Consider the following 43,509-nt stretch of genomic DNA (forward strand, 5'->3'; position numbering starts at 1 on the left):
TTGTGTTGGTGGGGGGGGGGGGGGGGGGGGGGGGGGGGGGGGGGGGGGGGGTGGGGGGGGGGGGGGGGGGGGGGGGGGGGGGGGGGGGGGGGGGGGGGGGGCCCCCCCCCCCCCGCCGGGCTGTGCGTCGTCACGGTCGGGGCGAGTCTCTCGCAGGAGACCTACAACGACATCGCCTCGGGCCCGGCACCCCTCGAGCTGCCGCGGACCTGGTGGACGACGGCCGTGCTGGTCGCGGCGGTCGTCGCACTCGGCGCCGGGGTCCTCACCATCTGGGTGGCGACGGTGGTGCGGATGGTCCGCGCCCGTCCTCCGGAGCGGCAGGAGCTGGCCTGGCTGGTCTGCGTCGTCCTGCCGCTGATGGTGGTGGTGTTCGTGGTACCGGCACCCGGGTGGGTGGTGGTGCCTGTGGCTCTCATGGTCCCGGGCGCGATCCTCGTCGGGGTCGTGCGCTACCGGCTGCTGGGCATCGTCGTCAGCCGGGCGCTGGTGTACGGGGCGCTGACGGCCGTCGTCGTCGGGCTGTACCTGGCCGTGGCGGCGGTCGCCGCGGCCGGCCTCGGCCGCACGCTGTCGCCCGTGACCGGCGCCGTGCTCGCCGCGCTGCTCGCGGTCGCCCTCGGTCCGACCCGTTCCCGGTTGCAGGCGGCGGCCGACCGGTTCGTGTACGGACGGCGCCGCGACCCGGTGACGGCGGTGACCGAGCTCGGCGACCGCGTGGCCCGGGCCGACGAGGCCGGCCTGCTGCCCGCCGTCCTCGGGACGGTCGCCACGGCGCTGCGCGCCCCGGACGCCCGGGTCCTGCGGCCGGGGGAGCCGGGGCCCGGCGACGGGGTGGTCGCCGTCCCCCTGCGGGTCGGCGGCCGGGACGTCGGCACCCTGTGCGTGGCCGAGCGCGCCCCCGGGGAGCCGTTCACCGCCGGGGACCGGAGGCTGCTCGCGGCCCTGGCGCCGCAGGTGGCCGCCGTCGTCCGGGCGCTGGAGCTGACCCGCTCGCTGGAGCGCGAGCGCGACCGGGTGCTCACCGCGACGCACGCGGAGCGGGACCGCATCCGCCGCGACCTGCACGACGGGCTCGGGCCCTCGCTGGCCGGCGTCGGCCTCGGGGTCCAGGCGGTGCAGGCCATGCTCGGGGAGCGGGCCGACCCGGCCACCCGTGCGCTGCTGGCGCGGATGCGGGAGGAGGTCGACGGCGCGGTCGGCGAGGTGCGCCGGATCCTCGACGGGCTGCGGCCCGCCCCGCTGGACGACGTCGGCTTCGTGGCCGCGGTCCAGCGGCACGCCGAGGCGCTGGCCCCGTCGGTGCCGGTGCGGGTGACCGCCGAGCCGCTGCCGCCCCTCCCGCCCGACGTCGAGACGGCGGCCTACCGGATCGCGCAGGAGGCGCTGACCAACGTGGCCCGGCACTCCGGCGCCCGCCGCGCCGAGGTGGGGCTGCGCGCCCGCGACGGCCGGCTCGAGGTGGCGGTGGTCGACGACGGCGCGGGCTTCCCGCCGGAGGACGGCGACGCCCGGCCCGCGGGCGTCGGGCTGTCCTCGATGCGGACGCGCGCCCGGGCGGTGGGCGGGGAGCTCACCGTGACCAGCGGTCCCGGCGGCACGCGCGTCGTCGCCGGCCTGCCCCTGGGGGCGGAGCGGTGACCGTCCGCGTGGTGCTGGCCGACGACCACCCGATGTACCGGTACGGGCTCCGCTCGGTGCTCGACGCCGCGCCGGAGGTCGAGGTGGTGGGCGAGGCCGCCGACGGCGCCGAGCTGCTCGCCCTCGTCGCGCGGACCGCGCCGGACGTCGTCCTCACCGACCTGGCGATGCCGCGGCTGCCGGGCATCGCCGCGATCGACGAGCTGACCCGCCGTCGGCCGGGCCTCGGGGTCCTCGTCCTGACCATGCACGAGGACGACGCCTCCCTCTTCGGCGCGCTGCGCGCCGGTGCCCGCGGCTACCTGCTCAAGGGCGCCGACGCCGGGGAGATCGTGCGTGCCGTGCTCGCCGTCGCCGACGGGGACGCCGTCTACGGGGGAGCGGTGGCCCGCCGGGTCGCGGACGCCCTGACCGGGACGGCTCCCCGCGCGCCGGCCTTCCCGGAGCTCACCGGCCGGGAGCGGGAGGTGCTCGAGCTGCTGGCCGCCGGGCTCCCCACCGGCCAGATCGCCCGCCGGCTGGCGCTGTCGGACAAGACGGTGCGCAACCACGTCTCCGCGGTGCTCACCAAGCTCCAGGTCCCCGACCGCGCCGCCGCCGTCGCCCGCGCGCGGGACGCCGGGCTGGGCTGAGCCGGTTCCACCCGCCGCCGGGCCGCCCCGGCCCCCCCGGTCATGCTGGACGGCCGGGCGACGACGCCCCGCGGAGGGGAGCGGTGTGAGCAGGGGGACGACGGACCGGGTGTCGCTGTGGCGGCTGCCGGCGATGCGGGCGCTGGTGGGGGCGACGACGCTCGGCTTCGCCAGCTACTGCCTGACCCTCGCCTCGCTGCCGGCGTACGCGGTGGCGGGCGGGGCGTCGGCCGACACCGCCGGCGTGGTGACCGCGGTCTTCCTGGCGGTGACCATCGCGGTGCAGTCGGTCGTCCCGGCGCTGACCGCGCGGTTCGGCCTGGGCCCGGTCCTCGCCGCCGGCCTCCTCGCGCTGGGTGCGCCCTCGCCGCTGTACGCCCTCGGCGACGGCGTCCCCTGGCTGTCGGCGGTGTCGGCGGTGCGTGGCGCGGGCTTCGCGGTGCTCACCGTGCTCGGCGCGGTGCTCGCCGCGCAGGCCGCCCCGCCCGAGCGCCGCGGCGAGTCCATCGGTCTCTACGGGCTGGCGATCGCGGTGCCCAACCTGGTGGCGGTGCCGGCCGGGGTGGCGCTGGTGCTCGACGGCCACCCCGGCTGGCTGGCGTGGCTGGCCGCCTCGCCGGTGCTCGCGCTGCCGCTGGTGCCCGGGCTGGCCCGCTCGGTGCACTGGGAGGGCGGCGCCGGCACGTCCTCGCGCGCCGCCGCCCGCGCCGCGCTGGCGCCGTCGGCGGTGCTGCTGCTGGTCACCCTCGCCGGCGGCGGCGTGGTCACCTTCCTGCCCATCGAGCGCCCCGACGGCGTCCTCGCGACGGCCGCACTCCTCGTGTTCGGCGTCACCGGCGCGCTCACCCGCTGGCGCGCCGGCCTGCTGGCCGACCGGGTCGGCACCGGCCGGCTGCTGCCCGCCGCCCTGGTCGCGGGCGCACTCGGGCTGGCCGCCGTCGCGCTGGGCCTGGTCACCGGCGACGCCGTCGTGCTGGCCGGGGCGGCGCTCTTCGGCGCCGGCTACGGCGCGGTGCAGAACCTGACGCTCGTCACCGCCTTCGCCCGCGCGGGGGAGGGCGGCTCGACCGCGGCCAGCGCGCTGTGGAACGCCTCCTTCGACGCGGGGACGGCGATCGGCGCGCTGGTCCTCGGGCTGGTCGCGGCCGGCGTCGGGCTGCCCTGGACCTACGTGCTGGTCGCCGGCGTCCTGCTGGCGGGGCTGCCGGTGGCCCGGACGGCGACCCGCGCGGCCTGAGCGCTCAGCGCAGCACCGAGGTCAGCAGCAGGCTCGTCTGGCTGTTGATCACCCCGGGCACCGACCGGATGCGGTTGAGCAGCCGGTCGAACTCCACGAGGTCGGCGGTGCGGTGCTCGGCGACGAGGTCCCACGCGCCGTTGGTCGAGTGCATCGACTCGATCTCCGGGAAGCCGCGCAGCCGCCGGATGACGTCGTCGGTGGAGCGGCCCTCCACCTCGACCAGCGACACCGCCCGGACCCCGCCCGCGGCGGCCTCGTCGCGCACCCGGACGGTGAACCCGACGATGACGTCCTCGGCCACGAGCCGGTCGAGGTGGCTGGTCACCGTCGCCCGGGTGACCCCGAGCCGGCGGGCCAGCCCGGCCACCGGCGCGCGGCCGTCCTCCCGCAGCGCCGCGAGCAGGCGGCGGTCGAGGTCGCTCAGATCGGCCATGCGCAGAACGTACAGCTGATCTCGGTGAAGTGATCGGTGTCTGGTCACAACGCGCGCCGTTCGCTCATTGTGTGTGCAGATCGCCCAGCAATACCGTTCCGGCATGACCGCGTTCGTCGACGTGCGCAACATGGTCCGCTGGACGGCCGAGACCGGGCCCGAGCGGATCATCGCCGGGATGTCCCGCTACGTGGAGGACGACTTCCGCCGGTGGGAGTCCTTCGACAAGATCGCCCGCGTCGGCAGCCACACGCCCTGGGGCGTGATCGAGCTGATGCCGACCAGCGACGGCGAGACCTACGCCTTCAAGTACGTCAACGGGCACCCGAGCAACCCGGCGCGCGGCTTCCAGACGGTGAGCGCCTTCGGGGCGCTGGCCGACGTCTCCAACGGCTACCCGGTCTTCCTCGCCGAGATGACCCTGCTGACCGCGCTGCGGACGGCGGCGACGTCGGCGATGGTCGCCCGCCTCCTCGCCCGGCCGGACTCCCGGCGCCTGGCGCTCATCGGCGCCGGCAGCCAGGCGGAGTTCCAGGCGCTGGGCATGCGCGGGGCGCTGGGCGTCAACGACGTCGTGGTCTGGGACACCGACCCGGCCGCGATGGCCAAGCTGGTCCGCAACCTGGAGCCGCTGGGCTTCGACGTGACGGTGGCGTCCTCCGGCCGGGAGGCCGTGCGCGGCGCGGACGTCGTCACCACCTGCACGGCCGACAAGGCCCGGGCCACCGTGCTGCAGGCCGACTGGATCGAGCCGGGGATGCACCTCAACGCCATCGGCGGCGACTGCCCCGGCAAGACCGAGCTGGACCCCACGATCCTGCTGCGCGAGGACGTCGAGGTCTTCGTCGAGTTCCCGCCGCAGACCCGCATCGAGGGCGAGATCCAGGCGATGCCGGCCGACTTCCCGGTCACCGAGCTGTGGCAGGTGCTCACCGGCCGGGCGGCCGGGCGCACCTCGGCGGCCCAGGTGACGCTGTTCGACTCCGTCGGGTTCGCGGTCGAGGACCTCTCGGCGCTGCGCTACGTCCGCGACGCGGTCGCCGGCACGCCGTGGGTCGATGACATCGACCTGGTCGCCGAGCCGGACGACCCCAAGGACCTGTTCGGGATGGTCGCGGCGTTCACGCCGATCCCCTCGTGACGGCCGGGGCCGCCGCCCAGGCCCCCTCGGCCGTCGTCCTCGTCCGCCCGCACGCCTTCTCGCCCAACCCGCTGACGCTCGGGGACAACGCCTTCCAGGTGCGCGTCGTCCGCGAGGACCCGGGCGTGCTGGCGCGGCGCGCGTACGACGAGGTCACCGCGCTGGCCGGGGCGCTCACCGCCGCGGGCGTCACGGTGCACCTGTTCGACGACCCCGGGCCCGGCCGGCCCGACAGCGTCTTCCCGAACAACTGGCTGTCCACCCACGCCGACGGCCGCGTCGCGCTGTTCCCGATGTACGCGGCCAACCGGCGCGGGGAGCGGCGCGGCGACGTCGTCGAGTTCCTCGAGGCGGCCTACCGGGTGCACGAGGTCGTCGACCTCTCGGGCCTGGAGCACGACGGCCGCTACCTCGAGGGCACCGGCGCGATGGTGCTCGACCACGTGGCGCGCACGGCCTACGTCGCGCGGTCGCTGCGGGTCGACCCCTGGGCGCTGGACCGCTTCTGCCGCGGCTTCGGGTACGAGCCGGTGGTCTTCGACGCCGTCGACGCGGCCGGCCGGGCCGTCCACCACACCAACGTGGTGATGAGCGTGGCCGGCGAGTACGCGCTGGTCGGGCTGGAGCTGCTGCCGTCGGCGGCCGAGCGGGCGGGGCTCGTCGCCCGGCTGGAGGCGACCGGGCGCACCGTCGTCCCGCTCACCGCGTGGCAGGTCGGGGAGTTCGCCGGCAACGCCATCGAGGTGCAGGGCGCCGACGGCCCGGTGCTCGCGCTGTCCGCACGGGCCGCGGCGAGCCTGGACGCCGGCCAGCGCCGGGTGATCGAGGCGTCGGCCCGGCTGCTGCCGGTCGCCGTCCCGACGGTCGAGCTCGCCGGCGGCTCGGTGCGCTGCACGATCGCCGGGGTGCACCTCGAGCCGCGCAGCGCGGCCGTCCCGGCCGCGGTCTGACCCCCCCCTGCTCAGGAGACGCGGTCGGCCGCGGCCTGCAGCGAGCGGATGAGCAGCAGCTCCTCGCCGGAGCGGCGCAGCCACTGCCGCAGCGCGGCCGGGTCCGTGCGGGCGGCGTCCCGGACCGCCCCGAGCCGCAGCTGCCGGGTGTTGGCCTGCGCCCGCTGCGCCGGCGGCAGTGCGCGCGCCTCGGCCCGGGCCTGCGCGGTGAGCGCCGCGCCGACGTAGACGAGGTCGCGCACCTCGTCGACTCCGGCGAGCAGCGCGTCGGCCCCGGCGTCGTCGCCGGCCTCGAGGCGGGTCAGCAGCAGGTCGGCGCGCTCGCGGCCCAGGGCGGCGGGATCGGGGGAGGTCACCCCTCCACGGTGCCAGCCCGCCCCCTCCGTGCGGACGGAGGGGGCGGGCCGGGGCCCGGGCGGCCTAGGCGTCGCGGCGGGTGAAGGCGACCGCGGCGACGGCGAGGACGACGGCGACCTCGGCGGCGAAGACGGCGAACCCGACCCACGGCTCGAGCAGCAGCGGGTTGAACGACTCCGGCATCGCGATCCGCGAGCCCGCGTTGCCCGGCATGAGCTTGGTCAGCCACTCGCCCAGGGCGCCGGGCAGCAGCATCACCAGGTTGCCGACGAGGAACACCAGCGCGAGCACCACCGACACCGCGGCGGCGGTGGAGCGCACCAGCAGCCCGACGGCCATCGCGAACAGCCCGAGACCGGCCATGTAGAGGCCGCTGCCGAGCAGCGAGCGCAGCACCCCGTCGTCGCCGAGGGACAGGCCGATGCCCTCCGCGGACAGGAACGCGTTGCCGCCGAGCCAGCCGAGGACGGCGGTGACCACGCCGGCGACGAACAGCACCGCGGCGAGCACCAGCGCCTTGGCGGTGAGCACGGTCCCGCGGCGCGGGGTGGCGGCGAGGGTCGCCCGGATCATCCCGGTGCCGTACTCGGCGGTGACCGTGAGTGCGCCGAGGACGACGGCGGTGACCTGAGCGAACAGCAGCCCCCAGGTGATGAACGCGCCGACCGGCTCGCCGGTCTCCCCGGCGGCCAGGTCGGGAGCGACGAGCGCGCACACCAGCGTGGTGAGCCCGGCGCCGAGGCCGACCATCGCGGCCACCGACCAGCCGGTGGAGCGCACCGACCACAGCTTGATCCACTCGGCGTGCAGGGCGCGGGGCAGCCCGGCGGTCGCGGCCGGGGCGGGGGAGGACGCGCGGGGCGCGGCCAGGGTGGAGGCGGTCACCGGGTCACCTCGGCGGGGCGGGCGGCGGCGTACTCGACGCTGCCGGCGGTCAGGGTCATGAAGGCGTCCTCGAGGGAGGACCGGACGAGGCCGAGCTCGTGCAGCACCAGGCCGGCGCCGGCGGCGAGCTCGCCGGTGGCGGCGGCGTCGACGCCCTGGACGCGCAGCTCGTCGCCGTCGCGGGTGACGTCGGCGCCCGAGCGCCGCAGCAGCTCGGCGAGGTCGGCCGGCCGGGGCGTGCGGACGCGCACGTAGGAGGCGGCGTGCTCGGCGATGAAGTCCGCCGTCGGGCAGTCGGCGAGCACCCGGCCGCGGCCGATGACGACCAGGTGGTCGGCGGTCAGCGCCATCTCGGCCATGAGGTGGCTGGACACCAGCACCGTGCGGCCCTCGGCGGCGAGGTCGCGGGCCAGGGTCCGCACCCAGCGGATGCCCTCGGGGTCCAGCCCGTTGACCGGCTCGTCGAGGACGACGACCGGCGGGTCCCCGAGCAGCGCGGCCGCGATGCCCAGCCGCTGCCCCATGCCGAGGGAGAACCGGCCCACCCGCTGCCCGGCCACCGCCTCCAGCCCGACCAGGCCGAGGACCTCGTCGACGCGGGCGGCGGGGATGCCGTTGGACGCGGCCATCCAGCGCAGGTGCGCCCAGGCGGTGCGGCCCGGGTGCAGGGCGCGGGCCTCCAGCAGCGCGCCGACCGCGCGCAGCGGGGCGGGGCAGTCGAGGTAGCGGATGCCGTCGACGGTGACCGTGCCCTCGGTGGGCCGGTCCAGGCCGATGACCATCCGCATCGTCGTCGACTTGCCGGCGCCGTTGGGGCCGAGGAAGCCGGTCACCCGGCCCGGCCGGACGGTGAAGGAGACGCGGTCGACGGCGACCCGGTCGCCGTAGCGCTTGGTGAGTCCGCTGGCGACGATCACGGGGTCACCGCCGGGGTGGGGGAGGGCTGCGAGGTCATGCCGGGAAGGCTCTCGGCAGCGGGGTGCCCGGTACATCGGGGAGGACCCCCGGCCCGACCCTGGATCGTCCCCCACCCGGTGCTGGGGGACGCCCCCGGTCAGGCGGTGCGGGGCAGGTCGGCGGCGAGCAGCCGGCGCAGGGTCACCGCCGCCGTCCGGCCGGCCCGGTTGGCGCCGATCGTGCTCGCGCTGGGCCCATAGCCGACCAGCTGGAGGCGCGGCTCGTCGACGGCGGAGGTGCCGTCGAGCCGGATGACGCCGTCGCGGGTGCGCAACCGCAGCGGGGCCAGGTGGCCGACCGCGGCGCGGAAGCCGGTGGCCCACAGGATCACGTCGGCGGCGACGGACCGGCCGTCGTCCCAGGCGACGCCGCCGGGGGTGATCCGGTCGAACACCGGCAGCCGGGTGAGGACGCCGTCGTCCAGGGCGCGGCGCACCCACGGGGTGACCACCAGCCCGGTCGCGCCGACGACGCTGCCGGGCATCCGGCCGGCGCGGACGGCCGCCTCGACGCGGGCCACCGCCTCCCGGCCCTGCTCCTCGCCGAAGGGACCCTCGCGCCAGACCGGCGGGCGGCGGGTCACCCAGGTCGTGCGGGCGACCGGCGCGATCTCCCCGAGCAGCTGGACCGCCGAGGCGCCGCCCCCGACGACCACGACCGACAGCCCGGCGAACTCCTCCGCACCGCGGTAGCCGACGGTGTGCAGCTGCCGGCCGCGGAAGGTCTCCTGGCCCGGGTAGTGCGGCACGAACGGCCGCGTCCAGGTGCCGGTGGCGTTCACCAGGCCCCGCGCCCGCCACGTCCCGCGGTCGGACTCGACGACGAAGCGGCCGTCGTCGCCGCGGCGGACGGCCGACACCCGCACCGGCCGCCGGACCGGCAGGGCGAAGCGCCGCTCGAAGCCGGCGAAGTAGGCCGGCACCGCCTCGGCGGCGGGCAGGTCCTCCGACGCCGGCGCGAACGGCAGGCCCGGCAGCTCGTGCACCCGGTGCGTCGTCGCGAGGGTCAGCGAGGGCCAGCGGTGCTGCCAGGCCCCGCCGGGCGCGGCGTCGGCGTCGAGGACGACGAAGCCGCTGCCGGGCGCGAAGCCCTGGCGGGTCAGGTGGTACGCGGCGCTCAGGCCGGCCTGGCCCGCGCCGATCACCACGACGTCGACGTCCCGCGGGCTGCTCACGCCCGCGGAACGCTCCCCGGCCCGCCGCTATGCCGGGGTGAGCCGGCCGAGGTCCGCGCCGGCCAGCGGCACCGACGCCGGGTCGTACCCGAACCGGACGACGACCGCCCCCGGCCGGGCCTCGACCAGCCACGCGGTGCGCGGCTCGCCGGTCTCGGGCGTGTAGGTCCAGCGGTCGGCGAGCAGCGCCAGCCCGCGCTCGCGCAGGAAGGCGACCGCCTGCTCGCGGGTGGGGAACCGCCGCAGCGGCATGCCGGGGACGGCGTGCGCCGTCCACCCGTCCCGGCCGTCGTCGGCGGTCAGGTGGCCGACGAGCTCGCCGTCCTCCGGACGGTGCACCGGCTCGAGCCCGGGGGTGGTCGTCATGCCCTCCATGCTGGGGACCGGATCAACCGGTTTCCGGGCGGCGGGCGCCGGGCACGGCTGCGGCAGCGCCGGTGTGCAGGGCCCGGCACGAGGAGAGGGGCGCTGCGTGCGCGCGATGGTCTACCGCGGGCCGTACAAGGTCCGCGTCGAGGACAAGGACGTCCCGTCGATCGAGCACCCGAACGACGCGATCGTCCGGGTCACCCTGGCGGCGATCTGCGGCTCGGACCTGCACCTCTACCACGGCCTGATGCCGGACACCCGGATCGGCCACACGTTCGGCCACGAGTTCATCGGCGTCGTCGAGCAGGTCGGCCCCTCCGTGCGGAACCTGCAGGTCGGCGACCGGGTGATGGTGCCGTTCAACGTCTTCTGCGGGTCGTGCTGGTTCTGCGCCCGCGGCCTGTACTCCAACTGCCACAACGTCAACCCGAACGCCACCGCCGTCGGCGGCATCTACGGCTACTCGCACACCACCGGCGGCTACGACGGCGGCCAGTCGCAGTACGTGCGCGTCCCGTTCGCCGATGTCGGCCCGGTGCGGATCCCCGAGTGGATGCACGACGAGGACGCCGTCGTCATGACCGACGCCGCCGCCACCGGCTACTTCGGCGCCCAGCTCGGCGAGATCGCCGAGGGGGACACCGTGGTCGTGCTCGGCGCGGGGCCGGTCGGGCTGGTCGCCGCGCAGTCGGCCTGGCTGATGGGCGCCGGCCGGGTGATCGTGGTCGACCACCTGCGGGAGCGGCTGGAGAAGGCGCGGACCATGGCCCACGCCGAGACGCTGAACTACGACGAGCACGACGACGTCGTGGTCGAGATGAAGAAGCAGACCGACTACCTGGGAGCCGACGTCGTCATCGAGGCGGCGGGCGCGGAGGCCGACGGCAACTTCCTGCAGCACGTCACGGGGACCAAGCTCAAGCTGCAGGGCGGCTCGCCGGTCGCGCTCAACTGGGCGATCGACGGGGTGCGCAAGGGCGGCACGGTGTCGGTCGTCGGGGCCTACGGGCCGATCCCGAACGCGGTGAAGTTCGGCGACGCGCTCAACAAGGGGCTCACGCTGCGGATGAACCAGACGCCGGTGAAGCGGCAGTGGCCGCGGATGTTCGAGCACGTCCGCAACGGCCACCTGACCCCGCGCGAGGTGGTCACGCACCGCTTCCCGCTGGAGCACATCGCGGAGGCGTACCACGTGTTCTCCAGCAAGCTCGACGGCTGCATCAAGCCGGTGATCCTGCCCGACGCGGCCTGAGGGGCGACCATGAGCGAGTCCGACATCCCGAGCGCGTACGTCCGCGACAAGCGCACCCCGACGCCGAGCCGCGAGGAGCTGCGGGCCCGCATCCCCGGGTGGGGCGCCGACCTCGACCCGGCCGACCGGCCGTCCCACCCGAAGCTGCAGTACCCGGCCGACACCGGCGCCCACTGGGACTTCCCCGAGCGCCAGCCGGGCAGCGAGGGCCGGGAGCACTCGATCGAGCACGCCTTCGTGACGCCGGTGTTCGGCACCGCGCAGCCGCTGCGCGGCCTGCCCGGGGCGATCCGCCGGTTCGCCTACGCCCGGTTCAGCGAGGGCCGGCTCGCGCACTGGCTGCTGCTGGTCGTCGGCGACCGCGTGGACGCCTGGGAGCACCACCTGCGGTCGTTCGCCTCCGGCCGGCCCGACGTGCCCGCCACCGGCCTGCGCACCGAGTTCACCCGCGGCGGCCTGCGCTCGCGCCGCGGGCGCTCGGACGTCCGGCACCAGCTGCTCGACCCGGTGGTCGTCGCCGGGCCGTGGCTCGCCGGCGCCGGGGCCGCGGTGCTCGGCGTCCGCCGGGTGGTGCGCGCCGTCCGCGGCTGACACCGGCGCGCCCGGGCCGCTACGGTCCCGGGCGTGACGCCGCTCGACGAGCTGCCCCGGATCGGTGCCCCGGCGACCGGGGCTCTGCGGCTGGCCGGCTACACGCGACTCGACCAGCTGGCCGGCGTGCCGCGGGCGAGCCTGGCCGCGCTGCACGGCGTGGGCCCGAAGGCACTGCGCACCCTGGACGAGGCGCTGGCCGAGCACGGGCTGCGGCTGGGCTGAACCGGGGGTCCGGACCGGCGTGTTCGTGCGGATCTGGGAGTACGAGGTCGCCCCCGCGGCCGTGCAGCGGTTCGTCGCGGCCTACGGGGCGGACGGGGACTGGGCGCGGCTGTTCCGCCGGGGCGACGGGTACGCCGGCACGGAGCTGTTCCGCGGCGCGGAGGCTGGGAGCCGCTTCCTCACCGTCGACCGCTGGCGGGACCGGGGCGCCTGGACCGCCTTCCTCGACCGGGAGCGGGAGGCGTACCGGGCCCTCGACGCGGAGCTCGCCCCGCTCACGACGCGCCAGCGGCCGCTGCTCGAGGGGACGGTCCCCGACGACGGCCCGTGAGACGACGGGAGCGGCCCCTCCCGCCGGGGAGGAGCCGCTCTCCTGTGCTGTGCGCCATCAGGGACTCGAACCCCGAACCCGCTGATTAAGAGTCAGCTGCTCTGCCAATTGAGCTAATGGCGCGTGTCTCCCGGCTGCCCGGGTCACGAGGGAGAACGATACCAGCGGTCGACGGCGTCCCGCTCGGGGGTCCCGGGTGGCGGACGCCACGGTTCCGTGATCCGCGTGGACACTGGACGGGTACGGCCGTGCCCGGGGGTGGCGCGGCAGGGACGAGGGGGCAACACGGTGCGACGGACGGCTGCGCTGGTCACGGCGGGGGCGCTGGTCCTGCTCAGCGGGTGCCAGGGCGGCGACGACGGGCGGTCGGCGTCGGCGTCGTCCGCGTCGTCCGCGGCGTCGACGTCGGCCGACGCGGCGCCCGCGCAACTGCAGCTCGCCCCGGCCGACGGCGCGGTCGACGTCGCCCCGGCCGACCCGGTGGAGATCTCCGTCACCGACGGCGACCTCGCCGACGTCGCCGTCACCGACGGCGCCGGCGCGGACGTGCCCGGCCAGGTGGCCGACGGCGACACCGAGGGCACCGACGTCTGGACGCCGGACCAGGACCTCGCCTACGGCAGCACCTACACGCTGACCGCCACCGCGACCAACGCCGACGGTGAGCGGACCGAGGCGAGGAGCACCTTCACCACCGTGGACCCGGAGACGGTCACCACCCCCTCGATCGGCCCGCTGGACGGCCAGACGGTCGGCGTCGGCATGCCGATCCGCGTCTACTTCGAGCAGCCGGTCGCGGACAAGGCGGCCGCCGAGAGCCACCTGCTGGTCACCAGCTCGAACCCCACCGACGGCGTGTGGAGCTGGCTCAGCGACACCGAGGTGCACTTCCGCCCGTCGCAGTACTGGCCGGCGCAGACCGACGTGACGCTCGAGGCAGACCTCTACGGCGTCCACCTCGGCGACGGCATCTGGGGCGAGAAGGACCGCACGGTCTCCTTCCGCATCGGCGACCGGCACGTGTCCGTCGCCGACGCCGCGACCCACCGCATGCGGGTCTACGACGGCGACCGGCTGGTGCAGGACTGGCCGATGAGCGCCGGCAGCCCGGACAACCCCAGCTACAACGGCCCGCACGTGGTCACCGAGCTCAACGCCGACCGCGTCATGGACTCGAGCACCTACGGCGTCCCGGTCGACAGCCCCGAGGGCTACCGCACGCCGGTGAAGTGGGCCGTGCGGATCTCCGACAGCGGCGAGTTCGTCCACGGCGCCCCCTGGTCGGTGGCGCAGCAGGGCCGGGAGAACGTCTCCCACGGCTGCATCAACCTCTCGGACGAGAACGCCCGCTGGTTCTACGAGTTCTCCCAGCCCGGGGACGTCGTCGAGATCGTCAACTCCGACGCCGGCCCGCTCACCTCGCCGATCGCGGACTGGACCATCCCGTGGGACCAGTGGCAGGCGGGGTCCGCGCTGAGGTGATCTCGGTTTCCCGGGTCGCTCACCAGGGCACTCCCGAGTCGATCTCGGGAGGGAGAGCGTCGTGGACACCTGGTTGATCGTGCTCCTCGTGGTCGTGGCGGTCGTCGTGCTGGCCCTGGTCGGGCTCGCACTGGCCAAGCGCAGCCGGGTCGCCGGCGCACGCCGCCGCGAGCAGCAGCGCGCCCAGGCGCGCGAGCACCTCGAGGAGGCCCGGCTGCGCGGCGTGCAGGCGGAGAAGGAGCAGGCCCTGGCCGAGGAGCAGGCCGCCCGCGCCCGCCGCGAGCGCGCCGAGGTCGAGGAGCGCACCCGCCTGGCCGAGCAGGAGGCCCGCCAGCGGGCCGAGGCGGCCCGGGAGCACGCCTCGGCGGCGGACAAGCTCAGGGCGGAGGCCGAGCGGCTGGCCCCGGGCCTCGCCGACCGGCACGCCGACCGGCACGCCGACGGGCACCCCGGCCGGACCGCCGAGGGCACGGAGGGCTCCACGCGCCTCTGAGCGGGCCCCCCGCTCAGTTCCGGCGCCGGCCGCGGTCTGCAGTGCCGGGAGGGACCCGCCGGGTCCCGCCGACGCCGCGGAGGCACCGTGACCGACCTGCTCGCCATCGGCACGCGCAAGGGGCTGTGGCTGGCCCGCAGCGACGACGGCCGCCGCACCTGGACCGTGGACGGGCCGCACCTGCTCGCGCAGGAGGTGGCGGCGGTCGGCGTCGACACCCGGGGCAGTGACACCGACGGCGGGGTGCCGCGGGTGCTGGCCGGGGTCCAGTACGGCCACTGGGGCCCGACCGTCACCTGGTCCGACGACCTGGGCCGCACCTGGGCCGAGACCGAGCAGGGCGCGATCCGCTTCCCGGCCGACACCGGCGCCGCGCTGGCCCGCGTCTGGCAGATCCGCCCGGACACCGCGGACCGTCCCGGCGTCGTGTGGGCCGGGTGCGAGCCGCACTCGCTGTGGCGCAGCGACGACGGCGGCCGCACCTTCGCGCTGGTCCGCGGCCTGTGGGACCACCCGCACCGGCCGACCTGGGAGCCGGGCGCCGGCGGGGGCGCGGTGCACACCGTCCTGCCGCACCCCACGACCGACCGGGTGCTGGTGGCGATGAGCACCGGCGGCGTCTACGCCAGCGACGACGGCGGGGCGACCTGGGCGCCGCGCAACGCCGGCATCACCGCGCCGTTCCTGCCCGACCCGCCGCCGGAGTACGGGCAGTGCGTGCACAAGGTCGCCGCCGACGCGGGCGACCCCGACCGCTTCTACGCGCAGAACCACTTCGGCGTCTTCCGCACCGACGACGGCGGCGCGTCCTGGACCTCGATCGCCGCCGGGCTGCCGGTCGACTTCGGCTTCCCGGTGGCCGCCTCGCCGCGCACCCCGGGCACCGCGTGGGTGGTGCCGCTGGTGGCCGACGCCGAGCGGGTGCCGCCCGGCGGGCGGCTGCGGGTGCACCGGACCCGCGACGCCGGGGCCACGTGGACCGAGCTGGGTGCGGGGCTGCCCGACGGGTCCTGGACCGCCGTGCTGCGCGACGCCGTCTGCGTCGACGAGGGCGACCCGACCGGCGTCTACGTGGGCACCCGGGACGGCTGCGTCTACGCCAGCGCCGACGAGGGCGACACCTTCACCACGGTCGCCGAGCACCTGCCCGACGTCCTGTGCGTCCGTGCGGCGGTGCTGCCGTGACGGTCGAGGTGGTGCTGCCGGGCGTGCTGGCCGACCTGGCCGGCGGCGTCCGGCGGCTGCGGGTGGACCCGGGCGACGCGACGCTGGCCGGCCTGCTCGACGCGCTGGCGGCCACCCACCCGGTGCTGGAGCGGAGGATCCGCGACGAGGCGGGGGAGGTGCGCCGCTTCGTCAACGTCTACGTCGACGGCGACGACGTCCGCTTCTCCGCGGGCCTGGCGACGCCGGTGACCGCCGGGTCGGTGGTGCAGGTGCTGCCCTCGGTGGCGGGCGGCTGAGGACCCCTCAGAGGCGGGCCAGCTCCGCGCACTCCCGGCAGAGCTGGTGCTCCTCGTACTCCTCCGGCGGCCACTCCGTCTGCTCGTCCACCGCCACGTACGCGCCGCACAGCGACTTGCGGCTGCGGCCGGTGACCCGGCCGATCGTCGCGTGCGCCGGACCGATCTGCCGGGGCTGCAGGCCCTCGGGGCTGTCGACCGAGCCGACCATCACGACCGAGTGCGCGGTCCCGTAGGAGAAGGCAGTGGTCATGCCGCCAGGGTCCGAGGCGGCGCGGCGGTGGGCCAGCACCGCCCGGTGCGTGTCCGGATCGGGGCGGCGCACCCGCCCCTGCCGTCACAGGCGGCACAGCGGGGTCAGGCGCCGGGTGCCCCGTCCGGGGTCGCGCTGATCCGCGCGGCGGCCGCGTCGATCCACGGCAGACCGGTGTCCAGGCCCTCCGCCGTCGCGACGGCCCGCACCGCGGCCGTCGTGACCTCCAGCGGCTGCCCGGGCACGCGGTCGGAGGCCAGCTCGTACACGAGCAGGGCCTTGAGCCGGCTCTCCAGGGACATGCCGTCCAGCTGCTCCCGCCAGTCCCCCACGGGGGAGCGGTGCCCGGGGGAGGGCCGGTCCATGCGCGTCTCCGGAACTCCGACGCCGTGGTCCCCGCGGGCGGCCGGGAGGCGGTCCGGGTCGCGGGGGACCATGGCCCGGTGACCGCCTCCCCGCGGGCGCTGGCGCCGCTGCGCTCGGCGGCCTACCGCCGGCTGGCGCTCTCCCTGGCCCTGTCGCTCGTGGCCAACGGCGCCTGGGCGGTGACCGCCGTCTGGCAGGTGGTGGCCCTCGGCGGCGGGCCGGCGGAGCTGTCGCTGGTGACCGGCGCCTCCGCGGTCGGGACGCTGGCGACGGCGCTGCCCGGCGGGGTGCTCGCCGACCGGGTGCCGCAGCGCCACCTGCTGGTCGCGGTCACGCTGCTGGCGGCGGTGCCGGTGGGCCTCGCCGGGGCGCTGTCGGTGGCCGGCGCGCTGCCGCTGCCGCTGCTCGCCGTCGCCGGGCTGCTCGGCGGAGCCGGGCTCGGCCTGCACTACCCGGCCTACTCCGCACTGGTCCCCGCGCTGCTGCCGGAGGACCAGCTGCTGGCCGCCAACGGCCTCGAGGGTGCGATGCGGCCGCTGCTGTACCAGGTCACCGGGCCCGCGCTGGCCGGGCTGCTGGTGGCGGCGGCCTCCCCGGGCGCGGCACTGCTGGCCACGGCGGCCACCTCGCTCGCGGCCACCGGCTGCGTCCTCGGGCTGCCGCTGCTGCCCGCGCACCGCGCCGCGGACGGGCCGGCGCACCCGGCGCGGGCGCTGGTCGCCGACCTGCGCGAGGGCCTGGCCTTCCTCGTGCGCACCCGCTGGCTGCTGGCCACGCTGCTGTTCGGGTCGCTGATGCTGCTGGTCACCACCGGGCCGCTGCAGGTCCTGACGCCGTTCGCCCTGCGCGAGCACGCCGGCGGCGGTCCCGTCGAGCACTCCCTCGTGCTCGCCGGCTCCGGCGTCGGCGGCGCGCTGAGCTCGCTCGTCGTCGCCTCGCGGCCCCTGCCGCGCCGCTACCTCACGACGACGACGCTGCTGTGGGCCGCCGGCTGCCTGCCGCTGGTCGCCTTCGGCACCGCGACGTCGGTGCCGGTCGTGGTCGGCGCCGCCGTCCTCGTCGGCGCCGGGGTGCACGGCGGGATGACCATCTGGGGCACCCTGCTGCAGCGCCGCGTCCCGTCGGCACTGCTCGGCCGCGTGTCCAGCCTCGACTTCGTCGTCTCGGGCGCGCTGGTGCCGGTGTCGGTGGCCCTGGCCGGGCCGGTGGGCGAGGGCGCCGGTCTGCGGGCGGCGTTCCTCGTGGCCGGCCTGGCGCCGCCGGTGCTGGCCGTGATCACCCTCCTGGTCGCCCGGCTGCCCGCCGACGAGCGCGCCCACCCCCTGGACCGGCCGGTACCGGAACCGGACGCCGGCCTGTGAGGGGCGCGGCATCGGCTACGGTCGGGGGGAGCACCAGGTGTCCAACCTCGGGCACCCGGTACCTCGGCCCTCCGGCCCACCCGCCACGGAGACCACCTGTGGTCGACCACCTCCCCGCGGAGCGCCCGCGCGCCGGCGCCGACGGCCGGTCGCGGCCCTCGCGCGGCGAGACCTCGGCGGCCGTCGCCGCCGCCCTGGAGCGGGCCGCCGACCAGGTCGCCCGCATGGAGAAGAACCTGCTCGTCGCCGACGAGCAGATGGCCCACCTGCGCACCGCCCTGGAGTCGAACCGGCGCATCGGCATGGCGATCGGCATCCTCATGGCGCTGCGCAAGGTCGACGAGGAGGCCGCGTTCGGCCTGCTCAGGACCGCCAGCAGCCACCGCAACGTCAAGCTGCGCCAGGTGGCCGAGGAGGTCATCCGCACGGGGACGGTGGACTGACCGCGCCGCGGACTCAGCGGTCCTGGGCCCGGTCGACCTCGGACTGCTCCCGGTCCGCCCGGGCGGCGACCCGGTCGTGGGCCGCCGCGTCCCGGTCGGCGGCGGCCGCCGCGCGGTCGCGGGCCGCGGCCTTGCGGTCGGCCTCCTGGGCGTCGCGGTCGTCGCGGGCGGCGTCCCGGTCGGCGGCCCTGTCCCGGTCGGCGGTCACGTGCCGGTGCCCGGCGGCCGTCATGCGCTCGACGGCGCGCGCGTCGCGGTCCTCGGCGTCGCGGTCACGCTCGCGGGCGTCGGCGTCCCGCTCGGCGGCCGCGTCGTCGCGGTCCCAGCCGCCGGTGACGGGGTCGCGCGCGCCGGGGTGGCGGCGTCCCGTCCCGGGGGGAGTGGTGTCCGGCACGGCGTCCCTCCTCGGCTCGACGGGGCGCTGGGACCCATCCTGGCCCGTCCCCCGCGCCTCCGCACCTCCCTGGAACGGGCGGAGGCCCCGGCCGGGGAACCCGGCCGGAGCCGCTGCGCGCAGGGGTGGGTGACGGGTTCGCACCCGCGCGTGGAGCCCGTGCCGGGCCTGGTGACCCGGCAGGTGCGCAGGTCAGCGGAGCAGCCCCGGCCCACGCGCGGCCCGGGGCTGCTCCGGGCGGGACGGTCAGAGGGACAGGTGGTCGATGACGGCCGCGGTGACGTCCTCCGTGCCGGCGGTCCCGCCGACGTCGCGGGTGCGGATGCCCTTGCCCGAGGTGACCTCGATGGCGTGCTGGACGGCCTTGGCCTCGTCGTGCAGGCCGAGGTGCTCGAGCATCAGCGCGGCGCTGCCAATGGCGCCGACGGGGTTGCAGATGCCCTGGCCCGCGATGTCGGGCGCGGAGCCGTGGACCGGCTCGAACATCGAGGGGAAGCGCCGCTCCGGGTTGAGGTTGGCGCTGGCCGCCAGGCCGAGACTGCCGGCGAGGGCGCTGCCGAGGTCGGAGAGGATGTCGGCGTTGAGGTTGGACGCGACGACGACGGAGAGGTCCTCGGGGCGGAGGACGAACTTGGCGGCCATCGCGTCGACCAGCACGCTCTCGGTCTCCACGTCCGGGTACTCGGTGGCGACGCGCTTGAACACGTCGTCCCAGAGCACCATGCCGTACTGCTGGGCGTTGCTCTTGGTGACGCTGGAGACCTTCTTGCGGGGCCGGGTGCGGGCCAGGTCGAAGGCGAACCGGATGATCCGCTCGCAGCCCACTTCGGTGAACACCGCGGACTGGACGGCCACCTCACCGCGGTCGTCGCGGCCGGCGAAGTTGCGGCCGCCGAAGCCGGCGTACTCGCCCTCGGAGTTCTCCCGGACGACGACCCAGCTCAGGTCGGTCGTGTCGGCCTTGCGGAGCGGGCTCCGGATGCCGGGGAGGAACTCGACGGGGCGGACGTTGGCCCACTGGTCGAAGCTCTGGCAGATCCTGAGGCGCAGGCCCCACAGGCTGACGTGGTCGGGGACGGTCGGCCAGCCGACGGCCCCGAAGTAGATGGCGTCGAAGTCCCTGAGCTGGTCGAGGCCGTCCTCGTCCATCATCCGGCCGTGCCGGGCGTAGTGGTCCGCGCCCCAGGGGAACTCCTGCCAGGCGAAGGAGAAGCGGCCGTTCGAGGCCCCGGCGAGGGCGTCGAGGACGGCGCGGCCGGCCGCGACGACCTCGACACCGACTCCGTCGGCGGGGATGGCGGCGATGCGGAACGTGCGCTGGGCGGTCATGACGGTCTCCGTGGGGACGACTGCTGCGGTCGCTCCCGAGTGAACGGGGTCACGCCGGTGCCCGTCCAAGACGCGTTGTCGATGCTCCGGATAGTCCGGGCCTATCGATCCGCGCGGCCGGTGCCCGCCTCCGCGTCGGACACGTACTGCTCGACGCACGCGACGAAGGCCCGTGCGGCCGGCGTGAGGGCGCCCGTCCGGGAGACGAGCGCGATCCGCAGCAGGACGGCGGGCTCGATCCGCCGGACCAGTGCGCCCGACCGCTGCGCCAGCGGCGTCCAGGACGACGGCAGGACCGCGTGTCCCACCCCGGCGAGCACCAGCGGCAGGATCGAGGTCCGGTGCTCGACCTCGACGACGATGCGCGCGTCGACGCCGCTGGCCAGGACGTCGTCCACCAGCCCCCGCACGAGGCTGCCGTGCCTGCTCACGATCAGCCGCGTCCCGGCGAGGGCCGCACGGTCCACCGTGCGCACGGCCGGATCCCCCAGAGGCCGGCGGTCCCCGTGCTCCGGCGGCGCCGGGTCGCCGGGGAGGGGGTCCTCGGGCGGGGAGACCAGGACCAGGGGCTGGTCCTCGATGAGCATGGCGCGCAGGCCACCGGTGTGCGGAGGCGAGGCCGCGCCGAGCAGCCCGAGCTCGGCCCGGCCGGTCTTGACCGCCTGGACCACCTCCTCGGGGGTGAACGCCGCGTCGGCCGTGACCGTCATCGCCGGATGGGCGGCGGTGAAGTCGCGGATCAGGGTCGACAACGGCTCCATGCCGGGACTGGGCATCGCGACGAGCTCGACCCGGCCGCGCTGCAACCCGCGGACGGACTGTGCCGCGGCCCGGGCGGCCTCCAGGTCACGGACCACCTGGCGAGCCGGTTCGACCAGCTGGGCTCCGGCGTCGCTGAGCACGATGCCGCGGCCCACCCGGTGGAACAGCGGCACGCCGAGCTCCCGCTCGAGCGTCCCGATCGCCTGGGACAGCGAGGGCTGCGCGATGTACAGCTGCTCCGCGGCGCGGCCGAAGTTCATGGTCTCGACGACGGCGAGGAAGTAGGTGAGCTGCCGGACGTCCACCGCGTCACCTCCCGCGGACCGATAGGCCGAACCTACCGGTGCGATAGCGAACGCGTCCTGGACCGGTGTGGCCGGAGTCACCCACCGTGGCGACCACCACGTCCACCCCTCCGGCAGTCGAAGGACCGAGGTGTCCCCCATGGACCCGTCCCACGCGCACACGCCACCTGTCCAGGCGCCTCGCCGCGGTCGCCGGTGAGCTCATCGGCCGGCGGCTCGGCTCCCTGCGCACCGCCGGGCGTCAGGGTGCCGGCCACGCCCACCCGCCGGCGTCCACCGTCGACGTCTGACCGCGCCGCCCGGACGGTCCCCACCTCGGGAACGGGGGAGGCCCTGGTCAGTCACCTGACCAGGGCCTCCCTGCGTGGGGTGAGTGACGGGGCTCGAACCCGCGACACCCAGGATCACAACCTGGTGCTCTACCAGCTGAGCTACACCCACCGCGTGCACCCGGCAGCGGACCCGCGCCGGAGGCAGGGACGAGGATACCGGAGCCGGTCAGCTCCCCGACGCAGCCGGGGGTGCGTCGTCCTCCGCGGGGGCGGCCGGCGGCGTGGCGTCGGCCGCGGAGAGCACGTCGGCGAAGCCGGCGACGACCTCCCCGGCGGCCCGCTGCGCCTGCGACGTCGACGGGCCGGGGGCGTCGACGAACAGCGTCCGGCGGTAGTAGGCCAGCTCGCGGATCGACTCGACGATGTCGGCCAGGGCGCGGTGGGCGAGGCCCTTGGGCGGCTGGGCGAAGTAGACCCGCGGGAACCAGCGGCGGGCCAGCTCCTTGATCGAGCTGACGTCGACCATCCGGTAGTGCAGGTGGTCGTCGAGCTCGGGCATGTCGCGGGCGAGGAAGCCGCGGTCGGTGCCGATCGAGTTGCCGCACAGCGGAGCGGTGCGCCGCTCGGGCACCCACCGCTTCACGTAGGCGAGCAGCTGCTGCTCGGCCTCGGCCACGGTGAGGGTCGAGGCGCGCACCGCCTCGGTCAGGCCCGACTTCGCGTGCATCTCGGTGACGACGTCGGCCATGTCCTCCAGGTCGGCGTCGTCGGCGGAGATCACCAGGTCCAGGCCGGGGTCGAGGACCCGCAGCTCCGAGTCGGTCACGACGACGGCGACCTCGATGAGCTTGTCCCGGGTGAGGTCCAGCCCGGTCATCTCGCAGTCGATCCAGACCAGGTGCCCGCCGTTGTCCGCCACGTCGGCCGACCCTACGTCCCGTCCGTCCCGCATGCCTCGCGTGTCGGCCCACTACTCCATGCGCCACACCGGCGCCACTCGGGGGGTCGGCATCGGCGACCTGCGCCGTTACGGTGGGGCCATCCCGTCAGCGAGACCAGGGAGTCCTCCCGTGCCCCACCCCGTCCCCGCCGCTCCCGCCGGAGCGGTCCCCCCGGCACCGGGCTCGCTGGCCGCCGGGCTGCGGCACCCCGTCGCGCTGCTGCGCTGGCTGTGGCTGGCGTACATGACGCCGGGCCGGCCCGGGCGCCCGACGGGGGAGACCGAGCTGCGCTGGATCTACACCGCCTGGCTCGGGGCCTTCCTGCTCAAGATGCTCGGCTCGTCCTGGGACGTCTCCTGGCACTTCAAGTGGCTGCGCGACGACCTGGCGCCCCCGCACCTGCTCAACTCCGCCGGCACCGCGGTGGTCGTCGCGCTGGTGGTCTTCCACAGCTACAGCGGCTACGGCGTCGACCGCCGGGCGCTGCGGCTCATGCAGTGGGGGATCGGCACCTTCCTCGTCGCCATCCCGGTCGACATCGTCAACCACCGCGTCAACGGGCTGGACATCACCAGCTGGAGCCCCAGCCACGCGCTGCTCTACATCGGGACGGCGATCATGCTGGCCGGCGCGATCCGCGGCTGGTGGCTGTACGCCGCGCCCGGCCGGGTCCGCACGCTGGTGTCGCTGGGCCTGTGGCTGTTCTTCGTCGAGAACGTCGTCTTCCCCAACCAGCACCAGGAGTACGGCGTCCTGTCGCTGCGCGCCTACGAGGCCGGGCGGACGACGGCCGAGCCGCAGCTGCTCGACTTCGCCGCCTCGCAGGGCCAGACCCCCACGATGTTCATGCTGCCGGTGCCCTCCTGGGTGCACCCGGCCTGGCTGGTCTGCGCCGGCCTGCTCTCGCTGGTCGTGGCGCGCAGGGTCGTCGGCCTGCGCTGGACCGCGACCGTCGTCGCCGGCACCTACCTGGCCTACCGCGCGGTGATGTGGGCCGGGCTGGTGGCGATGGGCTTCCCGCCGTCGGTGCTGCCGCTGGCGCTGCTGGCCGGCGCGGTCTGCGTCGACCTCGCGGTCACCCGCGGACTGCCCGGCTGGAGCGCCGCGCCGGCCACCGCCGTCGTCGTCTACGCCGCCGGCCGGCTGCAGGACGCCGCCGGGGTCCTGCCGCCGTGGAACTGGTCCTGGTGGTCGGTCGCGCTCGTGGTCGCGGCGTTCACCGTCCTGTGGTCGGCGGTCGACGTCGTCGGCCGCAGCGCCCGGTTCGCCGACTGGCGCCGTCCCGTCGAGCCGGGCCTCCCGGCCGCCGCCGCCCCGGCCGGCGGCGCGCCGTCCCGCTGAGGTGCGGGACGGGCCCGTCACCTGACGTAACGTCGGACGTGGCCGCCCGCCCGGACCCCGCTGCCGGGCCGCGCCCCGCGCCCTCGCGCGCGCCCGGCCTCCCCCCGACCCCCACCCGCCCCCGGAGGACGACGTGCTGGCCCTGACGCCCGTGCCGCCGCAGACGGCGGGGGAGCGTGCGCTCTTCGCCGAGCTGACCCGCTGGGACCGCGGCGGAGCCGTCCGGGGCGCCGTCGTGGCGTCGGTCCCGGTCGTCGACGGCCCCATGGAGCGTCGCCTGTCCGACGCCGTGGTCTTCGTCCCCGAGGGCCTGGCCGTCGTGCGCGTGGTCGAGGTGGTCCGCCAGTCCGGCGTCGTCACCGCGACCCCGGAGGGCTCCTGGACCATCGGCCCGGGCGCCGGCCCCGGCGAGGTGCTGCAGCTGGCCGGCGGCGGCTCGACGCCGCTGGACGGCCTCATGCGGGCCGGCATGGACGCCGCGGTCCGGCTCCGCCGGGCCGGGCTCGAGCCCGGCCGCATCGCCCGGCTCACCGTCCTCGCCGGCGACCTCACCGGCCTGGTCCCGGCCGACGGCGACCTCGGCGACGGCGACCAGGTCGCGCTGCTGGAACCCCGCTCGCTGCTGCTCGGCATCTCGCGGGCCGCCCGCTACGCCGGGGTGGACAACCCGCGGCTGTGGACCACCGCCGACGTCCGCGCCGCGCTGACCGCGCTCGGCCTCGAGGGCCGCGGGCCCACGGTCGAGGAGCTCAACGGCGAGGGTTTCCCGTACTCGCCCTACGTCCTGCGCCGGCGGGAGCTGCTCGCGCCCGCGGCGATGGCCGCCTCGGCCGCCTCGGCGGCCCCCGTGGCGCCGCCCGCCCCGCCGGTCCCGGCGCCGGCCCCCGTGGCGGTCCCGCCGCCGGCCGCCCCGGCCGGCCCGCTCGTCGACCCGGTCGCGGCCGCCGCCGTCGCCGTCGCGGCGATCCGGGCCGACGAGGAGGCCGCGGCGCGCGCGGCGGCCGCCCGGGTGGCCGCTCCGGTCGCACCCGCCCCCGTCGCACCTGTCCCCGTCGCACCTGTCCCCGTCGCGCCCGCCCCCGTCGCGCCCCTGCCGGTCGTGCCCGCCCCGGCGCACCCGGCCACCGCGCGCTTCGAGACGCCCGCCGTCCAGTCCGGGGGCGGCGTCCCCGACGCCCCGGTCGCCGTCCCCGCCGCTCCCGCCGTCCCCGCCGACATCGCCGACGAGACCGGCGGCATTGGCGGGCTGTTCGGCGACGCCGACACCGACGCCGGGCACGGGACCCCGCCGGCCGCGCCGCCCGCGGCTCCCGTCCCGGTCCCGCCGTCCCCGCCGATCCCGCTGGTGGGGCCGCGCCGCCGCTCGCCGGCCGCGCGGCGCCGGCTGGCGCTGCTCGCCGCCGCCGCGCTGGCCGTGGTCGTCGTCGCGGTGGTCGCGCTGGTGAGCCTCACCGGCGGCGGGGGCGACGCCTCGGCGGCCGCCCCGCCGAGCACGAGCACCCCGGCTCCCTCCCCGGGGGCGCAGGAGGCCGGCCCGCAGCCGGGCGAGCGCGCGGTCCTCGACGGCCTGGAGTTCGTCCTGCAGCGGGTGCAGGTCGACGACACCTGCGTCGGCAACTCCTACGGCGACGTCGCGGACTCCTTCGAGCGGACCGACTGCGCGGGCCTGGCGCGGGCGCTGTGGTCGACCGACGTCGACGGCCGGGCCGTGGTGGTCTCGGTGTCCACCGTGGACATGGGCGACACCGTCGCCGCCCGCGCCCTGCGCGACCTGACCGACCGCAACGGCAGCGGGAACGTCAGCGACCTGCTGCGCGAGGGCGTGACCTACCCGGGTGCGCCCGCGGAGCTGTCCGGCGCCGAGTACGCCAGCGCCGTCCAGGGTCCGGTGGTCACCGTCGTGGAGACCGCCTGGACCGGTCCCGGCGAGGGCGGCACCGCCGACCTCGACCTGGTCGCCGGCACCGGCCTGAGCCTGCCGATGCCCGAGCCGTCCGCCGGCTGACGACCCCGGCGGCGACGCCGCGTCAGGCGGTCGCGGCCGCCTCGGCCATCGCGGCGAGCAGCGCCGCCGTCCGCGCGCGCGGCAGCCGGCCCGCGCTGTGCGGGGTGGAGTTGACCAGCCCGAAGACGGCGTGCGCGCGGGCCCGGCTGGCGTCGGTGCCCTCCTCGGGCCGCAGCCGGGCCAGCACCTCCACCCACACCTCGACGTAGCGGCGCTGCAGCCGGCGCACCGCGGCCGCGTCGTCCGGCGGCAGGGAGCCGAGGTCGCGGTCCTGCACGGTGATCAGCGCGGGGTTGTCCAGCGCGAAGTCCACCTGGAAGGCGATCAGCGCCCGCAGCTGCGCGACGGGGTCGGGACCGGCGGCGGCGACCCGCTCACGCCCGCCGGCCAGCAGCCGCTGGCTGATGCCCTCGAGCATCTCGGCCAGCATCGCGTCCTTGCTGGCGAAGTGCCGGTAGATGGCCGGGCCGGTCACGCCGACCGCGGCGCCGACGTCGTCGACGCCGACCGCCCGCGCGCCGCGCTCGGCGAACAGCTGCGCGGCCGCCCGCAGGATCTGCTCCCGCCGGGAGGGCCGGGCGGCGTCGGCCGTCAGCGCCGAGTCGGGCTGGCTGGCGGTCACGCCGCGGATGCTAACGGCCGCGGTCTGGACCCCGATGTGAACCGTCGTTAACATCGCTGGCGAGCGGCCGGCCGACCGGAGCGGCCGCAGGCGGGCCCCGGGGAGGACCCCACCGGCGCCCCGGCACCAGGGAGCACACCGTGCTGGACTACCGGCTCGACGACGAGACCGAGGCCCTGCGGAAGACCGTCCGCGAGTTCGCACTCGAGGTGGTGGCCCCGCAGATCGGCGGCTTCTACGAGCGCGACGAGTTCCCCACCGCGATCGTGCGGCAGATGGGCGACCTCGGGCTGTTCGGCCTGCCCTTCCCCGAGGAGTACGGCGGCTCGGGCGGCACCTACTTCGACCTGTGCGTGGCCATCGAGGAGCTGGCCCGGGTGGACAGCTCGGTGGCCATCACCCTGGAGGCCGGCGTCTCGCTGGGCGCGATGCCGCTCTACCGGTTCGGCAGCGAGGAGCAGCGGAAGCGCTGGCTGCCGCGGCTGTGCACGGGCGAGGCGCTGGCCGCCTTCGGCCTGACCGAGCCCGGCGGCGGCTCCGACGCCGGCGCCACCCGCACCACCGCGCGCCTGGAGGACGGGCACTGGGTGGTCAACGGCTCCAAGGCCTTCATCACCAACTCCGGCACCGACCTCACCGAGCTGGTCACCGTCACCGCCGTCACCGGCACCCGGCCCGACGGCGGCAAGGAGATCTCCGCGATCGCCGTCCCGTCGGGCACCCCCGGCTTCACCGTGGGCCCGCGGTACTCGAAGGTCGGGTGGAACGCGTCGGACACCCGCGAGCTCTCCTTCAGCGACTGCCGGGTGCCCGAGGACTCGCTGGTCGGGGAGCGCGGCCGCGGCTACGCGCAGTTCCTCTCCATCCTCGACGAGGGACGCGTCGCCATCTCCGCGCTGGCCACCGGCCTCGCCCAGGGGTGCGTGGACGAGTCGGTGCGCTACGCCGGCACCCGCGAGGCCTTCGGCCGGCCCATCGGCCGCAACCAGGCGGTCCAGTTCATGATCGCCGACATGGAGGTGCGCGCCTCCACCGCGCGGCTGGCCTACTACCGCGCCGCCGAGAAGATGCTGCGCGGCGAGCCGTTCGGCCGCGAGGCCTCGATCGCCAAGCTCTACAGCTCCGAGGTCGCGGTGGACAACGCCCGCGCGGCCGCCCAGGTGCACGGCGGCTACGGCTTCATGAACGAGACGCCGGTCGGGCGCTTCTACCGCGACGCCAAGATCCTCGAGATCGGCGAGGGCACCAGCGAGGTGCAGCGGATGCTCATCGCCAGGGACCTCGGCGTCGGCTAGGCCGTCACGTCCACCAGGACCTTGCCGACGGCGCCGTCCTGCACGGCCCGGTGCGCCTGCGCCGTCTCCGCCAGCGGGAAGACGTGCAGCGGCAGCCCGGCGTCCTCGCCCACCCGCAGCGCGCCGTCGAGGAGGGCCGCGTTGACGTCCTCGACGCCGAGGACCTTGGCCCGTTCGGGCTGCGTGTAGACGAGCACGAAGTTCCAGCGGGCGTTGGGGCCCATCTGCGCGCGCACCGGGATGGTGACCTCCGCGCCGCCGTCGTCGGCGTACACCGCGACCGCGCCGTGCATGCCGACCACCTGCGCGTCGACGGCGGCGTTGCGGGCCGCCGACACCTCCACGACCGTGTCGACGCCCCTCGGCGCGATCTTGCGGACCTCGGCGACGACGTCCTGCCGCCGGTAGTCGACGACGTGCGAGGCGCCGGCCGCCGCGGCCAGCTGCGCCTTGCGCGGGCTGCTCACCGTGGCGACGACCGTGGCGTCGGCCCAGCGCGCGAGCTGGATCGCCGCGTTGCCCACCGCGCCGGCGCCGCCCTGTACCAGCACGGTGCGCCCGGTCAGCGAGCCGGGGCCCATCCGGTCGGGCACGGACTCGCCGAGGGTGAGACAGCGGTGCGCGGTGAGGAACGGGATGCCCAGCGCGGCGCCGAGCTCGAACGAGGGCGCCGGGCCCATGGGCACCGCCTGGCGGGCGGGCACGACGGTGTACTCCGCCGCCGTCCCCCAGGGGCGCTGCCAGGCCGCCTCCCACACCCAGACCCGCTCGCCGCGGATCGCGGGGTCCACGCCCTGCCCGACCGCCTCCACCGTGCCGGCGCCGTCCTGGCCGGGCACCTGGCCCCCGGGCCCGGGCTGCGCGTTGCTGCGGGACTTCCAGTCGGTCGGGTTGACGCCGGCCGTCGCGAGCCGGACGAGGACCTCGCCGGGGCCGGGGTCGGGGGTGGGCCGGTCGGTCAGCTGCAGGACCTCGGGGCCGCCGGGCCGGGTGTAGGTGATGGCACGCACCCGGCGGCCCTACCCCGCGCGGCGTCCCTGTTGCGTACGGCCCTGTTCCGATCGGGGCGCGGCGCGGTAGGGAGAGCGGGTGAGCGAGTCAGCCCCGGCCTGGAGCCGCGTGCTCCCGTCCTCGCTGCGCCGGGCGCGGCTCTACCGGCAGCACCACGGCCGGCTGCCGCCGTGGGGGGAGCCACGCACCTTCACCGAGAAGCTGCAGCGGCGGATCACCCGCGATCGCCGTCCGCTGCTGGCGCCGACCTGCGACAAGCTGGCCATGAAGGAGCACTTCGCGCGGCGGGCGCCGGACCTGCTGCGGGTGCCGCGGACGTACTGGTCCGGCACCGACGTCGCGGAGCTGGCCGGCGTCGACCTCCCCGGCCCGTGGGTGCTCAAGCCCAACCACTCGTGCCGGCGGGTGCTGGTGGGGGAGGGGCGCCCCGACGTCGCCGATCTCGCCGCGCGCACCGCCGGCTGGGTGGCCGAGCGCTACTGGCGCGACAGCGAGGAGTGGGCCTACCGCTGCGCCCGGCCGTGCCTGCTGGTGGAGGAGCACGTCGGGGAGCCCGGGGAGGTGCCCACCGACCTCAAGGTCCTGGTGTTCCACGGCGTGCCGCGGGTGGTCGGCGTGCACACCGGCCGGCGGGACGTGCACCGTGCGCGCCTGTACACCGCCGGCTGGGAGCCGCTGCCCTGGACGTGGGGCTACCCGCCCGGGCCCGACGTGCCGCGCCCGGCCTGGCTGCCCGAGCTGCTCGAGGCCGCGGCCGCGGCGGCGGCCGACTTCGACATGCTCCGGGTGGACCTCTACCGGCACGACGGCCGGCTCTGGGCGGGGGAGCTGACGCCCTACCCGGGCGCGGGGCTGTCCCGCCTCGAGCCGGGGCTCGACGCGTGGCTGGGCACCTGGTGGACGCTGCCCGCCGAGGTGGACCGGCCCCGCTGGCGCACCGCGGCCGCGCGCCGGTGTGGCGGTCCTCACCCCCCGGGGTGACCACCGCGGAACGGAACTGATCCGGAACAGACCGGCGGCCGATGGGGCCTCATGGAGCTCCCCGTCATCGGCCGACTCCGCCGCGCGCTGCCCGAGGGGCGGCCACTGCCGGACGAGGTCTGGCAGCGGCGGCACGCGCTGCTGCTGCGGCTGGCCGCGGTGCAGGCCGTGGCGATCGGCGTCCTCGCGGTGGCCCGGGGCTGGGCTCCGGCCGCGGCGGGCGGTGCCGCCCTCGCCGTCGCCTACCCGGTGTCGTTCAGCCTGCTGCCGAACGCCGGCCGCACGCTGCGGGCCGCGGGGGTGACCGGGAGCCTGCTGGCCGCCTCGGTGCTGTTCGTGCACGTCTGCGACGGGCTGACCGAGGCGCACTTCCACTTCTTCGTCGTCGTCGGCCTGGTGTCGCTCTACCAGGACTGGGTGCCCTTCGGGCTGGCCCTCGTGGTCGTCATCGGGCACCACGGCGCCGTCGGCACGCTCTTCCCGCACTCGGTGTTCGACCACGAGGCGGCCTACCGCGACCCGTGGCTCTGGGCGCTGGTGCACGGCGGGTTCGTGCTGGCAGCGAGCCTGGCGCACCTGTCCTCGTGGCGGCTCAACGAGCGGCAGGGGCTGCACGACCCGCTCACGGGGCTGGCCAACCGCACCCGCCTGCTGCAGACCACCGCCACGCTGCTGGCCCGCCGCACCGGCCCGGTCAGCGTGCTGTTCCTGGACCTGGACGACTTCAAGGACGTCAACGACACCCGCGGGCACGCGGCCGGCGACGTCCTGCTCACCACGGTGGGCGACCGGCTGCGGGCCTGCGTCCGGGACGGCGACGAGGTGGGCCGGCTGGGCGGCGACGAGTTCGCCGTCGTGGTCGACGGCGGCGCCGACGAGGCGGCGGCCGTCGGCGAGCGGGTCCTGGCCGCGCTCGCCGAGCCGGTCGACGTCGGCGGGCGGCCGCTGGCCGTGCACGTGAGCATCGGCGTCGCCGACACCGCGACGGCGGGCGACCGGCGGCCCGGGACGCTGCTGCGCAACGCCGACCTGGCCATGTACCGCGCCAAGGCGCTGGGGAAGAACCGGCTGGTCCGCTACGCGCCGGGCATGGCCGAGGCGGCCGAGGAGGAGGTCACCCTGCTGCAGGACCTGACCGCCGCGGTCCGCGCCGGCCAGCTGGAGGTGTACTACCAGCCCACCATCGACCTCGCCGACGGCCGCACCACCGGCTACGAGGCGCTGCTGCGCTGGAAGCACCCGCAGCGCGGGCTCGTGCCGCCCGCGGAGTTCGTGCCCCTGGCCGAGGCGAGCGGCGCGATCCTCGAGATCGGCCGCTGGGTGCTCGAGCAGGCGGTCGGGCAGGCGACGGTCTGGACGGCGGAGGCCGGCCGGCCGATCGGCATCGCGGTCAACCTCTCGCCGCGGCAGCTGGCCGACGACGACGTCGTCGCGCTGGTGTCCGCCGTCCTCGCCGCGAGCGGCCTGCCGGCGGCGCAGCTGACGCTGGAGGTGACCGAGGGCGTGCTGCTGCGCGACGTCGACCGCGTGGCCGGGCAGCTGCGGGCGCTGCGGGAGCTCGGCGTGCGGATCGCGATCGACGACTTCGGCACCGGCTACGCGAGCCTGACCTACCTGCGCCGGCTGCCCGCGGACGTCCTCAAGATCGACCGCAGCTTCGTGCAGGACCTCGGCGGCGACGTCCGCTCGACCGCGCTGGTGGCCTCCATGATCGAGCTGGCGCGCAACCTGCGGCTGGAGGTGGTCGCGGAGGGCGTGGAGACCAGCGAGCAGCACGCCGTCCTCGACGGCCTGGCCTGCTCGCACGCGCAGGGCTACCTCTTCGGCCGCCCGCTGCCCGCGCCCGCGCACGACCCCGCCCGGCCGGCGCCCACCGGTGCCGTCCCCGCGCCGCGGGAGCCGGTGCCGGCCCCCTGACCTGCGCGGGCGTCCGGGGGGTGGTCGCGGACGGAACGGAACGGTCCCCTAACCTGTGCGCGCACCGTGACAGCAGTCACACCGTGCGTACACCCTCGACGATGAGGACGTCCGTGCAGCCAGGAACCCTCCCCGCCGTCCGCCGGCGCCGTCTCGGCGCCGCGCTCGCCGTCGCGACGGCCCTGTCCGTCTCGCCCCTCGCGGTGGGCGCGGCCTCCGCCGCCCCGCCGCCCGCCACCAGCCCGACCGCGCCGGACCTCGGCGTGAACGTCACCGTGTTCGACCCGTCCATGCCGGTCAGCGAGATCCAGGCCGAGCTGGACGCGACCTTCGCCGCCCAGAGGGACGACGAGATGGGCACCGAGCGGTACGCCTACCTCTTCCGCCCCGGCACCTACGGCACCGACGCCCAGCCGCTGCAGATCAAGGTCGGCTACTACACCGAGGTCACCGGCCTCGGGGACTCGCCGTCCGACGTGGTCATCAACGGCAAGGTCGAGAGCTACAACCGCTGCCTCGACGGCGGTGGCACGACCAACTGCATCGCGCTGAACAACTTCTGGCGCACCGTGTCGAACCTGACGATCGACGTCAACGCCACCGGTCAGGACGGCTGCCGGCAGAGCGCCAACTTCTGGGCCGTGTCCCAGGCGGTCTCGCTGCGCCGGGTGGACGTCACCGGCGGCACCCTGTCGCTGATGGACTACTGCACCGCCGGACCGCACTACGCCAGCGGCGGGTTCGTCGCCGACTCGCGGGCGGGCGCGGTCGTCAACGGCTCGCAGCAGCAGTGGCTGACCCGCAACAGCACGGTCGGCTCGTGGTCCAACGGCGTGTGGAACCAGGTGTTCTCCGGCGTCGAGGGCGCGCCCTCCGAGGAGGCCTTCCCGACCCCGCCGTACACCACGCTGGACACCACCCCGCTCAGCCGCGAGAAGCCGTTCCTGTTCCTCGACGACGACGGCCGGTGGAACGTGCGGGTGCCCGCGGCGCAGCAGGCCTCACGCGGCACCAGCTGGGGTGCCGGGCTCACACCGGGCCGCACGCTCCCCCTCACCGACTTCCTCGTCGCGACGCCGTCGACGCCCGTCCAGCAGATCGACAACCACCTCGCCCGCGGCGGCCACCTGCTGCTCACGCCGGGGGTGTACGACGTCGCGCGCAGCATCGACGTCAAGCGGCCGGGCACCGTGGTGCTCGGCATCGGGCACGCGACGCTGACCGCGGTCGGCGGGGCGGTCCCGCTGACGATCGCCGACGTCCCCGGCGTCGTCGTGGCGGGCGTGACGATCGACGCGGGCACCGTCGAGTCGCCGGCGCTGCTGCAGGTCGGCAACCCGAACGGCAACGGCGGGCGGTCCGACGCGGCCGACCCGACGACGCTGTCCGACGTCTATTTCCGCGTCGGCGGCCCGCACGTGGGCAAGGTCGACACCGCGCTCGTGGTCGACAGCGACGACGTCCTCATCGACCACACCTGGGTGTGGCGCGCCGACCACGGCGTCGAGCCCGGCTTCACCCAGGGCGTCAACGGTGACACCAACCGCTGGCGGACCAACACCGGCCGGGTGGGCGCCGAGATCAACGGCGACCGGGTGACCGCGACCGGCCTGTTCGTCGAGCACTTCCAGGCCCACAACACCATCTGGAACGGCGAGCGGGGGACGACGGTCCTCTACCAGAACGAGCTGCCCTACGACCCGCCGTCGCAGGCCGACTGGCAGCAGCCCGACGGCACCCTCGGCTGGGCCGGCTACAAGGTCGCCGACGACGTGCAGCACCACCGCCTCTACGGCGGCGGCGTCTACGGCTACCAGCGCAACGCCGGTCCGGGGATCACCACCGAGAGCGGCTTCGAGGTGCCGACGACGCCGGGCGTCCAGCTGCACCACGTGACGACCGTCCACCTCGACGGTCTCGGCGTCATCCGGCACGTGGTGAACGACGTGGGTGACCAGGTCGACGGCAGCCGTCCCGGCACGCCGGCCTACGTGGTCGACCACCCGGCGGCCTGACGCAGGAAGACCGGTGGGCCGTCGCGGACTCCCGCGGCGGCCCACCGGCGCGTCCGGCCCCCGGGGGCTCAGGCCGGGGTGATCGAGAGGGTGAGCGCGCGGCGGCCGGCCTCGGAGCGGGCGGTGCGCAGCCGCTCCTCCGAGGGGGTGCCGTACTCGGTGGTGCGCTGGCGAGCGGGCCGGCCGATCGCCGCGGCCATCGCCTCGAGCTCGGCGATCGTCTTCAGCGAGCCGTTCTCGCTGCCGGCCATCCGGCTGATGGTCTCCTCCATCAGCGTGCCGCCGAGGTCGTTGGCCCCGCCCTGCAGCACCGCCTGCGTGCCGGCGTCGCCGAGCTTCACCCACGAGGTCTGGACGTTGCCGATCCGCCCGTGCAGCAGCAGTCGGGCGACGGCGTGCACCGCCCGGTTCTCCCGCACCGTCGGGCCCGGCCGCGCGACGCCGGCGAGGTAGATCGGCGCGTTGTGGTGCACGAACGGCAGCAGCACAAACTCGGTGAACCCGCCGGTCTCGTCCTGCTGGCGGGCGATCGTGCGCAGGTGCGCCACCCAGTGCGCCGGGGTGTCGACGTGGCCGTACATCATCGTCGACGTCGTCGGGATGCCCACCCGGTGCGCGGTGCCGATGATCTCCAGCCAGGTCGCCGCGGGCAGCTTGCCCTTGGTCAGCACCCAGCGGACGTCGTCGTCGAGGATCTCCGCCGCCGTGCCGGGGACCGAGTCGAGCCCGGCCTCCTTCGCCGCGCGCAGGAAGTCCTCGAACGACAGCCCGGTGCGGGCCGAGGCGTTGACGATCTCCATGGGGCTGAACGCGTGCAGGTGGATGCCGGGCTGGCGGCGCTTCACCTCGCCGATCAGGTCCAGGTAGGCGGACCCGGGCAGGTCGGGGTGGATGCCGCCCTGCATGCAGATCTCGGTGGCGCCGGCGGCCCACGCGCGGTCGACCCGGTCGCCGACCTCGGACAGCGAGAGCGTGTAGGCGTCGGCGTCGGTGCGCCGCTGGGCGAACGCGCAGAACCGGCAGCCGGTGTAGCAGACGTTGGTGAAGTTGACGTTCCGGTTGACGACGTAGGTGACGTCGTCGCCGGTGACGTCGCGTCGCACGCCGTCGGCCAGCGCGCACAGCGCCTCGAGGTCGGGGCCGTCGGCGCCGAGCAGCGCCAGGTACTGCGCGTCGGAGAGCCCGGCGGGGTCGCGCTCGGCGGCGCGCAGCGCGGCGTGCACCCCGGGGTCACCCACGGCCAGGGCGGTGGAGGAGCCGTCGCGGGCCGCCGTGGTGCGGTCGCGCAGGTCGGCCCAGTCGCCGTAGACGGCGTCGAAGTCCCCGCGCCGGTCGCCGGTGCGGCCGACGGTGTCCACCTCGACGTGCAGGTCGGTGCGGCCGGAGGACACCCAGGCCTCGTCGGGCTCCTGCCACGGCAGCCCGGCCGGGATGCGGCCCTCGACGGCCAGGCCGTCGGGCCCGGCCAGCGCGGCCACGTGCGGGCGCACCCGCGGGTCGAGCCACGGCTCGGGCTCCAGCACGTAGCGCGGCTGGGCGGCCAGCCGCTCGCGCAGGGTGAACCCGCCCTCGGCGGTCAGCGCGGCGAGCTTGTCGGTGTTGGGCCAGGGCCGCTCGGGGTTGACGTGGTCGGGCGTGAGCGGGGAGACCCCGCCCCAGTCGTCGACGCCGGCGCGCAGCAGCAGCCCGAGCTCGGTGGAGTCGGACAGGTTCGGCGGCGCCTGCACCCGCGCCCGCGGGCCGAGCAGCAGCCGGGTGACGGCGACGGCGGCCACGTACTCCTGCAGCGCGAGGTCGTCGTGCGCGGCCATCGCGGTGCGCGGCTTCGCGCGGAAGTTCTGGACGATGACCTCCTGCACGTGCCCGTGCCGCTGGTGCGCGGCGCGGATCCGCAGGACGGCGTCCACCCGCTCGGCCGGCGTCTCGCCGATGCCCAGCAGCACGCCGGTGGTGAACGGGACGGCGGAGCGGCCGGCGTCCTCGAGCACCCGCAGCCGCACGGCCGGCTCCTTGTCGGGGGAGCCGAAGTGGGGGCCGCCGCGCTCGGACCACAGCCGGGTCGCGGTCGTCTCGAGCATCATCCCCATCGACGCCGACACGGGCTTGAGCCGCTGGACCTCCTCCCAGGTCATCACCCCGGGGTTGAGGTGCGGGAGCAGCCCGGTCTCCTCCAGCACCCGGATCGCCATCGCCCGCAGGTAGGCCAGCGTCGAGTCGAAGCCGTGCGCCTCCAGCCACTCGGCGGCGACCGGCCAGCGGTCCTCGGGCCGGTCGCCGAGGGTGAACAGCGCCTCCTTGCAGCCCAGCGCCGCGCCCTGCCGGGCGACGTCGAGCACCTCGTCGGGGGAGAGGAACGGCGCCCTCCCCTGGGCCCGCAGCTGCCCGGGCGTGGTCACGAACGTGCAGTAGTGGCAGCGGTCGCGGCACAGGTGGGTGAGCGGGATGAACACCTTGCGGCTGTAGGTGACCACGCCGGGGCGGCCGGCCGAGGCCAGGCCGGCGTCGCGCACCCGCGAGGCGGCGGTGAGCAGGCGGTCCAGCGGCTCGCCGTCGCCCAGCCCGCGGGCCGACAGCAGGGTCTCGGCCTCGCCGGCGTCGAGGGTCACGCCACGCTCGGCGCGGGCGAGGGCCCGGCGCAGCGCGGACGGCACGGGGGTCTGCGGCTCGCTCATCGCCCCTGAAACTAGTCGAAGGACCCCCCGCCCCCCACCCGCTCGCAGGCTCGCGGGCGGGCCCCTGCGAGGGGCCGGAACCGCCTCTGTCGCGCTAACGGCTCCCGGGGGCGTCGACGTAGCGGCCGCGCAGCCGGAGCAGGGGCGCGGCGCCGTCGCGCAGGACCGGCACGTCCTCGACGGCGAGCAGCGCCAGCACGTGGTCGCCGGCCGGCACGAGCCGGTCGAGCCGGCAGTCCAGCGCGACGACGCCGCCGTCGAGCACGATCGCGCCGCTGCCGGCCGCCCGCGACCACGGCACCGACTCGAGCAGGTGCCGCGCCGAGGGCCGCCCGGCGGAGGAGAACCGGCTGGCGAGGATCGCCTGCCCGGCGGCGAGGACGGTGAGCCCGCAGGTGCCCACGGCCTCCAGCACCTCGGCCGGGTACCCGTCGGCGGTCAGCCCGACGGCGACCAGCGGCGGGTCGGCCGACACGCTCATGACCGAGGTGACCGTCGTGCCGACGTCGTCGATGTCGTCCCGGACGGTCAGCAGCGCCACCCCCGCCGCGTACTGCCGCAGGGCGGCGCTGAAGTCGGAGGGTGACACCGGCATGGCGGCCAGTCGACCACACCGCCAGGATGGCCCGGTGAGCAGCGCGGACGAGAAGACCTACGACGTCGTCGTGATGGGCGCCGGCTCGACCGGGGAGAACGTCGCCGACGTCGTCGTCCGGGGCGGGCTGTCCGCGGTGCTGGTGGAGGAGCACCTCGTCGGCGGGGAGTGCTCCTACTACGCCTGCATGCCGAGCAAGGCGCTGCTGCGCGGCACCGAGGCGATCGAGGAGGCGCGCGCGGTCAAGGGCGCCGCCGCCGCGGTCACCGGCGAGCAGGACGTCGCCGCGACCCTCGAGCGCCGCGACTCCTTCACCAGCCACTGGGACGACGCCGGCCAGGTGCGCTGGGTCGAGGGCGCCGGCATCGACCTGGTCCGCGGCACCGCCCGGCTCGAGGGCGAGCGCACCGTCGTCGTCACCCGCCCCGACGGCGGGGCCACCCGGCTCACCGCGCGGCACGCGGTCGCGGTCTGCACCGGGTCGGAGGCCGCGGTGCCGCCGGTCGAGGGCCTGCCCGACGTCGAGCCGTGGACCCCGCGCGAGGCCACGAGCGCGAAGGAGCCCCCGCGCCGGCTGCTGGTGGTCGGCGGCGGCTACGTCGGCTGCGAGACGTCCTTCGCCTGGAACGCCCTCGGCTCTCAGGTGACGCTCCTCCAGCAGGGCGACCGGCTGCTGCCGGGCGCCGAGCCGCAGGCGGGTGACGCGGTGCTCGCCTCGCTGCGCGACCGCGGCGTCGACGTCCGGCTCGACGCGGAGGTCCGCGCGGCCCGCCGCGAGCACGACGAGGTCGTCCTCACGACCGCCGAGGGCGAGGTCCGCGGCGACGAGGTGCTCGTGGCCGTCGGGCGGCGGGCGCGGACGACGGCGATCGGCGTGGACAGCGTCGGCCTCGAGCCGGGGGAGTACCTCGACGTCGACGACACGCTGCAGGTGCGCGGGCTGCCGTGGCTCTACGGCGTCGGCGACGTCAACGGTCGCCGGCAGCTCACCCACATGGGCAAGTACCAGGCCCGCCAGGCCGGCGCGGCGATCGTCGCCCGTGCCCGCGGCGAGGAGGTGCGGGTGGAGGACTGGTCGCCGCACACCGCCACCGCCGACCACGCCGCCACGCCCTCGGTCGTGTTCACCGACCCGCAGGTGGCCAGCGTCGGCCTGACCAGCGCCCAGGCGGAGGAGCGCGGCCTGCCGCACCGCGTCGTCGAGTACCCGATCGGCTCGGTCTCGGGCGCCGCCCTGTTCGCCGACGGCTACGAGGGGACCGCGGTCGCCGTCGTCGACACCGAGCGCGAGGTGCTGCTCGGGGTGACCTTCGTCGGCCCGGCGGTGGCCGAGCTGCTGCACGCGGCGACGATCGCCGTCGTCGGGGAGGTGCCGATCGCGCGGCTGTGGCACGCGGTCCCGGCCTACCCGACGGTGAGCGAGATCTGGCTGCGGCTGCTCGAGACCTGGCGCGGCTGAGCGCTCAGGGCAGCGGGAACGGCGTGTCGCTCGATGCGGGCAGGTCGCCGTCGACGGCGGCGGTGACGGTCATGCCCCGGAACTGCGCGCCGCCGAGCGTGGTCAGGAAGGCGGTGTCGGCGGCGTCGCGGCCCGAGCAGATCCGCACCAGCGACGACGTCGGCGCCAGCCGCGTCGCGTCGACCACGCACCAGGTCCCGCCGACGTCGGCCTCCGCGACGGCGTGGAAGTCCATCGGGTCCAGCCCGGGCGCGTAGACGGCGACCAGCCGCGCCGGCACCTCCAGGGCGCGCAGCAGGGTGACCGTCAGGTGCGCGTAGTCGCGGCACACGCCGCGCCCGGCCAGCAGCGTGTCGACGGCGGTGTCCACCGGGCGGCTGGCGCCCGCGGCGTAGACCAGCCGCCGGTGCACCCAGTCGGCCACCGCGCCCACCAGCTCGGCGCGGGGCAGCGAGCGGTCGAACTCGGTGGCGGCGAACCCCTCGAGCTGGTCCGACGGGCAGTAGCGGCTGGGCCGGATCGCCTCCGCCCACGCCTCCGGCGTCACCGCGCGGCCCGGGCCGCCGCGCTCGGCGGTCGCGGTGTAGGTGACCTCGGTGGTGCCCGCCTCCAGCCGGACCCGGTGCACCCGCGCCTCGCCCACCCGGAGCTCCTCGACCTCCAGCGGGCGCCCCTCGCACAGCACGGTCAGCGTCTCGGTGGCGGGCGTGGCCACCGCCACCTGCAGCAACGCGGTGGCCGGGCCGGCCGAGGAGAGGGTGAGCGAGGCGGCGACGGAGGTCGGCATGACCGAGATCGTCGCCGCGGCCGGGGTCCCGGCGCGCTGTGTGCTCGCTCACCGTGCTGCAGTGGGTCCGTGCCCGCACCGTCCCGCAGTTCCTGGCGCCGCTACGTCGCCCTCGGCGACTCCTTCACCGAGGGGCTCAGCGACCCCGACCCGGCCCGCCCCGGCGAGTACCGCGGCTGGGCCGACCGGCTGGCCGAGCACCTGGCCGAGGCCTCCCCGGGCGCCGACGTCGAGTACGCCAACCTCGCCGTCCGCGGGCGGCTGCTCCCGCAGGTGCTCGCCGAGCAGGTGCCGGTCGCCCGCGCGGCGCAGCCGGACCTGGTGAGCCTGGTGGCCGGCGGCAACGACCTGCTCCGTCCCGGCGCCGACCCCGACGTGCTGGCCGCCGCGCTGGAGGCGGCGGTGGCCGCCTTCCGCGCCGACGGCGCCGACGTGCTGCTCGCCACCGGCGTCGACCCGCGGCTGACGCCGATCATCCGGCGCACCCGCGGCCGGGTCGCGGTGTTCAACGCCTCGCTGTGGTCGATCGCCGCGCGGCACGGCGCCGTCGTCCTCGACCAGTGGGGCGCGGACTGGCTGCTGGACTGGCGGCTGTGGGACAGCGACCGCATCCACCTCACCGCCGAGGGGCACCGGCGGATGGCGCTGGCCGCGGCCGACGCGCTCGGCGTCCCGGTCCCCGGCGACGGCGAGTGGCGCACCCCGCTGCCGCCGGCCCCGCCGCGGGCGCTGCGTGCGGCGCTGGCCGAGGAGGCCGCCTGGGTGCGCGGGTTCGTCGCGCCGTGGATCGCCCGCCGCCTGCGCGGCCGGTCCTCCGGCGACGGGCGGGCCCCGAAGCGGCCGGTGCCGCTGGCGCTGCCCCGCGGCTGAACCGCCGGGACCGTGCACCTCCGCGGAGGTTCCCGGAGGGCTCAGGCGGGGGACTGGTCCCCGTCCGTCTCGTCCCCGTTTGTGGCCGGCTCGTCGTCGGTGGTCGTGTCCTCGACGACCACGAGGAACGGCCGGGGGGCCGGGGGCTCCTCGGCGTCCTCCAGCGGGAACAGGTCGACGCCGTCGCCGCCGGCCGGGTCCGGCACCGGGGGCAGCTCGCCGGTGACCGCCTCCAGCTCGCCGGTCACGGCCTCGAGGACGGCGGCGGCCTCCTCGGCGGCCTGCTCGACGAGCACCTCGGCCATGAGCGCCTCGGCGCGGCTGGGCAGCGGCGCGGGCCGGCCGAAGGCGTAGCCCTGCGCCATCGCGCAGCCGTGCCGGCGCAGCCACTCGGCCTGCTCGAGGTCCTCGATGCCCTCGGCGATCACCTGCAGGCCCATGCCCTGCCCGAGCTGCAGCAGGCCCTGGACCAGGGCGGCGGTGGAGGGCCGGGTGACGACGTCGGCGACGAACGACCGGTCGATCTTGACGGTGTGGATCGGCAGCCGGTGCAGCGCGGTGATGGCCGAGTAGCCGGTGCCGAAGTCGTCGAGCGCCAGCGTCACGCCGCGCGCGGTCACCTCCGACACCGCCTGCAGCGTGGCCTCGGCCGCGAACAGCGCCGTCGACTCGGTGATCTCCAGCTCCAGCCGCCCGGGCGGCAGGCCGGACTCCTCCAGCGCGGCGGCGACCAGGTCGCTGAAGCCCTCCTCGGCCAGGTGGCGCGCCGACACGTTGACGTGCACCCGCAGCCCGGCCGGCCAGCCGGCGGCGTCGGTGCACGCCTGCCGCAGCACCCAGGCGCCCAGGCGGGAGGTGAGCCGGTTGTTCTCCGCGGCGTCGAGGAACGCGCCCGGCGGCAGCAGCCCGCGGGTGGGGTGCTGCCAGCGGATGAGCGCCTCGTAACCGAGCAGGGTCTCGTCGGCCAGGGAGACGATCGGCTGGTAGAACAGCCGCAGCTCGTCGCCGTCCAGCGCGCGGCGCAGGTCGGTCTCCAGCTGCAGCAGGTCGACCTCGTCCTCGGTCAGGCCGCCGTCGTGCACCTCGATGCGCGCCCGGCTGCCGTCCCGCTTGGCGCGGGTGAGCGCACTGTGCGCCTGGCGCAGCAGGTCGTCGGGGGCGACGTCGGAGCCCATGGTCAGCCCGACGCTCGCCGACAGCACGATCTCGCGGTTGCCGAGCTGGAACGGGTCGTCGAGCACCGACAGCAGCCGGTCGGCCAGCGCCCGCAGGCCGTCGAGGTCCTCGACGTCCTCGGCGAGGATGAGGAACTCGTCGGCGCCGAGCCGCACGGCGGTGTCCTCGACGCGGGTGCTCCAGCGGAGCCGGTCGGCGACCTGGCTGAGCAGCTGGTCGCCGGCCTCGGTGCCGAGGGTGTCGTTGACCGCCTGGAACCGGTCGAGGTCCAGGTGCACCAGGCCCACCTGGAGCCCGCGGCGGCGGGACAGCGCGAGGGCGTGGGCGAGCCGGTCGGTGAGGGCGCGGCGGTTGGGCAGCCCGGTGAGCTGGTCGGTGAAGGCCCGGCGGACCAGGTCCTCCTCGGCCCGCCGCCGGTCGGTGACGTCGACCAGCGACAGGACGACGAAGTGCGGCTCACCGGTGGTCCGGTGGACGACGGTGTGCGACTGCTGCACCCACAGCTCGGTGCCGTCGGCGCGGCGCAGGCGGCGCTCGCCGTCCCGGCGCAGCCACGGGTCCAGGCCGGCCTCGTCACCGGCAGCGCCGTCGCCGTCGGCGATCGGGGCCTCGTCGGGGTGGGCGAGCAGGTCGACGTGGCGGCCCACCACGTCGTCGATGCCGCGGCCGGACAGCGCGCACAGCGCGTCGTTGACGACGAGCAGGTGGCCGTCGAGGCCGACCAGGGCCTTGGGCACCGGCGAGTTGAGGAACAGGGCGCGGAACACCTGGCCGCGGTCGGCCAGCAGCGTGTCGATGGCCCGCAGCCTCGTCCCCGCCGGTGCACCGCTCGGCTCGCCGGGCTGGTCGGCCCGGGGCCGGGGCACGTGGGGGGCGCTGAGAGTCACCTGCACAGGGTGGCCGACCGGACGGCCGGAGCAGCGGAACCCGCACACGGAGAGTCGTGGTCGGTCGCTCACGTTGCGTCACGGCGGGAGGCTGCCGTGTCGTCCGGTGCGCGTGGGGCGTCGCGGTGAGCAGCGCCTCCACCTGCGGCCGCGGTCTCCCTCGGCACGGGTGTCCGCTCCGGGCGCCCGGGAGGGTGCCCGGCCCCCGCTCCGGGGAGCAGGGTGGGCGCCCCGAGCGGAGGAGCGCGTCATGGACTGGAAGCTGGAGCTGGTCGCCGTGCCGGTCAGCGACGTCGACCGTGCGATCGCCTTCTACACCGACGGCGCCGGGTTCCACCTCGACCACGACCACCGGGTGAGCGAGGCGGTCAGGTTCGTGCAGCTCACCCCGCCGGGGTCGGCGTGCTCGATCGCGATCGGCACCGGCCTGCTCGACGTGCCGCCCGGGGCGGCGCAGGGGCTGCAGCTCGTCGTCGACGACGTCGAGGTGGCGCACGAGGAGCTGACCCGGCGCGGCGTCGAGGTCAGCGAGGTCCAGCACCTCCCCTGGGGGTCGTTCGTGTTCTTCAGCGACCCGGACGGCAACGGCTGGGCGGTCCAGCAGCTGCCGGCGCGCTGAGCGCCGGGGAATCCCGCGCCCGGCCCGTGCGCTGTCCCGGGCATGGACGTCGGCAAGCGCATCGGGTTCCTGTCGTTCGGGCACTGGCAGCCGCTGCCCGGCTCGGAGGTGCGCACGGCGCGGGACGCGCTGGTGCAGACCGTCGAGCTCGCCGTCGCCGCCGAGGAGCTGGGCCTGGACGGGGCGTTCGTCCGGGTGCACCACTTCGCGCGGCAGCTGGCCTCGCCGTTCCCGCTGCTGGCCGCCATGGCCGCGCGGACCTCGCGGATCGAGCTCGGCACCGGCGTCATCGACATGCGCTACGAGAACCCGCTGTACATGGCCGAGGAGGCCGCGGCCACCGACCTGCTCGCCGGCGGCCGGCTGCAGCTCGGCGTGAGCCGGGGGTCACCGGAGGCGGCGCTGCGCGGCTCGGAGGCGTTCGGCTACGTCCCGCCGGAGGGGTCCTCGGACGCCGACCTGGCGCGCGAGAAGACGGCGCTGTTCCTCGCCGCGGTGCGCGGCGCGACCGTCGTCGACGCCGACCCCGGGATGACCGGCGGCGCGCGCGGCCGGCTCGCGATCCAGCCGCAGTCGCCGGGCCTGGCCGACCGGATCTGGTGGGGCGCCGGCACCCGGGCGACGGGGGAGTGGGCCGCCCGCCAGGGGCTGAACCTGATGAGCTCGACGCTGCTGTCCGAGGACACCGGCGTGCCCTTCGACGAGCTGCAGGCCGAGCAGATCGCCCGCTACCGCGCCGCCTGGGCCGAGGCCGGGTGGGGCCGCGAGCCGCGGGTGTCGGTGAGCCGCAGCGTCGTCCCGATCGTGTCCGACGTCGACCGCGCCTACTTCGGCGACGAGCGCCGCTCGTCCGACCAGGTCGGCCTGCTCGAGGGCGTGCGCGCCCGCTTCGGCCGCAGCTACGCCGGCGAGCCCGACGAGGTGGCCGAGGAGCTGGCCAAGGACGCCGCCGTCCGCGAGGCCGACACCCTGCTGCTCACGGTGCCGAACATGCTCGGCGTCGAGTACAACGCCCGGCTGCTGGAGAACGTCGCGCGCCACGTCGCGCCGGCGCTGGGCTGGACGCCCGCCGGCGCGCGCTGACGCACGCACGCGAGAGGCCCGGGGGGGGGGGGGGGGGGGGGGGGGGGGGGGGGGGGGGGGGGGGGGGGGGGGGGGGGGGGGGGGGGGGGGGGGGGGGGGGGGGGGGGGGGGGGGGGGGGGGGGGGGGGGGGG

General features: G+C 76.4%; 43 protein-coding genes and 2 tRNA genes. 25 read left to right on the forward strand and 20 right to left on the reverse strand.

Annotated features, from left to right (window positions below; all coding sequences use genetic code 11):
* The first annotated feature begins 225 nt into the window (after positions 1-225).
* The 3 genes from ACI79Z_RS20350 to ACI79Z_RS20360 all read left to right on the forward strand — a co-directional run bounded on the left by ACI79Z_RS20350 (position 226) and on the right by ACI79Z_RS20360 (position 3,510).
* Positions 226-1,641, forward strand: a complete 1,416-nt coding sequence (locus ACI79Z_RS20350; protein WP_456903644.1) for a histidine kinase — start codon at positions 226-228, stop codon at positions 1,639-1,641.
* Entirely contained in the window at positions 1,638-2,273 is a 636-nt protein-coding gene (locus ACI79Z_RS20355; RefSeq protein WP_387985656.1) for a response regulator, read from the forward strand. Before ACI79Z_RS20350 ends, ACI79Z_RS20355 begins: the two co-directional genes overlap by 4 nt.
* Positions 2,274-2,358: 85 nt before the next feature.
* Entirely contained in the window at positions 2,359-3,510 is a 1,152-nt protein-coding gene (locus ACI79Z_RS20360) for an MFS transporter (protein ID WP_387985655.1), read from the forward strand.
* Between the two features lie 4 nt (positions 3,511-3,514).
* Here the strand turns inward: ACI79Z_RS20360 and ACI79Z_RS20365 are convergent, their stop codons facing one another.
* Positions 3,515-3,946 carry an Lrp/AsnC family transcriptional regulator gene (locus ACI79Z_RS20365; protein ID WP_456903645.1) on the reverse strand — a complete coding sequence of 144 codons (432 nt, stop codon included), beginning with the start codon at positions 3,944-3,946 and terminating at the stop codon, positions 3,515-3,517.
* 103 nt (positions 3,947-4,049) lie between these two features.
* On the opposite strand from ACI79Z_RS20365, the gene ACI79Z_RS20370 reads away from it, so the two are divergent.
* Both ACI79Z_RS20370 and ctlX read left to right on the forward strand, forming a co-directional pair.
* Entirely contained in the window at positions 4,050-5,087 is a 1,038-nt protein-coding gene (locus ACI79Z_RS20370; protein WP_456903646.1) for an ornithine cyclodeaminase, read from the forward strand.
* Positions 5,084-6,037: a citrulline utilization hydrolase CtlX gene (gene ctlX, locus ACI79Z_RS20375; protein WP_456903647.1), complete on the forward strand. Its 954-nt coding sequence runs from the start codon at positions 5,084-5,086 to the stop codon at positions 6,035-6,037. Before ACI79Z_RS20370 ends, ctlX begins: the two co-directional genes overlap by 4 nt.
* A gap of 11 nt (positions 6,038-6,048) precedes the next feature.
* On the opposite strand, the gene ACI79Z_RS20380 is transcribed toward ctlX, so the two are convergent.
* The 5 genes from ACI79Z_RS20380 to ACI79Z_RS20400 all read right to left on the reverse strand — a co-directional run bounded on the left by ACI79Z_RS20380 (position 6,049) and on the right by ACI79Z_RS20400 (position 9,776).
* Complete coding sequence (locus ACI79Z_RS20380) at positions 6,049-6,393, reverse strand: hypothetical protein (protein WP_456903648.1); 345 nt, start codon at positions 6,391-6,393, stop codon at positions 6,049-6,051.
* Between the two features lie 64 nt (positions 6,394-6,457).
* Complete coding sequence (locus ACI79Z_RS20385) at positions 6,458-7,279, reverse strand: ABC transporter permease subunit (RefSeq protein WP_387985646.1); 822 nt, start codon at positions 7,277-7,279, stop codon at positions 6,458-6,460.
* Positions 7,276-8,196 (reverse strand): ABC transporter ATP-binding protein, encoded by a 921-nt coding sequence (locus ACI79Z_RS20390; RefSeq protein ID WP_387985644.1) that lies wholly within the window; start codon positions 8,194-8,196, stop codon positions 7,276-7,278. The genes ACI79Z_RS20385 and ACI79Z_RS20390 overlap by 4 nt, the downstream gene beginning before the upstream one ends.
* Positions 8,197-8,333: 137 nt before the next feature.
* Positions 8,334-9,410, reverse strand: a complete 1,077-nt coding sequence (locus ACI79Z_RS20395; protein ID WP_456903649.1) for an NAD(P)-binding domain-containing protein — start codon at positions 9,408-9,410, stop codon at positions 8,334-8,336.
* A 27-nt stretch (positions 9,411-9,437) separates the two neighbouring features.
* Complete coding sequence (locus tag ACI79Z_RS20400) at positions 9,438-9,776, reverse strand: hypothetical protein (protein ID WP_456903650.1); 339 nt, start codon at positions 9,774-9,776, stop codon at positions 9,438-9,440.
* A gap of 115 nt (positions 9,777-9,891) precedes the next feature.
* Between ACI79Z_RS20400 and ACI79Z_RS20405 the strand changes: the two genes are divergently transcribed.
* From ACI79Z_RS20405 to ACI79Z_RS20420, 4 genes are read left to right on the forward strand one after another with little or no spacing between them, the layout of a single operon-like run.
* On the forward strand, positions 9,892-11,031 hold the full coding sequence (locus tag ACI79Z_RS20405; RefSeq protein ID WP_387985869.1) for a zinc-dependent alcohol dehydrogenase: 1,140 nt from the start codon (positions 9,892-9,894) through the stop codon (positions 11,029-11,031).
* 9 nt (positions 11,032-11,040) lie between these two features.
* The gene (locus ACI79Z_RS20410; RefSeq protein WP_387985637.1) at positions 11,041-11,622 is read left to right on the forward strand and encodes a hypothetical protein; all 582 of its coding nucleotides are present in this window, start codon (positions 11,041-11,043) and stop codon (positions 11,620-11,622) included.
* A gap of 33 nt (positions 11,623-11,655) precedes the next feature.
* Positions 11,656-11,847, forward strand: coding sequence for a helix-hairpin-helix domain-containing protein (locus tag ACI79Z_RS20415; protein WP_387985634.1), 192 nt, complete (start codon positions 11,656-11,658; stop codon positions 11,845-11,847).
* Positions 11,848-11,872: 25 nt separating this feature from the next.
* The gene (locus ACI79Z_RS20420) at positions 11,873-12,178 is read left to right on the forward strand and encodes an antibiotic biosynthesis monooxygenase family protein (RefSeq protein WP_456903651.1); all 306 of its coding nucleotides are present in this window, start codon (positions 11,873-11,875) and stop codon (positions 12,176-12,178) included.
* A gap of 50 nt (positions 12,179-12,228) precedes the next feature.
* Here the strand turns inward: ACI79Z_RS20420 and ACI79Z_RS20425 are convergent.
* A tRNA-Lys gene (locus tag ACI79Z_RS20425) sits at positions 12,229-12,301 on the reverse strand.
* A 165-nt stretch (positions 12,302-12,466) separates the two neighbouring features.
* On the opposite strand from ACI79Z_RS20425, the gene ACI79Z_RS20430 reads away from it, so the two are divergent.
* From ACI79Z_RS20430 to ACI79Z_RS20445, 4 genes are all read left to right on the forward strand, one after another.
* The gene (locus tag ACI79Z_RS20430) at positions 12,467-13,660 is read left to right on the forward strand and encodes an Ig-like domain-containing protein (RefSeq protein ID WP_456903652.1); all 1,194 of its coding nucleotides are present in this window, start codon (positions 12,467-12,469) and stop codon (positions 13,658-13,660) included.
* 61 nt (positions 13,661-13,721) lie between these two features.
* On the forward strand, positions 13,722-14,153 hold the full coding sequence (locus tag ACI79Z_RS20435; protein WP_387985627.1) for a hypothetical protein: 432 nt from the start codon (positions 13,722-13,724) through the stop codon (positions 14,151-14,153).
* An 87-nt stretch (positions 14,154-14,240) separates the two neighbouring features.
* Complete coding sequence (locus tag ACI79Z_RS20440) at positions 14,241-15,338, forward strand: WD40/YVTN/BNR-like repeat-containing protein (RefSeq protein WP_456903653.1); 1,098 nt, start codon at positions 14,241-14,243, stop codon at positions 15,336-15,338.
* On the forward strand, positions 15,335-15,616 hold the full coding sequence (locus ACI79Z_RS20445) for a ubiquitin-like small modifier protein 1 (protein ID WP_387985622.1): 282 nt from the start codon (positions 15,335-15,337) through the stop codon (positions 15,614-15,616). Before ACI79Z_RS20440 ends, ACI79Z_RS20445 begins: the two co-directional genes overlap by 4 nt.
* A 7-nt stretch (positions 15,617-15,623) precedes the next feature.
* On the opposite strand, the gene ACI79Z_RS20450 is transcribed toward ACI79Z_RS20445, so the two are convergent.
* Both ACI79Z_RS20450 and ACI79Z_RS20455 read right to left on the reverse strand, forming a co-directional pair.
* Positions 15,624-15,869 carry a hypothetical protein gene (locus tag ACI79Z_RS20450; protein ID WP_387985620.1) on the reverse strand — a complete coding sequence of 82 codons (246 nt, stop codon included), beginning with the start codon at positions 15,867-15,869 and terminating at the stop codon, positions 15,624-15,626.
* Positions 15,870-15,973: 104 nt separating this feature from the next.
* Positions 15,974-16,234 (reverse strand): hypothetical protein, encoded by a 261-nt coding sequence (locus ACI79Z_RS20455; protein ID WP_387985617.1) that lies wholly within the window; start codon positions 16,232-16,234, stop codon positions 15,974-15,976.
* A 78-nt stretch (positions 16,235-16,312) separates the two neighbouring features.
* Here ACI79Z_RS20455 and ACI79Z_RS20460 point away from each other — a divergent pair, with 78 nt between their 5' ends.
* Positions 16,313-17,596 carry an MFS transporter gene (locus ACI79Z_RS20460; RefSeq protein ID WP_456903654.1) on the forward strand — a complete coding sequence of 428 codons (1,284 nt, stop codon included), beginning with the start codon at positions 16,313-16,315 and terminating at the stop codon, positions 17,594-17,596.
* A 98-nt stretch (positions 17,597-17,694) separates the two neighbouring features.
* Entirely contained in the window at positions 17,695-18,039 is a 345-nt protein-coding gene (locus ACI79Z_RS20465) for an ANTAR domain-containing protein (protein ID WP_456903655.1), read from the forward strand.
* A gap of 13 nt (positions 18,040-18,052) precedes the next feature.
* Here the strand turns inward: ACI79Z_RS20465 and ACI79Z_RS20470 are convergent, their stop codons facing one another.
* The 5 genes from ACI79Z_RS20470 to orn all read right to left on the reverse strand — a co-directional run bounded on the left by ACI79Z_RS20470 (position 18,053) and on the right by orn (position 22,020).
* Positions 18,053-18,433: a hypothetical protein gene (locus ACI79Z_RS20470; protein ID WP_456903656.1), complete on the reverse strand. Its 381-nt coding sequence runs from the start codon at positions 18,431-18,433 to the stop codon at positions 18,053-18,055.
* 246 nt (positions 18,434-18,679) lie between these two features.
* The gene (locus tag ACI79Z_RS20475) at positions 18,680-19,762 is read right to left on the reverse strand and encodes a tartrate dehydrogenase (protein ID WP_456903657.1); all 1,083 of its coding nucleotides are present in this window, start codon (positions 19,760-19,762) and stop codon (positions 18,680-18,682) included.
* Positions 19,763-19,863: 101 nt separating this feature from the next.
* Positions 19,864-20,829, reverse strand: a complete 966-nt coding sequence (locus ACI79Z_RS20480; RefSeq protein WP_456903658.1) for a LysR family transcriptional regulator — start codon at positions 20,827-20,829, stop codon at positions 19,864-19,866.
* Between the two features lie 365 nt (positions 20,830-21,194).
* A tRNA-His gene (locus ACI79Z_RS20485) sits at positions 21,195-21,270 on the reverse strand.
* A 57-nt stretch (positions 21,271-21,327) separates the two neighbouring features.
* Positions 21,328-22,020: an oligoribonuclease gene (orn, locus tag ACI79Z_RS20490; RefSeq protein WP_387985600.1), complete on the reverse strand. Its 693-nt coding sequence runs from the start codon at positions 22,018-22,020 to the stop codon at positions 21,328-21,330.
* A gap of 151 nt (positions 22,021-22,171) precedes the next feature.
* On the opposite strand from orn, the gene ACI79Z_RS20495 reads away from it, so the two are divergent.
* Together ACI79Z_RS20495 and ACI79Z_RS20500 are read left to right on the forward strand one after the other, a co-directional pair.
* Positions 22,172-23,383: a hypothetical protein gene (locus ACI79Z_RS20495; protein WP_387985597.1), complete on the forward strand. Its 1,212-nt coding sequence runs from the start codon at positions 22,172-22,174 to the stop codon at positions 23,381-23,383.
* Positions 23,384-23,516: 133 nt separating this feature from the next.
* Positions 23,517-25,388, forward strand: coding sequence for a hypothetical protein (locus ACI79Z_RS20500; RefSeq protein WP_456903659.1), 1,872 nt, complete (start codon positions 23,517-23,519; stop codon positions 25,386-25,388).
* Between the two features lie 22 nt (positions 25,389-25,410).
* Here the strand turns inward: ACI79Z_RS20500 and ACI79Z_RS20505 are convergent, their stop codons facing one another.
* Positions 25,411-26,010, reverse strand: a complete 600-nt coding sequence (locus ACI79Z_RS20505; protein WP_387985591.1) for an SACE_7040 family transcriptional regulator — start codon at positions 26,008-26,010, stop codon at positions 25,411-25,413.
* Between the two features lie 140 nt (positions 26,011-26,150).
* On the opposite strand from ACI79Z_RS20505, the gene ACI79Z_RS20510 reads away from it, so the two are divergent.
* Positions 26,151-27,305, forward strand: a complete 1,155-nt coding sequence (locus ACI79Z_RS20510) for an acyl-CoA dehydrogenase family protein (RefSeq protein ID WP_456903660.1) — start codon at positions 26,151-26,153, stop codon at positions 27,303-27,305.
* On the opposite strand, the gene ACI79Z_RS20515 is transcribed toward ACI79Z_RS20510, so the two are convergent.
* Positions 27,302-28,315, reverse strand: coding sequence for an NADPH:quinone reductase (locus ACI79Z_RS20515; protein WP_387985586.1), 1,014 nt, complete (start codon positions 28,313-28,315; stop codon positions 27,302-27,304). The two genes, ACI79Z_RS20510 and ACI79Z_RS20515, sit on opposite strands and share 4 nt — an antisense overlap.
* A gap of 79 nt (positions 28,316-28,394) precedes the next feature.
* On the opposite strand from ACI79Z_RS20515, the gene ACI79Z_RS20520 reads away from it, so the two are divergent.
* The 3 genes from ACI79Z_RS20520 (at position 28,395) to ACI79Z_RS20530 (ending at position 33,229) form a co-directional block, all read left to right on the forward strand.
* Entirely contained in the window at positions 28,395-29,297 is a 903-nt protein-coding gene (locus ACI79Z_RS20520) for an ATP-grasp fold amidoligase family protein (RefSeq protein WP_456903661.1), read from the forward strand.
* A 51-nt stretch (positions 29,298-29,348) separates the two neighbouring features.
* Positions 29,349-31,214 (forward strand): putative bifunctional diguanylate cyclase/phosphodiesterase, encoded by a 1,866-nt coding sequence (locus tag ACI79Z_RS20525; protein ID WP_456903662.1) that lies wholly within the window; start codon positions 29,349-29,351, stop codon positions 31,212-31,214.
* A 101-nt stretch (positions 31,215-31,315) separates the two neighbouring features.
* The gene (locus ACI79Z_RS20530) at positions 31,316-33,229 is read left to right on the forward strand and encodes a glycosyl hydrolase family 28-related protein (protein WP_456903663.1); all 1,914 of its coding nucleotides are present in this window, start codon (positions 31,316-31,318) and stop codon (positions 33,227-33,229) included.
* A gap of 68 nt (positions 33,230-33,297) precedes the next feature.
* Here ACI79Z_RS20530 and ACI79Z_RS20535 read toward each other — a convergent pair whose 3' ends face one another.
* On the reverse strand, positions 33,298-35,901 hold the full coding sequence (locus tag ACI79Z_RS20535; protein WP_456903665.1) for a bifunctional FO biosynthesis protein CofGH: 2,604 nt from the start codon (positions 35,899-35,901) through the stop codon (positions 33,298-33,300).
* A gap of 94 nt (positions 35,902-35,995) precedes the next feature.
* Positions 35,996-36,496, reverse strand: a complete 501-nt coding sequence (locus ACI79Z_RS20540) for a flavin reductase family protein (RefSeq protein ID WP_456903667.1) — start codon at positions 36,494-36,496, stop codon at positions 35,996-35,998.
* Between the two features lie 34 nt (positions 36,497-36,530).
* Between ACI79Z_RS20540 and ACI79Z_RS20545 the strand changes: the two genes are divergently transcribed.
* Complete coding sequence (locus ACI79Z_RS20545) at positions 36,531-37,955, forward strand: dihydrolipoyl dehydrogenase family protein (RefSeq protein ID WP_456903669.1); 1,425 nt, start codon at positions 36,531-36,533, stop codon at positions 37,953-37,955.
* 4 nt (positions 37,956-37,959) lie between these two features.
* Here ACI79Z_RS20545 and ACI79Z_RS20550 read toward each other — a convergent pair whose 3' ends face one another.
* Positions 37,960-38,742, reverse strand: coding sequence for a transglutaminase-like domain-containing protein (locus ACI79Z_RS20550; RefSeq protein WP_456903671.1), 783 nt, complete (start codon positions 38,740-38,742; stop codon positions 37,960-37,962).
* Between the two features lie 69 nt (positions 38,743-38,811).
* On the opposite strand from ACI79Z_RS20550, the gene ACI79Z_RS20555 reads away from it, so the two are divergent.
* Positions 38,812-39,612: an SGNH/GDSL hydrolase family protein gene (locus ACI79Z_RS20555; RefSeq protein WP_387985566.1), complete on the forward strand. Its 801-nt coding sequence runs from the start codon at positions 38,812-38,814 to the stop codon at positions 39,610-39,612.
* A 41-nt stretch (positions 39,613-39,653) separates the two neighbouring features.
* On the opposite strand, the gene ACI79Z_RS20560 is transcribed toward ACI79Z_RS20555, so the two are convergent.
* Entirely contained in the window at positions 39,654-41,675 is a 2,022-nt protein-coding gene (locus ACI79Z_RS20560) for a putative bifunctional diguanylate cyclase/phosphodiesterase (RefSeq protein WP_456903673.1), read from the reverse strand.
* A 250-nt stretch (positions 41,676-41,925) separates the two neighbouring features.
* Here ACI79Z_RS20560 and ACI79Z_RS20565 point away from each other — a divergent pair, with 250 nt between their 5' ends.
* Both ACI79Z_RS20565 and ACI79Z_RS20570 read left to right on the forward strand, forming a co-directional pair.
* Positions 41,926-42,294 carry a VOC family protein gene (locus ACI79Z_RS20565; protein ID WP_456903675.1) on the forward strand — a complete coding sequence of 123 codons (369 nt, stop codon included), beginning with the start codon at positions 41,926-41,928 and terminating at the stop codon, positions 42,292-42,294.
* Positions 42,295-42,336: 42 nt separating this feature from the next.
* Complete coding sequence (locus ACI79Z_RS20570; RefSeq protein WP_456903677.1) at positions 42,337-43,377, forward strand: LLM class flavin-dependent oxidoreductase; 1,041 nt, start codon at positions 42,337-42,339, stop codon at positions 43,375-43,377.
* The last annotated feature ends 132 nt before the right edge of the window (positions 43,378-43,509 follow it).

The organism is Geodermatophilus sp. SYSU D00663, from assembly GCF_054050655.1.

Excerpts from the sequence above, each read along its gene's own strand:
- ACI79Z_RS20365 (WP_456903645.1), bottom strand. The coding sequence starts at position 3,946 with ATGGCCGATCTGAGCGACCTCGACCGCCGCCTGCTCGCGGCGCTGCGG.
- ACI79Z_RS20370 (WP_456903646.1), top strand. The coding sequence starts at position 4,050 with ATGACCGCGTTCGTCGACGTGCGCAACATGGTCCGCTGGACGGCCGAG.
- ACI79Z_RS20400 (WP_456903650.1), bottom strand. The coding sequence starts at position 9,776 with ATGACGACCACCCCCGGGCTCGAGCCGGTGCACCGTCCGGAGGACGGC.
- ACI79Z_RS20405 (WP_387985869.1), top strand. The coding sequence starts at position 9,892 with ATGGTCTACCGCGGGCCGTACAAGGTCCGCGTCGAGGACAAGGACGTC.
- ACI79Z_RS20410 (WP_387985637.1), top strand. The coding sequence starts at position 11,041 with ATGAGCGAGTCCGACATCCCGAGCGCGTACGTCCGCGACAAGCGCACC.
- ACI79Z_RS20450 (WP_387985620.1), bottom strand. The coding sequence starts at position 15,869 with ATGACCACTGCCTTCTCCTACGGGACCGCGCACTCGGTCGTGATGGTC.
- ACI79Z_RS20455 (WP_387985617.1), bottom strand. The coding sequence starts at position 16,234 with ATGGACCGGCCCTCCCCCGGGCACCGCTCCCCCGTGGGGGACTGGCGG.
- ACI79Z_RS20475 (WP_456903657.1), bottom strand. The coding sequence starts at position 19,762 with ATGACCGCCCAGCGCACGTTCCGCATCGCCGCCATCCCCGCCGACGGA.
- ACI79Z_RS20525 (WP_456903662.1), top strand. The coding sequence starts at position 29,349 with ATGGAGCTCCCCGTCATCGGCCGACTCCGCCGCGCGCTGCCCGAGGGG.
- ACI79Z_RS20530 (WP_456903663.1), top strand. The coding sequence starts at position 31,316 with ATGAGGACGTCCGTGCAGCCAGGAACCCTCCCCGCCGTCCGCCGGCGC.
- ACI79Z_RS20535 (WP_456903665.1), bottom strand. The coding sequence starts at position 35,901 with ATGAGCGAGCCGCAGACCCCCGTGCCGTCCGCGCTGCGCCGGGCCCTC.
- ACI79Z_RS20540 (WP_456903667.1), bottom strand. The coding sequence starts at position 36,496 with ATGCCGGTGTCACCCTCCGACTTCAGCGCCGCCCTGCGGCAGTACGCG.
- ACI79Z_RS20550 (WP_456903671.1), bottom strand. The coding sequence starts at position 38,742 with ATGCCGACCTCCGTCGCCGCCTCGCTCACCCTCTCCTCGGCCGGCCCG.
- ACI79Z_RS20565 (WP_456903675.1), top strand. The coding sequence starts at position 41,926 with ATGGACTGGAAGCTGGAGCTGGTCGCCGTGCCGGTCAGCGACGTCGAC.
- ACI79Z_RS20570 (WP_456903677.1), top strand. The coding sequence starts at position 42,337 with ATGGACGTCGGCAAGCGCATCGGGTTCCTGTCGTTCGGGCACTGGCAG.